Origin of the sequence: Streptomyces sp. NPDC004542, from assembly GCF_040610035.1 — a bacterium.
Lineage (GTDB): Bacteria > Actinomycetota > Actinomycetes > Streptomycetales > Streptomycetaceae > Streptomyces.
On record NZ_JBEXLP010000007.1, the window covers coordinates 113615 to 170252 of the forward strand.

Consider the following 56638-nt stretch of genomic DNA (forward strand, 5'->3'; position numbering starts at 1 on the left):
GTTGCCGGGCCGTCCGAGGGCCGCGCGCAGGTCCTGCTCGTGCACCCACACGTTGAACGCGTGGTTGCGCATGGACTCCTCGAGGGTGATCTCCTTGCCGAGCGGGCCGCGCACCGTGCGGCCGGGTTCGCGGGACTCGTTGCGCAGCTGACGGTTGCGGCGGATGACCGTGTACTCCAGCTCGGAGGTCATCTCCGGCGCCGTGTGGTGCCGGCGGACGTCCACCTGCATCTCCATGTAGCGCTGGTGCTCGTTCGTGACGTGGAACAGGTCGCGCGGCAGCGCGTGGATGGGACGCGGGTCGCCGAGCATCTCGCAGTCCAGGCCGATGACGTGCGAGACGACGTCGCGGACCGACCAGCCCGGGCACGGGGTCCGCCGGTTCCACTCGCCCTCGACGAGCGGCTGAACCAGTTCGGATATCGCTTCGATGGAATGGGTCCAGGCGTCGGCGTAGGGCTGGAGGGTGGGATGCAGACTCACGGAAACGGGACCCCTCGGCGGTCGGTACACGGGCAGGTGGTGGCGGCATTGCCAGCGGGACGTGGCTGTCGGCGGGTGTCTTGGAACGCTAAGTTACGCTGCTGTGAGGCACCCCGGCAGTGCTTTCGTGTGACGATCGTAGGCCCGGTATGGACGGCTCGAATGCCAGGACGGTGGTAGTGTGCGCGCCTCGCTGATCCAGATCGCCGTGGACGAGGGCGAATCGGTCGAAGACCGGCGGCGGCGGGTGGCCGCGCTGGTCCGCGAACAGGCCGGCGCCGACCTGGTCGTGCTCCCGGAACTGTGGACGACCGGTGCCTTCGCCTACGAGGACTTCGCGGGCGAGGCCGAGCCACTGGACGGGCCCACCCACGAGGCGATGGCGAAGGCGGCGAGTGACGCGGGCGTGTGGCTGCACGCGGGCTCGATCCCGGAACGGACCGCGTCCGACAGCGGCTCCGCCGCGGGCGGCGCCCTCTACAACACCTCTCTCGTCTTCTCCCCCTCCGGTGAGCTGGCCGCGGCCTACCGCAAGATCCACCGCTTCGGCTTCGACAAGGGCGAGGCCGTGCTGATGAGCGCGGGCCGGGACACGGTGACGGTCCGTCTGCCCGAGACCACCCTTGGCGTGGCCACCTGCTACGACCTCCGTTTCCCGGAACTGTTCCGAGCTCTGGTCGACGCCGGCGCCGAGACCCTGGTGATCCCGGCGGGCTGGCCCGAGCGCCGCCGTGCGCACTGGACGCTGCTGGCTCAGGCGCGGGCGGTGGAGAACCAGGCGTTCGTGCTCGCCTGTGGAACGGCCGGGACACACGCCGGGGTTCCCCAGGCGGGTCACTCGATCGTGGTGGATCCGTGGGGCGAGGTACTGGCCGAGGCCGGCGCCGGCGAGGAGGTCCTCACGGTGGAGTTCGACCCGGCGCGGGTGGCCGCGACCCGGGAGGCGTTCCCGGCGCTCAAGGACCGCGTGCTGGGGCTGGCGCCGCCGCGCTGATCCAGGGCCGCGGGCCACGGACCGCGGGCAGCCCACGGGCCGTGGACGTGGACCGAGGGCCGCGGGCCATGGACCACAGCCCGCGAAGAACACCGTCGGACACCGCACCGCACCGCACCCCGCCCCGGCGCACAGGGCGCGGCGCGTCTGCTTCTGCTACGGCCGAGGGCCCACCAGTTGCTCGTAGAGGGCACGGCGTTCCTTCGAGACGGGCTCGGTCGCGGCGAGCGCCTTGTCCCAGTCCTGCTTGATCTCGTCCAGGTAGACGCGCCAGTCGCCGCTCGGATGGGACGCCGCCATCGCCCGCAGGTCGACGAACCGTTCGTTCTTGCTCAGCCCCCCTGTACCGATCTTGTCCTGCTTGTGGCCGTGCAGGACCGACTCGGGGTTCGCGGTGGCCTCGGTGGAGCGGAAGTCGTGCTGGTAGCCCACCGGGCTGTCGGCGCCCGGCGCGATGGTCTCGATGCCGATCTGGAGGGAACCGTCCCGCTCCATGGTCGGGCGGTGGTAGACCAGCAGGACGTGGCCGTACGAGCCGTTCGGCAGGACCATGTCGCCGTTCCAGTCCTTGGAGCCGAGCCCGCCGCCGGAGATGTCCTGGCCCCACAGCACGGGGCTGGAAGGGCCGAACGACAGCTTGTTGGCGGCGGACGCCAGGATGCCGCCCTTCTCCTGGAACGTGCCCAGTTCCTCGCCCTTGTTGGCCCCGATGTGGGTGCGGTGGGTGGCGAATTCGCGCTTCGACACGTCCTGCGCGGGCTCCGCCTCGGTGGCGTCCTTGGTGACGCCCAGGAAGTGGGGAAGCGCGTAGGCGGGCTCGTCCTTGGAACTCAGTGCCGGGATGCGGACGTTGACGCGGCCGCCGTGCGCCAGCGCGCGGATGACGTCCTTCTCGTGGTCCACCACGTGGCTGCGCTCTTCGGGGCTGTAGAGCTGGAGCCCGTGGCGCAGGACGAGGAGGATCTTGGTGAGCATCTCCCGGCCGCCCGCGTCCCTCCGGACGTAGTCGGGTGCCTTCCCCTTCTTGCCGCCCAGCGGAGTGCCCTCCGCCGGGACGGACCCGGGGTGCCTGCGGTCGGGCGCCATGCCCTCCGGGTACAGGGTGTCGACGGCGGTGTCGCGGACCTGCCGGTTCCGCTCGTCCTCCAGTTGCTTCCTCTCCGACGGTGCGGTGCCGGAGGCCTGGGTGAGCATGAACCGGCCGAGCGTGTAGGCCGGGTCCGTCGGCGTCGCGACGGCCGCGTCCCTGACGACCGGGTGGTTCTTCCGGACGGCCAGCGTCGCGGTGAGCACGCGCTTGCCCGAGTCGAGCCGCAACCAGTCCTTGAACGGCCCCTCCGTGTAGCGTTCGGCCTCGTCGTAGGTGCCGATGCCGACCTTCTTCAGCCAGTCCGGATTGACCTCGGACAGCTGCTTGATGTCGGCCAGGTCCCGCTCGCCGAACACCTCGCCGCGCATCACCCGCCGGTCCAGGGTCTTCCTCAGCCGCGCGGCGCCCTGGGGCATCCACTGCTCGGGCACCCAGGTACCGGGCGCGAAGATGTTCTTCTTCATCTTCGTCTGGACGGTGTGCTGCTCGATGGACTGGCTGAGCCGGACGATGATCTCCGTGCCCTTGACCGCGCCACCGTCCTGGCCCGCCTCCGCCGGCCGCTCGGTCGCGGCGGTCGGCCCCGTCCGCTGGATCACCGCCGTACCGGGCCGTGCGGTGGACTGCCGCGCCGGTGCCGGGCCGGCCGCCGCCGGGTCCGCCACGCGCTGGATGTGCCGTATCCAGGCGTCGTTCAGATGTGTCGACGGTGAGGCCGGGCGCGAGGTGCCCGGCCCCCGCTCACCGGCACTTCGGTGATCCCGCTCGACGGAGCGCATGGGTGTTTTCCCCTCGCCGACTCGGCTGCCGAGTCATCCGTTCTACGGCAGGGGTACGGCGCGGGGGAAGGTCCTAAGGGGCAGACCCCGGTGCCTCCGTGGGCTCCCGCTCCGGCGGGACCTGGCCTGCCGTCAGAAGGCTGACGACGGCGCTGTTCCCGGCGGTACGTTGCAGCGAGGCGAGGCGCGCGGTCACGGCCGTGTCGGGCGTGGCCGACGCCACCACCCGGCTCCGCCGCCCCCGTGCGAGCGGCTCCGCCGGTTCCGGGGGTTTTTCTGGTCCGTCCGGTCCTCCCGGTCCGTCCGGTCCTCCCGGTCCGTCCGGTCCTCCCGGTCCGACCAGTCCTGCGGATCCGTCTGCTCCTGGTGGTCCGTCCGGGCCTGCCGGTCCTACCGGTCCATCCGGTCCATCCGGTCCATCCGGTCCATCCGGTCCATCCGGTCCGTCTGGTCTCACCGGTTCTGCTGGTCCCATCGGTCCGCCCAGGCCCGCCGGCTCTACCGGCCTGTCCGGTCCCGCTGGTTCTACCGGTCTGTCCGGTCCCGTGGGTCTGTTCCGTCGCGCCGGTTCTGCCGGTCCCGCCGGTCCGTCCCGTCCCGGGCGTCCGTTCGGCGTGTCGGTGTCCGTGCCAGGGAACACGTTGCGCCTTCCGCCTTCCGTCCCTGTCTCGCGTCCGCGACGTCGGCTCAGCCTTCGTTTCCGTCCTCTTTCCCTGCGTTCAACCTACCGTCAACGCCCCGCCCACCGTTCCGGCTAGTCTTCCCGCTCCTGCTCCGCCAGGTGGATCACACAGACCGCCACCGCGATCAGCAGCGCCGGGTCCGCGTCGTCCCGTACGACGTCCACGCCGTACGTGTCCCGGACGTGCAGCCAGCGCCGGGAGATCACCGCCAGCAGCTCACCGTCGTACTCGACGGCGAACTCGCGGTCCAGGATCTTGCCGCTGACATCCAGCTCCGTGCCGTCCACCAGGGACACCCGGTAGTGGTTGCGCAGCAGGGACAGCCGCTTGCGCTTGATCCGCGCCAGCGGCTCCCCGTCCCGCTCGATCACCATGGTGTTCCGCAGGCTGAGCATCTTCTGGTGGATGTCGATGAGGACCTGGCCCTGGGTGTCCTTCAGCTCGAAGGTGTCCCGCAGCCGCATCGCCTTGCCGTCGACGAGGAACACCTTGGTGCCGTGCTCGTCCTCGATCCAGTAGTCGTCTCCGATGCCGAGGATCCGGTCGCGTACGAGGAATCTCATGCGGTTACCGCTTCCCCGGCGCCCGGCCCGAAACGCCGCCGGTAGGCCGACGGGCTGAGTCCGGTCCCGCGGCGAAGCCGTGCCCGCAGGTTGGCCGCCGTGCCCAGTCCGCTGCGGGCCGCCACCACGTCCAGCCGCTCCTCGCCGCGCTCGATCAGCCGGCAGGCCAGCGCCACGCGTTCCCCGGTCAGCCAGGCCAGCGGCGTGGTGCCGAGCTGGGTCCGGAAGCGCCGGTGGAGTGTGGCGGGGGAGACCGCCGCGCGGGCGGCCAGGTCCGTCACCGTCAGCGGCTCGCCCAGCCGCTCCTGCGCCCAGGCCAGCAGCGGCGCGAGTGACTCGTCGGGCACGTCCGGCACCGGCCGCTCCACGAACTGCCGTTGCCCGCCGTCCCGGTGCGCGGCGAACACCAGCCGCCGGGAGACGGCGTTGGCGATCTCGGCGCCGTGGTCCCGCCGTACCACGTGCAGGCCGAGGTCGAGCGCCGACGCGCTGCCGGAGGCCGTCAGGATGTCCCCGTCGTCGACGAAGAGCACGTCCGGCTCCAGCCGTACCGCCGGGAAACGCGTCCGGAAGGCGTCCGCCCACATCCAGTGGCAGGCGGCCCGCCGCCCGTCCAGCAGCCCGGCCTCCGCGATCGTGAACGCGCCCGAGCAGAACCCGATGAGCCGAGCGCCCCGCGCGTGCGCCCGGCGTACGACGTCCAGCACCCGTGCGGAGCGTGGGACCTCGGTGTCCGGCCGGTTCGGCACGATCAGCGTGTCCGCCTCCTCGGCCGCCGCCAGCCCGGCGACCCCGGTGAGCGTGAAGAACCCGTCCCGCATCCGGGTCGCGGGCTCGTCCGCGCAGAGCCGGAAGTCGTACAGCTCCCGCCCCAGCTCGGGTCTCGGCAGCCCGAACACCTCGATGGCGCAGCTCATCTCGAACGGGTTGGAGTTCTCGTCGACGACCAGCACCACGCGATGCGGCTGAGAGGATCCTTGCGGCATATGCGATTTCTAGCACTCGTGCGGCGCGCCGGGCACCCCGCACGATGACGCCATGACACCGGAACCGATCTCCCTCACCGACGCCCTCGCCTCCTTCACCGCCCTGTGGAGCCCCCGCATCGTGACGACCGTCAACGACTACGACGTCCGGGTGGCGAAGGTCGAGGGCGAGCACCTCTGGCACGTCCATGACGACACGGACGAGTTCTTCCTGGTCCTGGAGGGCGAGCTCCGCATCGCCCTGCGTGAGCCGGCCGGCGAGCGCGAGGTCGTGCTGCCCCGGGGCTCCGTCTTCACGGTCCCGCGCGGCACCGAGCACAAGCCGTACGCCCCCGCCGGAGCGCACATCCTGCTCCTCGAGCCCACCGGCACGTCCACGGTCGGCGACCGCCACGACGAGGTTCCGGACCACGTGGACGCGACCACCGGACACGCCCTCTTCTGACGGGTCCCCGGAATCCGCCGGACCGGGAGGTGTCCGGCAGGTGAACTTCCGTGACTTTTGCGTGATTTGCCCAACCGTACCGGTCTGCACCGAGTCGAACGCTAGGTAGGCCGCACCAAGCGACCCGCACGTCACGTTCCTCTCGGAGGTCCCGCAATGCCCTCTCGTCCCGCCGTCCGTCGCCGGGTGTCGCGCGCCGTCCCGGTGGCGGCACTGGTCCTCGGCACCGCTCTGGCCCTCCCGCTCGCCCTGGCCGGAACCGCCGGTGCCGCACCGTCGCCGACCACCGTCGGCGGCCCCGGCAGGGACGGCTGCCCTGTTTCAGCGGCGCGGGCTTCACCGACGAACACCGCCCCTCCGCCACGACGACCGGGGCACTTTACGCGAGACCGGACCGGTGCGGCTCGCGCTTTCCGTCGCGTCGCATCCCACGGCCGCTCGTGCCGCGGCAGCGCGTCCCGGGGAATGGCTCCGCAGCCCGGTGCGGTTGACGGGGGTATGGCTTCACGCGCACGTGTCCGTGCCCCCCAGCTGGTCGGCAAGGGCGGCTGGCTGAACACCGGGGGACAGCAGTACACCCTCGCCGACCTGCGGGGGCGCATCGTCGTCCTCGATTTCTGGACCTTCTGCTGCATCAACTGCCTGCACGTCCTCGACGAGCTCCGCGCGCTGGAGGAGCGGCACCGCGACACGGTCGTCGTCATCGGCGTGCACTCGCCGAAGTTCGTGCACGAGGCCGAGCACCGGGCCGTCGTGGACGCCGTGGAGCGGTACGGGGTGGAGCACCCGGTGCTCGACGACCCCGAGCTGGCCACCTGGAAGCAGTACGCGGTGCGGGCCTGGCCGACGCTGGTCGTCGTCGACCCGGAGGGGTACGTCGTCGCCCAGCACGCCGGTGAGGGGCACGCGCACGCCATCGAGCGGCTGGTGGAGGAACTGGAGGCCGAGCACGAGGCGAAGGGGACGCTGCGGCGCGGGGACGGGCCGTACGTGGCGCCGGAGCCGGAGCCGACCACGCTCCGCTTCCCCGGCAAGGCGCTGCTGCTGCCGAGCGGGAACCTGCTGGTCAGCGATACCACCCGGCACCAGCTGGTGGAACTGGAGGAGGACGGGGAGACCGTCGTACGGCGCATCGGCTCCGGCGTGCGGGGGTTCGCCGACGGCGGCGCGGGGGAAGCGTCGTTCAGCGAGCCGCAGGGGCTCGCGCTGCTCGACGACGGGGCGTCCGTGGTGGTCGCCGACACCGTGAACCACGCGCTGCGCCGCCTGGACCTCGCCACCGGGCGGGTGACGACCCTCGCCGGTACCGGAAAGCAGTGGTGGCAGGGGTCAGCGACCTCGGGTCCGGCCCGTGAGGTCGACCTCTCCTCGCCCTGGGACGTGGCGGTCTTCGGCGGCAAGGTGTGGATCGCCATGGCGGGCGTGCACCAGCTCTGGGCGTACGACCCGGCCGGGGGCACCGTCGCCGTCACCGCCGGCACGACCAACGAGGGGCTCGTCGACGGGCCGGGCGGCGAGGCGTGGTTCGCCCAGCCGTCCGGGCTCGCGGCGACCGCCGACCGGCTCTGGCTCGCCGACTCCGAGACCTCCGCGCTGCGCTGGGTGGACCTCGACGGGCACGTCCACACGGCCGTCGGCACCGGCCTGTTCGACTTCGGGCACCGTGACGGCGCCGCCGGACAGGCCCTCCTCCAGCACCCGTTGGGCGTCACCGCGCTGCCGGACGGTTCGGTGGCGGTCGCCGACACCTACAACCACGCCCTGCGCCGCTACGACCCGGTGACCGGTGAGGTGACCACGCTCGCCACCGATCTGCGCGAGCCCAGCGACGCCGTGGTCGTCGGCCAGGACATCGTGGTCGTGGAGTCGGCCCGGCACCGCCTGACCCGGCTGCGGCTGCCGGAGGAGGCGGTGCGGGTGGAGCCCGTCGCCCACCGGACCCGGCGCGCGGCCACCGAGATCGCCCCCGGCGAGGTGCGGCTGGACGTCGTCTTCCAGGCCCCGGCGGGCCAGAAGCCTGACACCCGGTACGGGCCCTCGACCCGCCTGCTGGTGTCCTCCACCCCGCCCGGGCTGCTGCTGAAGGGCGAAGGTGCGGGCACCGGTCTGTCCCGCACGCTGGAGTTCGACCCGGCCGTGCCGGAAGGCGTACTGCACGTCTCCGCGATGGCCGCCTCCTGCGACGACGACCCCGCGACCGAGTACCCCGCCTGCCATGTCCACCAGCAGGACTGGGGTGTTCCGGTCCGGCTCACCGAGGGCGGGGCCGGCCGGCTGCCGCTGGTGCTGGCGGGAATGGACGAGGGAGGCGACGCGGCCGGGGCTCAGACGCCGTAGCCGTCGCGGTAACCGTCGCCGTACGCGGTGCCGTGGTGGTGGTGCGGGTCTTCCTCGACGACCGTGGTCGTCGGGGGCGGCACCACGAGCCGCCTGCGCCGCGCGATGCTGCTGAAGGTCGCCACGCCGATCAGGCCGACCATCATGAGGATGAACCCGACCAGATGAACGTTTACCCCGCTCATGTGCCAGTCGGTGGCGAACGTGAGAATGGCTCCCACGGCGATGAGGATGATGCACCCGCCGAGGCCCATGACTGTCTCCTGTCCGGACCGGCCGTTCCGGTCCGTGACTGCGGGTACCCCCGTCGTCAACCCGCATGCGGGGGACGGCTTTTAAATGAGTTGGGCCGGCCGGACCGGGCTGGTAGCGTCTGGGCAGCCGTGAGAGAACGCGAGGAGGTGAGACCCATGAAGGCTGTGGTGGTGTGGGTGCTCCCCCTTGTCGGTCACGGTGGGCGGTTGACGTAGGTGTCGCCGGGAGCGCCTCCGACAAGGCACTCCTGAGAGGCAACACCTGTGAACTCCAACCCTGTGCGGGTCACTTCGGACCCGGTCCGCCGCCTCGTCGTGGTCACGCGGGTCTCGGACGCGCAGTGGCACGCCGTGGAGGACGACCGGACGGTCGGCCGCGGTCACGCTTCGCGCCGGCCCGACGGGCGGCTCTTCATCAGCGTCGACGCATGGCACGGCACGGTCTTCGACCGCCTCGCCGACGCGATGCTCACCGATCTGCCCACGCCGCTGTACACCGTCGTGGACGAGACCGACCACGACGCGCGGTCCGCCTGGGAGCGGGCCGGCTTCGCCACCGCACGCCGCGAGTGGGGCTGTGTCGTGCCCACCGACCCGCGGATCACCGGGCTCGGCCCGGTGCGGCCCCCGTCGGGCGTGACGATCCTGCCGCCCGGCCGGGCGGAGGAGGGCCCGCTGCGTGCCCTGGACCGCGTCATCCGCGACGAGGTCGAGGCCTCCGTGGGATGGCGGACGATGCCGGCCGAGGTGCTGCCCCGCCCCGCGGGGGCCACCGTGCTCGACCCGTCGACGTACGCGGTGGCCCTCCACTCGGGCCAGTACGTGGGGCTGGTCCGGATGGCGACACGGACCCGGCAGCCACGGATCGGGCTGATCGCCGTCCGGGCCGACCGGCACCGCCGCGGCATCGCCCGCGCGCTGCTCGCCCAGGTCCTGGGTTCACTGCACCGCTCCGGTACCGCCTCGGCATGGGCCGAGGTGGACGAGTCCAACACGGCGGCCACCGCCCTGTTCGAGAGCGTCGGTGCCCGGCGCGCGGGCAGCGCCCTGGAACTGGTCCGCCGCTGACACTCCGTCACCGTACGGAAGGAATGGGAGACATGACGAAAGCAGCAGGGGGCGTCGAAGTCGAAGGCACCGTGGTCGAGTGCCTGCGCAACGCCACCTTCAAGGTGGAACTCGAGAACGGGCACACGGTGCTCGCCCACATCAGCGGGAAGATCCGGAAGAACTACATCAAGATCCTCCCGTACGACCGGGTGCTCGTCGAACTCAGCCCCTACGACCTGACCCGCGGCCGGATCCGCTACCGGTACCGGTCGTAGCGGGCCGGGCCGGGCTGGGCCGGGCTGTTCCGGGCCGGGCCAGGGCCGGGCCGCGCAACGGCCCGGCCCTGGTCCTAGTTCTCCAGGAACGCCGCCAGCGCGTTCGCCAGCAGGTGCGGGTCGTCCGCGCCGCACAGTTCCCGGGCGCTGTGCATCGACAGGATCGCCACGCCGATGTCGACGGTGCGGATGCCGTGCCGGGCCGCGGTGATCGGGCCGATGGTGGTGCCGCAGGGCATGGAGTTGTTGGAGACGAAGCTCTGGAAGGGGACGTCCGCCTGCTCGCAGGCGGCGGCCCACACGGCGCGGCCCGCACCGTCCGTCGCGTAGCGGTTGTTGACGTTGACCTTGAGGATCGGGCCGCCGTTGACGCGCGGGTGGTGCGTCGGGTCGTGCCGCTCCGCGTAGTTGGGGTGGACGGCGTGGCCGGTGTCGGAGGACAGACAGACGGTGGCGGCGAAGGCGCGCGCCCGGTCCTCGTGACCGCCGCCGCGGGCGAACACCGAGCGTTCCAGCACGGTGCCGAGCAGCGGCCCGTCCGCGCCGGTGTCCGACTGGGAGCCGTTCTCCTCGTGGTCGAAGGCGGCCAGCACGGGGATGGCGGGCAGCGGCCGGCCGGAGGCGGCGACGGCGGCGAGGGCGGCGACGCCCGCGTGCACGGACAGCAGGTTGTCCATGCGCGGGCCCGCGACCAGTTCACGGTCCCGGCCGAGGTACGCGGGCGGCTCCACGGAGTGGGTCATCAGGTCCCAGCCGGCCACCTCGCCCGCCGGCAGCCCGCACTCCTGCTCCAGGAAGGCGATCAGATCGCCGTCGCGCACGTCGTTGCCCAGGCCCCACACCGGCTGGAGGTGCCGCTGCTTGTCCAGCTTGAGCCCTTCGGACGACACCGACCGGTCCAGGTGGATGGCGAGCTGCGGCACCCTGAGCAGGGGCCGGTCGACGTTCACCAGGCGGCTCGAGCCGTCCCGCAGCGTCAGCCGTCCGGCCAGGCCCAGGTCACGGTCGAGCCAGGAGTTCAGCAGCGGCCCGCCGTAGATCTCGACGGCGACCTGGCGCCAGCCGTGCGCCCCGCTGTCCGGCCGCGGCTTGACCCGCAGGTTGGGGGAGTCGGTGTGCGCGCCGACGATCCGGAACGGGGTGTGGGCGGCGGCACCCTCCGGGACGTACCAGGCCACGATCGCGCCGCCGCGCAGCACGTACGTGCCGCCGGATGTCCCGTCCCAGGCGTCCGTCTCCGCGACCTGCCGGAAACCGGCCTTCTCCAGCCGTTCGGCGGCGTTCGCCACCGCGTGGTACGGCGACGGGCTCGCCGCGAGGAAGGACATCAGGTCGTCGGTGTGGCCGCGGTCGAAGCGGGGGCGTGCGCTCATGGTCTTCACCTTAACGACGTGCGAGGGCCCGCTCCCCCTGCCGGGAGCGGGCCCTCGTCGGTGTTCAGCGGGGACGGCGTGTCCTGATCAGAACGCGGCCTCGTCCAGCTCCATCAGCTCCAGGTCGACACCCTCGGCCACCTTGCGGGCCAGGGTGACGCCCGGCAGGACGTTGGCCGCGAAGAACTTCGCCGCCGCGATCTTGCCGGTGTAGAACGGCACGTCCTTGGCGGAGGCGGTCTCGAGCTTCTCCGCAGCCACCGCGGCGCCCTTGAGCAGCAGGTAGCCGACGATGACGTCGCCGGAGGCCAGCAGCAGGCGGGTGCTGTTGAGCCCGACCTTGTAGATGTTCTTGACGTCCTGCTCGGTGGCGGCGAGGTCGGTGAGCATCAGGCCGACGATGGCCTCCAGCTCGACGGCCGCCTTGGCGAGGTGCTCGCGGGCGCCCGCCAGCGCCTCGCCGCCCGTGCCGAGCGCCAGGAACTTCTTGATGTCCTCGGCGAGGGAGTTCAGCGCGGCGCCCTGGTTGCGGACGATCTTCCGGAAGAAGAAGTCCTGGCCCTGGATCGCGGTCGTGCCCTCGTACAGGGTGTCGATCTTGGCGTCGCGGATGTACTGCTCGATCGGGTACTCCTGCAGGAAGCCGGAGCCGCCGAAGGTCTGCAGCGACTGGGCGAGCTGCTCGTAGCCCTTCTCGGAGCCGTAGCCCTTGACGATCGGCAGGAGCAGGTCGTTGAGGGCGTGCTCGGTGGAGGCGTCCTCGCCGGCGGCCTCCTTGACGGCTATCGCGTCCTGGACCGAGGCGGTGTAGAGGACGAGGGCGCGCATGCCCTCGGCGTACGCCTTCTGCGTGATGAGCGAGCGGCGGACGTCCGGGTGGTGCGTGATGGTGACCTTGGGCGCGGTCTTGTCCATGAAGTTCGCCAGGTCCGGACCCTGGACGCGCTCCTTGGCGTACTCCAGCGCGTTGAGGTAGCCGGTCGACAGCGTCGAGATCGCCTTCGTGCCGACCATCATCCGGGCGAACTCGATGATGCGGAACATCTGGCGGATGCCGTCGTGCTTGTCGCCGATCAGCCAGCCCTTGGCCGGGTGGCGGTCGCCGAAGGTCATCTCGCAGGTGTTGGAGGCCTTCAGGCCCATCTTGTGCTCGACGTTGGTGGCGTAGACGCCGTTGCGCTCGCCGAGCTCGCCGGTCTCGAAGTCGAAGAGGTACTTCGGGACGAGGAAGAGGGACAGGCCCTTGGTGCCGGGGCCGGCGCCCTCGGGGCGGGCCAGCACGTAGTGGAGGATGTTCTCCTCCATGTCGTGCTCACCGGAGGTGATGAAGCGCTTCACGCCCTCGATGTGCCAGGAGCCGTCCTCCTGCTGGACCGCCTTGGTCCGGCCGGCGCCGACGTCCGAACCCGCGTCGGGCTCGGTGAGCACCATGGTCGAACCCCAGGTCCGGTCCACGGCGATCTGCGCCCACTTCTTCTGCTCCTCGGTGCCCTCCTCGAAGAGGATGCGGGCGAACGCCGGGCCGGAGGAGTACATCCACACGGCCGGGTTGGCGCCGAGGACCAGCTCCGCGTACGCCCAGATCAGGGAGGGGGGAGCCGTCGTGCCGCCGATCTCCTCGGGCAGGCCGAGGCGCCAGTACTCCGAGTCCATGAAGGCCTTGTAGCTCTTCTTGAAGGAGGCCGGGACCGGCGCGGTGTTGGTCTCCGGGTCGAAGACCGGCGGGTTGCGGTCGGCGTCCGCGAAGGACTCGGCCAGCTCGTTCTCGGCGAGCCGGGTCAGCTCCTCGAGGACGCTCCTGGCGGTGTCCGTGTCCATCTCCTCGAACGGGCCGGTGCCGTAGAGCTTGTCGCGGCCGAGTACTTCGAAGAGGTTGAACTCGATGTCGCGGAGATTGGACTTGTAGTGCCCCATGGTGACGGCTCCGTAGAGGATTCGGCGAGGCACTGGCTCCTCGCATCTGGTTCACGTACCAACAAGTGGCTACGATGATGCTACCCGTCGGTAATAAGAAGCAACCCCTACCGGTCCAAGTGTGAGAAGGGTCTACAAACCCGCGCCCGGAAACGGCTCGGGAACCCTTGACGGCCCTCCTGCCGTGCGGGGCATCTCGGTACGCTTGCGCGCATGTATGGATACGGCCAGCCCATGGACGGTGGCGCCGCTCAGCAGCAGTACGCCTCGACGCAGCAGATGCCCGGCGGCGGCATGGGCGGGTACGACCAGCAGCAGCCGCTCTACCCGGAGCCGTCCCCGCCCTCCCTCGCCGACGCGGTGCGCGCCTTCACCACCGGGCAGATGGCCGCCGAGGACTTCCAGCAGGTGTTCGCCACCTCGAAGGTCTACTGCCCGCGCGGCGACAATCCCGGCTTCCTCGCGCTGCACAACACCCAGCAGCCGGTGATCCCCATGTTCACCTCCCTCAAGGAGCTGCGCCGGTACGCGGGCAAGGAGTCCAAGTACTTCGTCATCACCGGCGCCGAGGTGATCGACCTGCTGCCGACCGGCTACGGCTTCGTGCTCGACATGGAGGGCGAGCACCGCATGGTCTTCGACGCGAAGGCCGTCGAACAGATGGTCGACTTCGCGATGCGCCGGATGTACGGCTGACGCCCCAACCGCCCACTCGTCCGCCCGGAGGGAATTCCCTCCGGGCTTTCTCTGTTAGGGGTGGCAGAAAGTTCAACGCTCAACTAAAGTGGCCGCACAAGGAGGTACCGACATGCCTGCAGTGACCGTCGAGAACCCGCTGACCCTGCCCCGTGTGATCGCACCCGCCGACGCCGTGGCACGGCCCGTGCTGGCCGTCACGACCGCACCCAGCGGTTACGAAGGCGAGGGCTTCCCGGTGCGCCGGGCGTTCGCCGGGATCAACTACCGCCACCTCGACCCGTTCATCATGATGGACCAGATGGGCGAGGTGGACTACGCACCGGGCGAGCCCAAGGGCACCCCCTGGCACCCGCACCGCGGGTTCGAGACCGTCACCTACATCATCGACGGCGTCTTCGACCACCAGGACAGCCAGGGCGGCGGCGGAACCATCACCAACGGTGACACCCAGTGGATGACCGCGGGCTCGGGCCTGCTGCACATCGAGGCCCCGCCGGAGTCCCTCGTCATGTCCGGCGGCCTCTTCCACGGCCTCCAGCTGTGGGTGAACCTCCCCGCCAAGGACAAGATGATGGCCCCGCGTTACCAGGACATCCGCGGCGGCAACGTCCAGCTGCTCACCACCCCCGACGGCGGCGCGCTGCTCCGCGTCATCGCCGGCGAGCTGGACGGCCACCAGGGCCCCGGCATCACGCACACCCCGATCACCATGATCCACGCGACCGTCGCGCCGGGCGCCGAGGTCACCCTGCCGTGGCGGGAGGACTTCAACGGGCTGGCGTACGTCCTGGCCGGCCGGGGCTCCGTCGGTGCGGACCGCCGCCCGGTCCACCTGGGCCAGACCGCCGTCTTCGGCGCGGGCTCCTCGCTGACCTTCCGCGCGGACGAGAAGCAGGACTCCCACACGCCGGACCTGGAGGTCGTCCTCCTCGGCGGACAGCCGATCCGCGAGCCCATGGCCCACTACGGCCCGTTCGTCATGAACACCCGCGACGAGCTCCAGCAGGCCTTCGAGGACTTCCAGAAGGGCCGCCTGGGCACCATCCCCGCGGTCCACGGGATGACGGAGACCGGACCGCAGGCCTGACCCCGGCCGCAGGCCCGCCCCCGACCGCCGGCCATCCCCCGCCTGCCCGACCCGACCGAGCCGTGAGCCGCCGAGGCTCACGGCTCGGCGGCCTGCGCCCGGCACCGTGTCCCCCGCCCGGCCCCTCTCCGTAGGACACCCCCGCCCGCGCGTGATCCGCTGGTCGTGTGCAGGACCCCCGACCGCTGCTCCCGTACGCCGTCCGCCGGCTCGCCGCCTGGTGCGCCGTGATCCTGCTCGTCTCCGGGGTCGTGTTCGTCGTGATCCGGCTGTGCGCGGAGTTCCGTACGGCGGTGGTCCCCGCACTGCTCGCCCTGCTGGGCACCGCGCTGCTCGGGCCGGTACACCGGCGGCTGGTCGGGGTCGGGGTGCAGCGATCGGTGGCGGCCGGGCTGACCTGCGTGGCCGTGGTGGCGGTGGTCGGTGGCGCGGTGTACGTCGTGGCCGCCGCGCTGATCGGCAACGGGCAGCAGATCGTCTCCTCGCTCAGGAAGGCCGCCGCGGGCCTCGCCCGCTACCTGGGGCCGGCGGGCACCTCGCTCGACGACCTCGCCGCACACTCGGGCGAACTGCTGCGCAGGTTCGGCGGAACGGCCGCCTCGAACGTCATCAGCGGGGTCAGCGTGGTCGGGGAGAGCATCGCCATGGCCGTGCTGGCGCTGTTCCTCGTCTTCTTCTTCCTGCGGGACTCCCACCGCGTCGTCGAGACGCTGAGGTCCGTCGCACCGGGCGGAAGTGCCGACGCCCTGGAGGCCACCGCGCGGCGCGCGTACGAGGGCGTCGAGGGATTCATGCGCGGCACCAGCCTCATCGCGCTCATCGACGCCCTCTGCATCACCCTCGGCCTGCTCATCCTCGACGTGCCCGGCGCCGTCGGCCTCGGGGCGCTCGTCTTCGTCGGCGCCTACATCCCCTACCTCGGCGCGTTCCTCTCCGGCGCGGTCGCCGTGCTGGTCGCGCTCGCCGACCGTGGCGTCGCCATCGCCCTGTGGACGCTGGGTGTCGTCCTCGCCGTGCAGGTGCTGGAGGGGCACGTGCTCCAGCCGGTCATCCAGAGCCGGACCGTGCAGATGCACCCGGCGGTGGTGATGCTGGCGATCGCCGCCGGGGCGTCCGCCGCCGGCATCGTCGGCATGCTGCTGGCGGTGCCGCTGACCGCTGCCGGCTTCGGCGTCGTGAACGAACTCACGGACCGCTACGCGCCTCCGTGACCGCGCCCCGCGCATGCGGAGGGAGCCGGCGGCGGGAATCAGCGCGGGGAATCAACGGTGGGGAGCCGATCTCGGGGTGCCCGGTACCCTGGGGAGGTCCGGGCACCGGGCCCCGGAGATTCCCGATCCGCGAAGACTGGATGAACGACGATGCATCGGTACAGGTCCCACACCTGCGGCGAGCTCCGCGCCTCTGACGTCGGCACCGACGTCCGGCTGAGTGGCTGGCTGCACAATCGGCGCGACCTGGGCGGCATCCTCTTCATCGATCTGCGCGACCACTACGGCATCACCCAGCTGGTCGCCCGCCCCGGCACGCCCGCCTACGAGGCCCTCGACAAGGTCTCCAAGGAGTCGACGGTCCGCGTCGACGGCAAGGTCGTTTCACGTGGAACCGAGAACGTGAACCCCGACCTGCCCACCGGTGAGGTCGAGGTCGAGGTCGGCGAGGTCGAGCTGCTGGGGGCCGCCCAGCCGCTGCCCTTCACCATCAACACCGAGGACGGGGTCAACGAGGAGCGGCGCCTGGAGTACCGCTTCCTGGACCTGCGCCGCGAGCGCATGCACCGCAACATCATGCTGCGCACGGCGGTGATCTCGGCGATCCGCCACAAGATGACGGCGCTCGGCTTCAACGAGATGGCGACGCCGATCCTGTCCGCGACCTCCCCCGAGGGCGCCCGCGACTTCGTCGTCCCGTCCCGTCTGAACCCCGGCAAGTTCTACGCCCTGCCGCAGGCCCCGCAGCAGTTCAAGCAGCTGCTGATGATCTCCGGCTTCGACCGCTACTTCCAGATCGCGCCCTGCTTCCGCGACGAGGACGCGCGCGCGGACCGCTCGCCGGGCGAGTTCTACCAGCTCGACGTCGAGATGAGCTTCGTCGAGCAGGAGGACGTCTTCCGGCCGATCGAGCAGCTGATGACCGAGCTGTTCGAGGAGTTCGGCAACGGCCGCCACGTCACCTCGCCCTTCCCGCGGATCCCGTTCCGCGAGGCGATGCTGAAGTACGGCTCGGACAAGCCGGACCTGCGGGCGAAGCTCGAGCTGGTGGACATCACCGACGTCTTCGAGGGCTCGGACTTCAAGGCGTTCGCGGGCAAGCACGTGCGCGCGCTGGCCGTGCCGGACGTCGCGGCGCAGCCCCGGAAGTTCTTCGACCAGCTCGGCGAGTTCGCCGTGTCGCTCGGCGCCAAGGGCCTGGCCTGGGTCCGCGTGACGGACGACGGCTCGCTGACCGGCCCGATCGCGAAGTTCCTCACCGAGGAGAACGTCGCCGAGCTGACCAAGCGGCTCTCCCTGGCCCCCGGCCACGCCGTCTTCTTCGGCGCGGGCGAGTTCGACGAGGTCTCGAAGATCATGGGCGCGGTGCGGGTCGAGGCCGCCAAGCGGGCCGGGCACTTCGAGGAGAACGTCTTCCGCTTCTGCTGGATCGTCGACTTCCCGATGTACGAGAAGGACGAGGACACCGGCGCGATCGACTTCTCGCACAACCCGTTCTCCATGCCGCAGGGCGGCCTGGAGGCCCTGGAGACCCAGGACCCGCTGGACATCCTGGGCTGGCAGTACGACATCGTCTGCAACGGCGTCGAGCTGTCCTCCGGCGCGATCCGGAACCACGAGCCGGAGATCATGCTGAAGGCCTTCGAGATCGCGGGCTACGACCGCGAGACCGTCGAGGAGAAGTTCGCCGGCATGCTGCGCGCCTTCCGCTTCGGCGCCCCGCCGCACGGCGGCATCGCCCCCGGCGTCGACCGCATCGTGATGCTCCTCGCGGACGAGCCCAACATCCGCGAGACCATCGCCTTCCCGCTCAACGGCAACGCCCAGGACCTGATGATGGGCGCGCCGACGGAGCTGGAGGAGGCACGGCTGAAGGAGCTGCACCTGTCGGTGCGCAAGCCGCAGCCCAAGTAAGGCACGTGCGGGAGGAGGGGCTCGGGACCGACGCCGGTTCCGAGCCCTTCTCCGTGCGCGCGACGGGGCGGTTCCGGAGCCGCCGGCTCACTCCCCCGGTTCGTCCGGCGAGGCGCCCTCCTCGAGCAGCCGCTCGGCGATCTCCGTCGACCAGGCCAGGGCCCAGGCGCGCAGGTCCGTGACCTCGTCGTCCGCCAGGCCGTACGCCCGGAACGCCGAGTCCGCGTAGTAGTCCATGCCCTCCAGGCGGCTCTGGAGCGTGGGCAGGTCGAACTCGTCCCTGGCGTGGCGGCGGGCCAGTTCCTCCAGCTCGGGCCAGGAGAAGCGGGCGGAGGCGGCCCGCGCGTCGACCAGGTCGACGGCGAGGCCGCGGTCGTACAGGGCCCGGATCTTGGTGCCGACCGCGTCCTCCAGACAGAGCGCCGGGCCGTAGGGGGTCGGGACGGGCGGGCTCCAGAAGGTCTCCTTGTGCAGGGCCAGAGCGGTGACGGTGGCGGTGGCGCCCGTCTGCGGGTCCGTGACCGTCAGGTGGGCGGAGAGCGGGTCCGCGTCCCGGAGCGTCACGTCACGGCCCCGCGCGGTCAGCGCGTCGCCGAGCGCGCGGGCGATCCGGTCCATCGGCTCGGTGCTCTCGGTGGCCAGGTCGACGTTCGCGTGCGGGCGCTCGAGCAGGCCGTGCGCCTGCAGCGCGTAGCCGCCGGCCAGGGCCAGCGGAACGGGCGCGGCCACGGCGAAGACGTCGGCGAGGAGGCGGAGGTGGGCCTCCGGGTGCGCGGGTCGGGCAGGGTGCGGCAGGTTCACCCTGGAGAGTCTTCCCCAGTCGCGGCAACCTTCCCGCACCGGCGGCCACGGGTTCGTAAGCCGTACCTTGCACGTCGGGCGCCAGAGGCCGTGGGACACCGACCGGTGTGACCGGCCGGTGTCTCGTGACTACCGGCCTTCGAAGATCGCTTCGGCTGTCGGGGCAGTGACGGCGCGCCGGTGCCAGTGGCGCAGGGTCTCGGGGTCGCCGCAGCCGGTGATGCGTTCCCGGACCGCTTCGGGGACGTCGATGCCGCGCACTTCCAGGACGTCCAGGATGTCCTCGGCGGCCCGGCGGGCCTCGCCCTCGGCTCGGCCTTCGTCGCGGATTTCCTCGGAGAGGGGGGACTTGTAGAAGGAGAGGTCCACGGCTACGTATTCGCTACTCATCGTCGAAGATCGCTTCGGCTGTCGAGACGGTGACGGCGCGCCGGTGCCAGTGGCGCAGGGTCTCGGGGTCGCCGCAGCCGGTGATGCGTTCCCGGACCGCTTCGGGGACGTCGATGCCGCGCACTTCCAGGACGTCCAGGATGTCCTCGGCTCGGCCTTCGGCCCGACCTTCGGCCCGACCTTCGGCTCGGCCTTCGTCGCGGATTTCCTCGGAGAGGGGGGACTTGTAGAAGGAGAGGTCCACGGCCACCAGTTTCCTCCACAGTTGTGCGGCTGGGTTCTTGCCCAGGCCTTGTGCGATGACTTCGATGATCGGGTTGGCGACGTTCTGCGGGGTGTCCCGCAGAACGGTCGTCATTGACTTGAGTATGGCCCCCGCGTCCGGATGCTTGGCATGGGTGATCGCGGCCAGCGTGGCGAGGACGAGGTCCTTGCGGACTTCTGCCGGGTCGGTGATGACCGGCATGTTGTGCGGTCCCGCGACCAGGGGCCGCAGGGTCAGCACGGGCCACTGGCGAGGGCCGAAGCGGACCTCGCGCGCGGCCCATTCCGCGGTGGCGCGGTCCTGGCAGACGACCAGCAGCATCGGCTGCAGCCGGTACTTCGTGAGCAGGTACGAGGCGTAGTACGCCCAGCTCGCGGGCTTGTCCGGATCCTTCCCGCCCTGGGACTCGACCGCCAGGAGCAGCGGCTCGTCGTCCTCCGTCTCCAGCCGTACGAGGGTGTCCACGCGGCGTTCGACGGGGCTGGTCTCGGTGAGGTCGTTGGGCAGGACGGTGAACGAGGTGGGCCGGGGGAAGTCGAGGCCGAGTACCTCGGCCACTCCGGAGAAGAGGTCCGGGTACTGCTGGAAGATGCGGTGCATCGCCTCGTGGGGTGAGCTGACCATTCGGTTCCTTGGTTTCAGTGGTGCGTGGGGGTCCGGCAGTCACCGCATTTGCGTGGATCGGGGCCCCGGTAGCCGCGGTCGCAGGTGTCGCAGTTGCGCATGGGGTGACGGACGGGCGGGGGTGGTTCGGGGGCGCGGAACGGTGGCAGGGGCGGGAGCCGAGCGGTGAGGCGGTGGGCCAGGAAGGCGGCCGGGCGGCGCAGGGGCTCCATCGGCAGGTCGCTGGTCAGGGCGTGGCGTACGGCCGTGGGGGTGAGGTCCCGTTCCAGCCAGGCGACGACACCGGGGGCGAGGTGTTCGGCGTCGGTGGCGGAGAGGAGCAGGCGGGGGTCTGCGCGGCGCAGGCCGGCGAGGACTTCGGTGGCCGTCTGGAGGAGGGCGGGGGAGGTGTACGCGGGCTTCGGTACGGCGGGGAGGGCGCGGGGGCGTGCGGGTTTCCGCTGCGGGGCGGTGGCCGTGGGACGGGCGGGGGGCCTGGTCGGGGGCTGCGTCGGGAGCTTGGCTGTGGGTGGTACGGACGCGTTCCGGTCGCGGTACCGGTCCGGCTGGTTGCAGGAGACCGTACGGGTGACGATGCGGCCCTTCTCCGTGCGTTCGCGGGTACGGCGCAGGTAGCCGTGGTCCTCCAGCTCGTTCAGGGCGGCGGCGATCCGGGTGGGCCCCTCCTTGAAGCGGGCGGTGAGGGACTTGATGTCGACGGGGGAGCCGGTGGGCAGCGACTGGATGTGGCAGGCCAGTCCGATCGCCAGGAGCGACAGGTCCGGGTGCTGGGTGAGGTGGTTGCCGATCACCGTGAAGCGCGTGGTGTGGCGGGCGTTGTCGTGGATGACGCCGCCGGAGTGCGCGTGCGGGTGGTTTTTCCCGCTGATACGGGACCGGACGCGCGGGCGCGCGCTAATGTTTTGGGTATCCATCGGGAAGGTTCTGCTTCCTTGGTGGTCAGGCCCTCGCAATGGGATGCCAGTCCCGGCGAGGGCCGTCGTGTGTCTGGGGTCGTGCTGTGTCGTGTTGCGCTGAGCGTAGGGCAGACGCCCCGTCAGGAATCCAGCTGAGCCGGTGATGTTCACCCACCCGAGTGAGCGCTGTGCCGAGCGTGTGCCATGGGCGGGAGGGGTGGGGCTTGGTGCGGTTTCTTTCCCTCTCGTGGTCCTTGGTTAAGACCGCCGACGGCACCGGAGCACACGGGGTCGTGCTCCGGTGCGTGTGCCGTTTCCGCAGGTCAGGTACGTGACAGGTCGAGTTCCGCCCATACGGTCTTGCGGGGGACCGGTCCGAGCTTCACGCCCCAGCGGTCGGCGAGGGCGTCGACGAGGAGCAGGCCGCGGCCTGACTCGCCGTCGGGGGTGGGTGCGTAGCGGCGCGGGAGGTCGTCACCCCGGGTGTCCGTGACCTCGATGCGGAGGGTCACGTGGCGGGCCAGCAGGGCGAGGCGGAAGTCGCGTCCGGGGAGCCGGCCGTGGGTGGCGGCGTTGGCGGCGAGTTCGGCTACGAGGTGTTCGGCGGCTTCGGTTACGCGGTGGGGCAGGTCACGCGTGCGCATCCAGTCCGTGGCGAGCAGCCGGGCGAGGCGGGCGCCGCGCGGGGTGGGTGACAGGAGCACGCTGAAGTGGTCGGTGGGCGAGAGGAGTTGGGTGGACTTTTCGCTGTTCACGTGACCGAGCGTGGTGGTGTGCGCTTACCGTGAACAGTGACAGCGCTGATACGTAGGGTGACTGTCCGAGGCTTGTCGGCTGTTGTCCGAACCGTCGGAAAGGGGCCTACGGGTACAGGCGCTACGGCACGGCGGTACGACAGAGGGGTGCGGTATGTCGGTGGACGGCGAGGCGGTGCGGCTCCGGACCGAGGCGGACGAGCCGGGGTGGGAGGTGGACCCGGACGACGAGTGGGGCGTGGCCGTTCTCGCCACGGTGGGAAGGCAGTTGAGGCTGCGACGGGAGTCCGTGGGGATGCGGGTCGCCGACTTCGCGGTGGCGGTCGGGTACGGGGAAGACCTGGTCTACAAGGTCGAGGGCGGGAAGCGGATTCCCCGGCAGGAGTACCTGGACAAGGCCGACGAGGTGTTGGGGGCGGGTGGGCTGATTGCGGCGGCTTGGGAGGATGTGAAGAAGGTCCGGTATCCGAAGACGGTTCGGGAGCTGGCCCAGGTTGAGGCGCGGGCTGTGGAGATCGGGCTGTACGTGTGCCACAGCATCAGCGGCCTCTTGCAGACATCGGAGCACGCCAGGGCGGCGTTCGAGTCGCGTCAGCCTCCCTACTCCGAGGACGAGGTGGAGCGAATGGTGGCTGCTCGAGTGGCCAGGCAGTCTGTCTTCAGCAAGCAGCCGGCTCCCGTCCTCAGCTTCGTCCTGGAGGAGGCGCCGCTGCGCCGCCCTCTCGGGGGCACAATGGTCTGGCGACGGCAGCTCGAACATCTGCTGGAGGTGGGCCAGTTGCGAAATGTCACCCTCCAGGTGATGCCGACGCACTGCGAGGTCCATCCGGGCCTGGATGGCAGGATCGAGCTGCTGAAGTTCGAGGACGGCACAGCGATGGGGCGCGCCGATGGTGCCTTCAACGGGCGTCCGACCTCTGATCCGAGGCAGCTACGCATCCTGGAACTGCGCTATGGAACCATCCGGGCGCAGGCTCTCCCGCCACGGGAGTCACTGGCCTTCATCGAGCAACTGCTGGGAGACACATGATCCGCAAAGCCTCCGCCGGGGAAGCCTCCGAACTGGCGTGGTTCAAGAGCAGCTACAGCGATGGCAATGAAGGTGATTCCTGCGTCGAGCTTGCTCTCACCCCCGGCACGGTGCACATCCGCGACTCCAAGAACGTCGAAGGCCCCCGCCTGGCACTCACACCCCGGGCCTGGGCGGACTTCGTGCCCTACGCCGTGGAAGGCTGACGCCCCAACAGCGCGCCCCGAGTCTGGATGTCACCAGCAGCGGGGCACACTGTCGTAGCGTTTGGCCAGGGCCCGTGAGGCAACTGGTGGTGGCGGTTCAGGGAGAGGTCGGCTGGGCGTGGCCCGGCTGCGTGGTGAACAGTTCTTCGGCGTTCCTGACAGCGAAGGCCAAGTCCATCCAGCGGGCGAGGACCGCCAGGTCGGTGCAGGCGGTGATGCGTTCCCAGGTGTTGGCGGTGACCTCGATGCCTCGCCTCTGCAGGGTCCGCAGGACTGCCGTGGCCCGCCCCTCCGCGAAGCCGGCCCTCCACGCCATCCTGTACTCATCGGTCCAGTCACCCGCCAAGGCGCGCAGCAAGGTGACGTCGTCGAGGGACAGAGAATCGCGCCGGCTGATTTCGTTCAGATGTGCGTTCTGGTCGGCGATCGCCTCCTCGGGAGGCACCCCGATGACCATGCAGAAGGCGGTGGTCAGGTGGCGACTCCTCACCTTCTCTTGGAGCTCGGGGCTCATTTGGTCGACCAGCAGCCGCCGATTCATGTGAGGGGCCCGTCGGACGTGGCCTCGGAGACCTCCGGCTCTTCTGCGAACAACTCGTCGACGCTCTCCACGTGGGGCGTCCGGTCCAGCCAGCGGTTGAGGAGGTCGAGGTCGGTGCAGTCGGCGATGCGGTCCCGGGCCTCCTCGGGGACGGAGACGCCCCGTGCTTCGAGGAAGCGAAGGATGGCCTTGGCCTCGCCCTTGGCCTCGCCCTCCAGGTACGTCTGCTCGAAGAGGGTTCCCCGGCCGGGGAAGTAGGTGGCGATCATTTTCTGAAGCCCTTTCCATGTCTCCCTGGCCGGAGTGTCCTCCAGGCCGATTTCCACGAACTCACACCAGTATTTCGCTGTGGCCTTGTCGAAGAACCGGATTCCGTCGGCCAGCATGTTCAGTATGGCGGGGTGGTTCTCGCTCTCGCAGTGCACGATGGCGGAGATCGTCGCCAGCGCCGGATTCTCGGTGACCATCGACACGTCGGTGATCTCCGGAACGTTGTGGGGACCCAGGACGAACGGGCGCGTCACCTGGGTGGCCCAGGGGCCGACGCGGCTTTCGAACGGCCCTGCCGCCCACTTCGCGGTCCGCTTGCTGTGGCAGACCGCGACCAGCAGCACCGGGAGTCCGAACTTCGCATGCAGGTGGGCGACGTAGTACGCCCAGCTGATTCCTTTGCCCGGGACCGGTTCGGTCTGTTTCTCGACGGCGACCATGAACCGGTCGCCGTCGGACGGCTCGACCTTCAGGACGGTGTCCACACGGCGTTCCAGGGGACGGATTTCCGTGGCGTCCGGGGACATCGCCTCGATGATCGATTTCGCCGGAGGCGGCAGGCCCAGTGCCTTGAAGACGGGGGCGAGGACCTCGGGATGCTCCTGGAAGATGCGGTGTGAGGCCTCGTGTGTCGATGTGACCATGGGAGCAATCTCGACGATCACGAGGTGCGCTGTCGGGCCCGGTTGTGTCTGCCTTGTAGGCGGGGACCAGGCTGGGGACGTGGGTCCGGGGTGAGGGGGATGGCGGGCTCGGCGGTGGCCGTCCTCGGCCTCGACGTCCTGTCGCAGGGCGTCGGCCTGGGCGGCCACCGGCTCAGGCTCGGTGTCGCCCCGGGCCTCGGCTACGGGCTCCGGCTCGAAGGTGCGCCGGGCCCGGGTGTCCTCGCGCGGACTGCGAGGGGAGGACATGGGCCACCCGCACATCATGCGACCTGCGGCTTCGTGTGCCTCCTCTGGCCCATGTCTTCCCATTGCCCCGCCGGCCCGCGTACCGGGAGGTCAGCCCTCGGTGCCGCCGAACCGCTCCTTGTACGCCGCCAGGTCCTCGTCCGTCAGCTTGGCGAACAGGACCGGGGGCACGGTGAAGGGGGTGCCGGCCGGTACGGAGGAGAGCGACTTCGCCTCCTCCGGAGTGACCCAGGTCGCGGTGTCGTCGGCCAGGGAGAACGCCTCGCGCATCACCTTGGACGTCGCCGGGATGAAGGGCTCGGAGACCACCGCGTACAGGTGGATCAGGTTCATCGCCGTGCGCAGGGTGAGGGCAGCGCCTTCCCGGTCGGTCTTGATCTCCAGCCAGGGGGCCTTCTCCTCCAGGTAGGAGTTGCCGGCCGACCACAGGGCGCGCAGGGCGGCGGAGGCCTTGCGGAACTGCAGGGCCTCCATGTGCTCCTCGTAATCGGCGAGGAGACGGGCGATCTCCTCGCCGAGCTTGCGCTCCGCCTCACCCGGCTCGGCGCCCGCGGGCACCTCCTCGCCGAAGCGCTTGCGGGAGAAGGAGAGCACCCGGTTGACGAAGTTGCCGAGGGTGTCGGCGAGGTCCTTGTTGACCGTGGCGGTGAAGTGTTCCCAGGTGAAGGACGAGTCGTCCGACTCGGGGGCGTTGGCCATCAGGAAGTAGCGCCAGTAGTCGGCGGGCAGGATCTCCAGAGCGTGGTCGGTGAAGACACCGCGCTTTTGGGAGGTGGAGAACTTACCGCCGTAGTACGTCAGCCAGTTGAAGGCCTTGACGTAGTCGACCTTCTTCCACGGCTCGCGGACGCCCAGCTCGGTCGCCGGGAACATCACCGTGTGGAAGGGGACGTTGTCCTTCGCCATGAACTCCGTGTAACGGACCTCCGCGTCGACGTCGTACCACCACGACTTCCAGTCGCCGCCGGTGGCGGCGGCCCACTCCTTCGTCGCGCCGATGTACTCGATCGGGGCGTCGAACCAGACGTAGAAGACCTTGCCCTCGGCCGCCAGCTCGGGCCAGGTGTCGGCCGGGACCGGGATGCCCCAGTCCAGGTCCCGGGTGATCGCGCGGTCGTGCAGGCCCTCGGTCAGCCACTTGCGGGCGATGGACGCCGCCAACTGCGGCCATTCCTCCTCGTGGGCCGCGACCCACTCCTCCACCTCGTGCTGCAGCCTCGACTGCAGGAGGAAAAGGTGCTTGGTCTCGCGGACCTCCAGGTCCGTGGAGCCGGAGATCGCCGAACGCGGGTTGATCAGGTCCGTCGGGTCCAGGACGCGGGTGCAGTTCTCGCACTGGTCGCCGCGGGCCTTGTCGTAGCCGCAGTGCGGGCAGGTGCCCTCGACGTAGCGATCCGGGAGGAAGCGACCGTCGGCGGGCGAGTAGACCTGGCGGATCGCGCGTTCTTCGATGAAGCCGTTCTCGTTCAGCTTGCGGGCGAAGTGCTGCGTGATCTCCACGTTCTCCGGGGAGGAGCTGCGGCCGAAGTGGTCGAAGGCCAGGGCGAAGCCGTCGTAGACCGCCTTCTGGGCGTCGTGCGCCTGGGCACAGAACTCGTCGACCGGCAGGCCCTGCTCCTTGGCGGCCAGCTCGGCGGGGGTGCCGTGCTCGTCGGTGGCGCAGATGTACAGGACGTCGTGGCCGCGCTGGCGGAGGTACCGGGAGTACACGTCCGCCGGGAGCATGGACCCCACCATGTTGCCCAGGTGCTTGATCCCGTTGATGTACGGAAGGGCGCTGGTGATGAGGTGTCGAGCCATCGCGGGCTGCTCCAGGGTCGGTACGTGGGGTGACGGGCGGTCGTTCTTCGAGCCGTCCCACTCGTCTGCGAACCTTGAAATCGTAGCCGACACGACCACGCCGCCCGCTTCCCGTTTTACGGAGTGGAAGCGGACGGCGATCGAGGTGGTGACCCGATGCGGAGCGGGAACGGAGGGTGCGCAGGTCGTTACGGGCGCCAGTTCGCCAGTACGCCCTCGTAGAGCTCCGTGTCCGTGAGCTCGCGCGGGGTCGGGCCCGCGTGGAAGAAGGACGCGTTGTCGGTCTTCAGCTTGCGGAGGTAGTCGAACGCCTTGTTGTCGTGCTCGCCGAAGGCGACGAAGGAGAAGAACACGCCGGGGTGGGTCTTCGCGGCCTCGGTGAGGGACTGGGTGGCGGGGGTCTTCGCATCCGGGGCGCCGTCCGTCTGGAAGACCACCAGGGCGGGGGCGGTGGGGTCGGCGGTCTTGTCGTGCAGGGCGAGTACGGCTTCGACGGCGGCGTGGTAGCTGGTGCGGCCCATGCGCCCGAGCCCTGCGTGCAGATCGTCGATCTTGTTCTCGTGCTCGGTGAGGGTGAGCTCGCCGGTGCCGTCCACTTCCGTGGAGAAGAAGACGACCGGGAGCGTGGCCTCGGGGTCGACGTGCGCGGCGAGGGCGAGGGTCTGCTCGGCGAGGGCCTGGGCGGAGCCGTCCTTGTAGTACGGGCGCATGCTCGCGGAGCGGTCGAGGACGAGGTAGAGCTTCGCTCGGGTGCCGGCGCTCTTGCCGAGGGCCGCGGTGGCCGCGTGGTAGGCGGTGAGCAGGCCGGGGGCGTGGGTCTCCACGTGGGTGAGGGGGGTGGCGGGCTCGGCGGCCGGCTGGGGGGTGGCCTCGGCTTCGCCTTCGGCCGGTTCGTTCCCACCCGCACCACCCGTGCTGCTTTCGTCGTCGGGTGCGGGTGGCCCCTGTGGGGCGTCCTCGCCGTCGGCGGCCGTCGGCTCGTCCGTCTGCGGTGCCTCTGCCTGCGGCGCGGGCTCCGGTTCCGTGATCGGCTCCGGGGTCGCCTCGCCCACGGGCTCGGTCTCCGCCTCGGGCTCCGCGACGGCCTCGGCCTCGGCCTCGGGCTCCGCGATGGCCTCCGGCTCGGGCTGGACTGCGGCTTCGGGCTGGGCCGCGGCTTCGGGCTCGGGCTCGGGAGTGGCTTCGGCGGTCGGCTCCGCCTCGGGAGTGGCTTCGGCAGTGGGCTCCGCCTCAGCCTCGGGCTCGGGGGCGGTCTCCGGCTCCGGCTCCGCGACGGCCTCGGGTTCCGGGGCGGTTTCGGTGGTCGGCTCCGCCTCGGGCTCGGGGGCGGTGTCCGTGTCGGACTCCGCGACGGCCTCGACCTCCGGCTTGGGCTCCGCTTCCGGGGTGGGCTCGGGCTCCGCCTCTGCCTCCGGCTTGGGCTCCGGCTCCGGGGTCACCTCGGCCGCAGGCTCGGGCTCCGCCTCGGCCACGGGCTCGGTTTCCGCAGCGGTCCCCGCCTCGGGCTCGGTCGCCGTGGCAGCCTCGGTCTCCGCCTCGGGCTCGGTTTCCGCAGCGGTCTCAGCCTCGGGCTGGGCCTCGGCCGCGGGCTCGGTCTCCGCAGGGGTCTCCGTCTCGGGCTTCGGCTCCGTGGCGGGTTCGGGCTCGGGGGTCGGTGTCGGCAGTGGTTCCAGTTCGATCTTGATCGCGGGTTGGCCCTCGACCTCGACCTCTACCTCGGCCGCCGGTTCGGCCGCGGGTTCGGCCGCGTCAGCGGGCTGTGCGGGGCGGGGTACCGCCACTTTGTCGAAGGCCGCCGCGACCAGGTCGTGCTCCCGGTCCTCCTCCTCGTGGGAGGCCCGGCGGGGCTCCGGGACCTGCGGCGTGGCCGTGGGCTGGGGTTCCGGGGAGGAGGACGGGACGGTCGGTTCCGGCGAAGGCGTGCTGTCCGCACCCTCTGCTTCGGCGGCACGCCCCTTGCGTGACCGGCCGAACGCGTTCCGCAGGAGAGTGAGAATGCCCATGTGCGCAACCCTTCACTGAGGTAAGCCCGTCAATCCCTGGCCAGGACGGACACGTAAGGTTAGCGGCACTCGCCGGGGATCTTGGGCGGGGTCAGCGCGGGGAGGCGATGGCCCTGGCCGCCGCGACTTCCTGGCGCAGGGGTTCGAGGACGCTGCCGGCCGGGCCGGTGAGATCGGTGCGGACGGCGATCAGGGACTCGGCGTGCCGGACGCCGTCCGAGAGTTCCCTCAACTGCAGGGCCACCTGGGCGACTTCGGCCGAGGACGGCGGGGCCGCACCGTGGCCCACACGGACCCGGGCCGCCGTCGTGGCGTCGACGATGCGTTCCACGGCGACGACCAGCGGCCACCAGGCCGCGGCCCGGCGGCCGGTGGGCGGGGGTTCGGTCAGGGCGCGCTGGAACTCCGTACGGATGACGGAGAGATCACGGTAGAGGCGGCGGCGCATGCGGGCCCGGGAGGCCGGATCCGCCGTCGTCTCCGGGGCTTCGCCGAACGCCCTCTCCACGTAGCGGGCCGTGTCCGCGACCGCGTTGGCCAGCCGGTCGCCCACGCGCGTGTGCCAGCTCTCCGGCCACAGGAGGTAGCCGGCGGTCAGGGCGATCGCGCAGCCGAGCAGGGAGTCCACCAGGCGAGGCAGGAGCAGGGCCGTGCCCTGGTGGTTGAGGAGGTCCGAGAGGAGCAGGATCACCGGGGTGATCGCCGCCGTCTGGTAGCCGTAGCCCCGGGGGGTGAGCGCCGGGATCAGGGCGGCCAGGAGCAGCATGACCAGTACGTCCCACCAGCCCCTGGGCACCACCGCCAGTACCGCCGCCGCGACGACCAGGCCGGCCACCGTGCCGAGCGCGCGCAGCAGCGCCCGGGAGAAGACCGAGCCGAAGTCCGGCTTGAGGACGAAGGTGATGGTCAGGGCGACCCAGTAGGAGCGGGGCACCGGGATGATCGAGACCAGGGCCTGGGCGATGCCGATGCACAGGGCGAGGCGCAGGCCGTAGCGCCAGGAGCCCGCGGAGAGGACGACGTTGCGGGCGGCGCGGGCGGTGCGGATGCCGAGGGCGGCCGGGCGGCCGAGGCGGTCGTCGATGCCGCGCGGGTCGACGTCGGGGGAGGTGACGACCTCGGCCGCGTGACGCAGGGCGTGGTCGACGGCCCGGGCCGTCTCGGTGGTGGGGACGGACAGGGCGGACAGCCCTATCGGGCCGGTGTAGCCGGTTTCGACCGCCTGGGCCAGGTGGCGGACCGTTTCCGGGACCTCGGGCGGCAGTGGCCTGCCCGCCTGGTGGGCGGCGGGTGCCGCCTCCACGACCGGGGTGATGGCGTTCAACTGGGCGAGCAGGCGGGTCAGTTCGCGGCTGCGGCCGTGGTGACGGGCGCGGCGGCCGAGGATCAGGTCGTACGACTGGTTCAGGGACTGGGTGACGGTGCGGCGGGCGGCGTCGTACGCCTTCGTGTCGGCGGTGGCGGACACCGTCAGCAGTTCCGCCACGGTCCGGTAGGTGTCCGCCACCGCCGTCCGCTCGGGCACCCCGGACCGCAGCGGCCATGCCAGCAGGGCGAGCAGCAGGACGAGCAGGCCGCCGCCGGTCATCAGGGCGGGGGCCAGCCACCAGGGGCCGGGCAGGGGCAGGCCCGCTCCGATCACGGAGTCCAGGAGCAGCAGCAGGCCGGACACGGAGGCCACCGCGCCGATGGTCGAGATCATCCCGGAGAGCAGCGCGACGACGGTGACCGCGGCGACCGCGAGCCAGCCCCGGCCGTACACCAGCGCCCCCAGGGTCACGCCCACCGCGCCGAAGAGCTGGGGGACCGCGATGTTGAGGATCCGCATGCGGTAGGCGTCGGCGGTGTCGCCGATGACGCCGGACAGGGCTCCCATGGAGGCGAGGGCGCCGTAGGCGACGTGTCCGGTCGCGAGTCCGACGGCCAGGGGTGTCGCCATGGCGACGGCGGCGCGGGCCACGGCGGGCCGGTTGACGGGTGCCTGCTGGGGCTGGAGGTTCCGGACCAGCCAGTCTGGAGGGGTGAGGCCGATCGGGAACTCGCGTGCCATGCGCCCATTATGGCCGGGCCCGCCCGGCCGCCTCGATGGTCGTTCCCGCTGGTGGAGGGTCTCTCCGCCGCCGGGAAGGTGTCGGCGAGGACCAGGCCCCGTATCCGCTCGGGGAACTGCCGGTAGCAGTCCCTGACGATCTGCCCGCCCATGGACAGCCCGGCGAGCACGAAGGACGCCACCCGCAGGTCGTCCAGCAGCTCGGCGACGTCCTGCGCGGACCGGGCGAGCGGGGTGGTGCCGGGGACGACGGGGGAGGCGCCGTAGCCGCGCAGGTCGGGGGCGATCACTCGGCGGGAGGCGGAGAAGGCCTCGAGCTGCGGGGCCCACATGGTGCGGTCGAAGGGGTGGCCGTGGACGGGGACGAGGGGGAGCCCGTGCGGAACTTCGGGACCTTCGTCCGCGTACGCGAGGAAGGAGGTCATGCCGGCGACCCTAGCGACGGGCCAGCCGAGCAGGGGGAGTTGTGGCCGGCCTCCGGTATCCCGCCGCCGCGACGGCCGCCGGACGGCCGTCGCGGCGGAAGACCGCTGTCCCGCCGGACGGCCGCCGCGGCGGAAGACCGCTGTCCCGCCGGGTGCCGTCAGACCCGGGCTCGTGTCGGTGCCGGAGGCGGGGGCGGTGTGGGCGCCGCGGACTCCGGCGGGGGTGGCGGCTGGGGTGAGGTCCTCGAAAGGCGCAGGCGGCGGGTGAGCCGGGCGGCCAGGGCCACCGTCAGACCGCAGACGAGCAGCAGCCAGGCGACCGTGCGCAGGGTTTCGGTGAGGGCGTCGTAGACGGCGCCCGCCGCCGGCGGGGAGACGTCGTCGGGCAGGTCGGCGAGGGTGAGGCGGCGGCCGACGGTGAGGGCGAGGGCGAGCAGGGCGCCGCCCAGGGCGGTGCCGAGGGCGGCGGCGGTGACCGCGCGGCGGCGGTGGACGGCGAGGACGATCCCGGCGGCGGCGAAGACGACGGCCGCGACGGGCAGCCAGAAACCGGCGACTTCGAGCACGTGGAACCCCTTTCGGAGCCGGCCCAGCTCCCGGGCCGGGAGGACGGGCACCGCGGTGTGCGCGACCGGGATGTGGGCGGCCAGCGGCACGTGGTCGTGGGTGAGCTGCCGTTTGACCTGTGCGGTGACGGGGGCGAGATCGACGGTGACCGGCCGGTCGGGCACGGCGCGGTCGTCGCGCAGCGCCCGCAGCACGGCGTCGTGGGCGGCCCGGTTGCCGGCGTCCCAGGCCAGGCGGAAGGCGCGGGTCCGGGTGAAGGAGCGCACCGCGTCGCGGACGAAGGGGCGTACGGTGCCGCGCAGCGCTCCGCCCACGCCGGCCTCGCGCAGGATGCTGTCCGCCGCCGTGTCCGCGATGGCGTCCCGTACGTCCGGGTCGCCGGCGAGCGGCGCCACGGCGGTGACGTACCGGCCCGTGTCGGCGAGTCCGTACGCCACCCAGCTCCCCAGCGCGCCGACGGGGACGAGCAGGCACGACAGGGTGATCAGGACGGCCGAGAGGGCACTCCTCGCACGGGGGGACACCCTCCCAGGACACGGCCGGAAACCGGGACGCGCGAGCCGGACGGGTGCGTTCGAGGGACCCCGTGCGGCCGGGGTCCCGCCCGGGTCACCTGATCCGGTGCCCGGCGGCGTCCTCGTGGGTGTAATAGCGGTAGAACACCGCCATGAACACGGGCGCGGCGACCGCCAGGGCCAGGACCGTGGACGCCAGGACGGTGTGGCCGCGGCCGCTCAGGCTGAACAGGAAACCGGTCGCGCTGCCCCACAGGGCCGCCCAGAGGAAGGCGTGCACCTCGCGCCGCACGTGCGGGCCGACGGCCTGCACGCCCAGGTACAGGACGAAGAACACGATCGCGGTCACGAAGCCGAACAGGACGTTCCAGCCGGTGATGGGGCCGCCGTAGCGGGTGTTGGCGGCGGCCCAGTACCCGTACACCAGGGCGAGCGCCAGGGGGACCGCCCACCTGGCCGTCGCGTGGGTCCGCGCGCCGAAGACGTCGGGCGGGCCGCCGTACCGGGCCACTTCGCGTGACGTGGGTGCCGCATGAGCCATGAGAGCTCTCCTCTCTCTCCCCTCGCCCCTGCCTTACAGGGCACACCCCCGGGGAGTGCCCTGGCAAGTCGGCGGGGAGCCCGGGTCCCCCGGATGCGGCCCGGCCGCTCCCGTGCTTCGCTGAGGACATGAAGGGCGGTCCGCACTGATCACCGTGGGCGACCGCGAGGACCTGCGCCGACGGCAGCTCCTGGAGATCCGTGGGCGGAGCGTCGGCTGGGTGGTGCCGCTGCTGCTGCTCGTCGGCATCATGCTGATCGACGTCAACTCCCCCACGTACTTCCGGATCAGCTCCTGGATCATCCTGGTGCCCGGGATCGCCGCCGCGCTGTGCGGGCTGTGGACCACAGCTGTGTTCGGTGTTCTCGCGGCCGTCGGCTACGCGCTCGTGGACAGCCGCTGGTTCCACCAGTACAACGTGGGCTGGCCCGACTTCGTCCTCGTCGCCCTCGGCGGCATCCTCGCCACGCTGGCCTGCGCGCTCCGGCTGCGCGGCGAGCGGCACATGCTGCACATGCAGGACATCGCCGAGACCACCCGCCGCACCGTGCTGCGCCCGCTGCCCCCGGGCTGGGGCGGCCTGGAGCACGCCGCCGCCTACCTGGCCGCCGACACCGTCGCCCGCGTCGGCGGCGACTTCTACGACATCCAGATCGGCCCGCACGGCACCCGTGTCCTCCTCGGTGACGTGCAGGGCAAGGGGCTGGGCGCGGTGGAGGCGGCGGCCGCGCTGCTCGGCACGTTCCGGGAGGTCGGCTACCACGAGTCCGATCTGGCGACCGTCGCCGCCCGCCTCGAGGTGCGCATGGGCCGGCACCGCTACCTCACCACCGCCCTGGGCCGTGACGACGGCGACCGGTTCGCCACCGCCGTGCTGATCGGCTTCCCCGTGGTGGACGACGGCACGGTCGAGGTCGTCGGCTTCGGCCACGAACCCGCGCTCGCGGTCGGCCCGGGCGGCGTACGCCCCCTGCCGGCCCGTGACCGGCTCCCGCTGGGCCTCGGTGGACTGATGCCCGCCGCGGGCCCGCCGCTCGCCGCCCGGGTGCCCTTCGGCCCCGGCGAGACCCTGCTGCTCACCACGGACGGCGTGACCGAGGCCCGCGACGGCCACGGCGTCTTCTACGACCTCGTCGGCGAGGTCGCCCGCGCCACCGCCGCCGACCCGGACGCCGCCCGGCCCCGCAGACTGGTCCGCCTGGTCCGCGAGGGTGTGCTGCGGCACAGCGGCGGCCGCCTGGCGGACGACACCACGATCTTCGCGGTACGGCGCGTCGAGGGGACCTGGCCGGGCGGACGTTTCACGGCCTGACACCCACCTTCGCGGCCGCAGCGGTTACGGTGCTGCTCTGACCGATCAACGCGCCGGCCGATCAAGGGGGGACGATGCCCGGAACCGTGCTGCTGCTCGCGGCCTCGCCGATGGGCAAGGGGCGCCTGGTGGACGCGGCCTCCGTGCTCCCCGTGCTGGCGGCCGTCGCCCCTGCCGTGCTGTCCGGCACCGACACCGCGAACGTGGTCGAACTCGCCGACCCGCTCGACCCGCAGGCCGTGCTCACCCGGCTGCGCGCCGCCGCGGCCGCCCCCGGTCCGCTGACCGTCTTCGTCACCGGGCAGCTCCAGCTCGACCGCCGCCAGCGCCTGCCCCACCTGGCGCTGGCCCGCACCACCCCGGCGACCGTCCGCTACACGGCCCTGCCCTGGCACTGGGTCCGCGAGGAGCTGCGGCTGCGCCCCTCCGGCGCGACCACCCTGGTCGTCGACCTGCACGCGGACGCCGAGACCTGGGAGCACCTGCACGGCACCCCGCTGGACTCCGGCCGGAACAACGCCGTCTTCGGCCGGATCGCGCCGCCGCCGTCCCGCCGCCAGGTGGCCTCGCCGTCCTACATGAAGGCGGTGGCGACCCTGCTGCGCAGCGGTTCGCGTCCCCCGCTGGAGCGGTTGCACGAGCAGGCGCTGGCCCGGATCGCCGACGAGGGCGCCCACCGGGACCTGGTGCTGGCCTCCTCCGGGCGGCACGGGGCCGCCGACCCGCATGCCGAGATCAGTGCCGCCGTCCGGGCCGGGCGGCACGCCGATGCCGACGCGCTCGCCGCGCGCCACGAGGAGGCCGCCGTGCGCGCGTACGGGCCGGCTTCCGAGGACGCGCTGCACTGGGCGGAGGTGCGCGCGGACCTCGCGATGTTCGCGGGCGACCCGGCGCGCAGCTGCCGTACCTGGCTGACCGTGGCCTCGGCCCGGCTGGCCGCCGGGCAGCCGCCCGAGGCGCCCGCGGTGGAGGCGGCCGTGGACCGCGCCCACCACCAGTGGGGGCGCATCGACGACACGGCGCGGGCCCGTGAACTCGGGCCCGCGCTCGCGGAGTTGCGGCTCAGGGTGCCGGGGCGCACACAGGGCGCGCTGGACCATGTCCAGCAGCACCTGCGGCAGCTCCAGACCCAGGGCTGAGCCTCGGCTGGTTGAGCTGGTTCAGCTGGTGAACGTGAGGTACTTCCACGCGCCGTGCGTGGTGGAGTTCACGGTGTCACCCGAGGAACCGTTGATGTACGAGGAGCGGACCCGGAAGCGCCAGCCGATGTCCTCGCTGTGGTTGCCGGTGATCTCCACCTGGGAGACGCCGTCGGAGCCCATGCCGAAGTACTCGGAGTCACCGGCGTACCAGGTGCCCTGGTAGTACACCTGGAACTCGAACTTCTGCTGCCGGCCCGGGTAGTACGGCATCTCCGTCGTGACCAGCGGGTTCTTGGACTTGTGGAAGAAGTAGTACGTGTGGCCCCACGTGCTCTTCGTCTTGTAGTGGCGGCTGACCGAGGTGGACACGCTCACCTTGGCGCCGACCGTGCTGGTCACCGACCGCGGCTGGTAGCGGGCGTCGCCGGCGAACTTGGCGGTGACCTTGGTGTCCCGCTTCAGGTCCAGGACGACCGACAGGTTGCCGTCGGAGTTGACCTTCCCCGACTTCACCAGCTTGTTGGGCTTGTCGGAGCCGAACGGGTCGGCCCAGATCTCGACCGTGCGGTTCTTGTACGTCGTACCGAGGTGGGCCGTGAACTTCACGTCCTTGCCGTACGAGTACACCTTGCCGTTGTTGTTGATGCTCAGCGTCGGCTTGGCGCGGGAGACGTCGACGGTGTCGGAGGCCTTCCCGGCGGTGTGGTCGTCGTCGCCCGCGTACGCCACCGTGTACTTCACCTTGCCGCCGGCCGGCGGGGTGTCGGTGAAGGAGTAGGTGCCGTCGGCCTTGACCGTCACCGGGGTGAGGGCCTTGCCGCCGGGGGAGTCCAGGTCGGTGCGGGTGACGGTGACCTTGGCGCCCGTGGGCAGCGCGGCCTTGGAGGTGACCGTGCCCTTGACGGTCAGCTTCTTGGCGCGGGTGGCCGTGGCCGGGGCGTCCACGGTGACGGTGGTGGCCGCCTTGGTGGGGGCGTCGAACTCGCGCAGCGAGTACACGCCCTCACTGTTGTAGGTCACCGCGAACAGCCGCGAGCCGTCCGGCGCCCAGGCCAGGCCGGCGGCGGCGAGGGTGTCCGCACCGCTGGAGCTGCCGGTGTTGGGGAAGTCGTAGGTGCGGACCGCCTCGCTGCTGCCCGGCTTGAAGACGAAGACGTCCGGGTCGTACCAGGCGAAGCTGCCGCCGGCCACCGTGCCGTTCGGCGCGACGGCGACGGAGTTCGGGTAGGCCGTGCTCACGTACTTGCCGTCCTCGTCGAGGTCGGCGGTCTTGAACACCTGGTGGTAGTACGGCGCCCCGCTGGCCACCACGACGTCCTTGCCGTCGGGGGTGACCTGGAGGTCGCCGAGGTTGCTGCCGGCCTCCCGGGTGCTGGCCAGCTTCGCCGCGGTGCCCGACGAGACGTCGTAGGAGGCGACCTCGGCCGGGCTCATGCCCAGCTGGCCCGCGACCAGGGTGTCCGAGCCGGGCGCCGCGTCCAGGACCGGCGCCGAGTACCAGCTGCCGTCCTGGTCCAGGGTGACCTCGTGCTGTTCGCCCGTGAGGTCGACGGAGCCGAGGTTGCCGGCCGCGTCGCCGCCGTAGCCGAACCACAGCTTGCCGCCGGCGAGGGCGACGCTCAGCGGCTTGTCGCCCACCGGGTAGCGGGTGGACTCGGTGTCGGTCGCGGTGTCGATGACGGCGATGGCGTCCAGGTCCCGCACGGCCGCGTAGAGCGTGCCGGAGTCGGCGGACAGCTCCAGGCCGAAGACGCCGGAGAGGTTGGTGGTGAGCTGCTTGACGACGTTGCCGGCGTAGTCCGTGACGACGATCTTGCCGTTGCTCGGGTCGCTGACGAAGACCTGCTGGTGGACGCCGTCCACAACGATGTCACCGGTCTGCTTGACCGGCAGGATCCTGCTGGAGTCGGCGGATGCCGGAGTGGCGGCGAGCGCCGCCGAGCTGAAGAGGACCGCCAGGGTGGTGGCGGCCGTGAGAGTGCGCATACGCACGCTGATTCGAACCCCCCGGAACGAATGAAGAATGAGCGCCACGGACCACGGCAGATGTGTGTCCCCTGTGAGCCGAGTGTGGCCGTGTGGCGAAGTGGTTGAAGGCTACGTCATGCCACTGACAACTGGGAGCGGGCCCCGGCCACCAGGGTCCGGACCCCCGGCGCGACCGTGGACAGATCGGGTGCGAAGTGCGGGCTGTGGGTCAGGGTAGGCCCTCGTCCGTCACCCGTCCGGGTGTTCCCCGACGCCGGGGAACGGGTCGGCGGCCGTCGCGCGGGAAGGGGCCAACGGCTGGCGCCGCGGGGGGAGTCAGGGGGCGGAGGCCGCCGGAACGGCGGGACGGCCGCCCGGGCGGCCGTGCCGTGCACGCCCTGTCCGGCGCTGACAGGGCGTGCACGACGTGCGAGGTGTCGGACAATGGTCAGGACTGGGCTCCCGCCCGGAGCGGAGAGCCCCAGGTGGGGCGCCTGGACGGGTACCCCGGCCCGATTGCGGCGGGCCGGGGACTCCCCATCAGGCATCGGGGTCAGTTCCAGCCGTGGTCGCGGTCGTTGCGGATCACGCGGAAGCTGGCGAACGCGCCCGTGGCGGGCACTACGCCGTAGCTGGAGCTGTGGGGTCCGACCGTGGTGAGGGGAGCACCGTTGTCGCAGACCACTCCGTTGTACACCTCGACGGTGCTGCGGCTCTCGTTGCGGATGTTCAGGCTCGTGGCGCCGCCCAGGAGGAGCACGGTGATGCAGTTGCCGGGGCGGGCGGAGTAGGTCCGCTCGTTGATCTCGATGCGGCCCTCGTCCTCGTGGTCGCGGTCGCGGTTCTCGTGGCGGCCCTCGTTGCCCTTGCCCTGGTAGCCGCCGCCTCCTCCGTTGCCCCCGACGTTGCCCACGAAGCCGCCCACGTTGGCGACGCCCTCGTTGCCCTTTCCGCCGGCTCCGGGGTCGGCACCGGTGCCGGTGCCGAGGACGGGCGCCTGGGCGGCTTCCGCCCGCTGGACGGCCGGCGCCTCGGCGACCGGCCCGGAGGCGGCCGAGGCGTACGTGATGCCGCCCGCGACCAGGGCGGTGGCGGCCACGATGCCCGCGGTGACAGCGGTGGAGCGGGTCTTCAGCATGCGACTTCTCCTGTCTGGGAGTGGCCGGCAACGGGACAGCCGGCACGTGATTGAACGTACTAACCGCCACCATGGCTGTCATATCGGGCAAATCGACGGGCTGCTCACAGGACTCCGAACGGGGGACGCCGGGCGGCTTCCCGGCTGGTCGAGGAGACTGTGAAATACCCTCAGAAAAAGGCAACTTGAGGATCAGTTAGGCTTTCAAGGTGATAATCTGATATATCGTCACTCCTTCGGCAGCAAGACGCCTGGGAGCCGCCGGAAAGACCAGCTGAGTGGCCATCAGAGGGTCGGCACGTCACGTCCGGACGGCACCGGGGTCCGGCCGGGCCCCGAGGGGGCTCTAGCCGCGTGGTGCGTGCTGGACCGAGGGTGATGCGGGGGTGTCGTCCGCGGCCCGGGCCGGGCCCGCGTGCGCCGCCGTGACGAGGGTGACGACGGCGACCACGGCCGCGGCGACGCCCCTGGCGTACCGTGCGGTGGGGCGTCCGTAGCGTGCGGATGAGCGTCCCAGCACGGCAACCTCGCAACAACAGCAGCGTATTAAGCAGGTTTAATGCGACGCTTAACCTAGGGGTCGGCAAAGCCGAACGGCAAGGGGTGGAGGGGGAGTTGGAGGTACAGGAGCGTGACGATCCGGAGACGATCGGGCGGCGGGTGCAACAGCTGCGGGCGGCACGGGGCCTGACGCAAAAACAGCTGGCCGAGCCCGCCTACACCCCCGCCTACGTCTCGACGCTCGAGGCGGGCCGGGTACGGGCCTCCGACGAGGCGTTGCGGCACATCGCGGGGCGGCTCGGCGTCACCTTCGAGGAGCTGGCCGCCGGGCGTTCCCCGCACCTGGCCACCGCCCTGCGGCTGCGGCTCACCGAGGCGCAGCGGACCCTGGCGACCGGCGAGGCCGAGGAGGCGGCCGCGCAGTACGCCGCCCTGTTCGCCGAGGCGGAGACGCACGGGCTCGTCCGCGAACGGGCCACCGCGCTGCTCGGGCTCGGGGAGTGCGCCCTCGACACCGGGGACCTGGTGGAGGCCAGGCAGTACTTCGAGCGCGCCGAGGAGGAGCTGGCCGGCCGGCCGCTCCCGGTGCGGGTGCCCGCCCTGCGCGGCCGCGCCGTCGCGCACTACCTCGCCGGTGAACTCCGCTACGCCGTCTACCTGTTGGAGACGGCCGTCGACGAGCTCAATCGCGGCGGGCTGCACGACCCGGACGCTCTTCTGCTGCTCTACGCCAGCGTCATCGGCCCGTACATGGACATGGGCGCCCACGCCCGCGCCGCCCAGGCCGCCGAGTTCGCCCTCGCCCTCGCGCCGCAGGTCGAGGACCCGGCGCTGCTCGCCCGGATGCACCGCTCCGTCGCCCGTACCCTGCTCGCCGAGGGCCGGGTCGCCGAGGCCGACGCCTCGCTGGCCAAGGCGGCCGAGCTCTACCGCCGGCTCCAGCTGCGCACCGAACTCGCCAACTGCCACTGGATGCGCGGGTACGTGTACGCCCAGGACGGTGAACTGGAGCGCGCCGAGCAGGAGTTGCGCGAGGCGCTCACCATGCTCTCCGCCACCCGGGCCGCCCTCTACAGCAGCCAGGCCGCCGTCGAGCTCGCCGACGTCCTGCACCGGCGCGGCAGGTCGGAGGAGGCCGCCGGGCTGCTGCACGGGGTGCTCGGGGACCTCTCCTCGGAGCGGGGAGCCGTGCACGCGGCGGCCGCGCACCGCCTGCTCGGAATCATCGCCGAGGACGCCCGGGACACGGAGGTGGCCGAGGAGCACTACGTGCGCGCGCTGAGCCTGCTGGAGCGGGCGGGCGCCGCCGGTGACCTCGCCGACCTGTGCCGGCTGCTCGGCGACCTGCTGCGCCGGACCGGGCGGGTGGAGGCAGCCCTGGACGCCTACCGGACGGGACTGGGACACCGTACGGCCCCCGGCACCACCACTCTCGGGCCCGCTCCCGCGCAGCCTCCGCTGTGACGGTTTCACCCCCCTTGCCACGGGTAGTCGGCAGTGCTCCCGGCCTGGGTGACCTGCACGGAAGCCTTGGACGACGGCCCGGCCGGGGCTGAAGGAGGCGGTGAGGGTGCGGCCCAGGGACGACGGCGCGCGTCTCGGTGGTTTCGGTGGCGGTTCCGGCGGCGGTTCCGGCGGCGCCCGGGACGGGCGGCGCCGCGCGAGCGGCACCGCGAGCGCGGCACCGCACCGGGTGGACCCGGCACAGGCCCTGGTCGAGGCGGTGCGGGGGGTGAGGCCCGAGGAGGCGCCGGGGCGGCTGTGCGCGGTCGCGGTCGAACTGCTGCCGGTGGCCGGGGCGAGCGTGTCACTGCGCAGCGCGGGACTGCCCGTGCTGGTCGGGGCCAGCGACGACACGGCGGCCGGCCTGGCGGAGATGGAGGCCACGCTGGGCGAGGGTCCGTGCGCGTGCGCCGCCGAGACCACCGCGGCGGTGCTCGCCGGTGATCTCGCGGCCGGGCCGGACCGGTGGCGCTGGCCGGTGTACGCGCAGCAGGCGACGGGTGCGGGGGTCCGTGCGGCGTATTCGCTGCCGCTCGGCGACTCCGCGGTGTGCGTGGGCACGTTCGACCTGTACGGCACCGATCCCGGCGAGCTGACCGGCCCCGACCTGCACACCGCGCGCCTGCTGGCGGGCGCGCTGACCACGGCGCTGACGTCGCTGCCCCGGGGTGAGGAGGAGACCGGCCGCCCGGACGGCCGGTGGCTCGGCGGCCTGACCGCCGGGCACAGCGAGATCCAGCAGGCCGTCGGCATGGTCATGGCCCAGCTGGGGACCGACGCGGACGAGGCCCTGGCCCGCCTGCGCGGCCACGCCTTCGCCCACGGGCGCACGGTGCTGGAGGCGGCCCACGACGTGGTCGCACGCCGCAAGCGGTTCCACGGGGAACGCGGCTAGGAAAACCCTGGCCGGGCTCGGTCGGGCCTGCTCAGGCCTGGGCGCGGGCCTGGTCGCGGATCTGGGTCAGGCGCTGGGCGCCGACGTCGAGGGCCCGGCGGGTGCTGTCCTGCGGGGGTACGGCGCCGAGCGCGCCGTCGGTGAGCACGATCGTCTCGTCCGCGACCCGTACGGCGGCGACCTCCAGGGTGAGCACGGGCGTGTTCCCGGCCATGTCGGTCTCGCCGGTCAGCGTCACCCGCAGCCCCTGGCGGGCGTCCCCGACGGTGGGCAGCGCCAGTTCCGCGACCTGGACGGCCTCGACGCCCGACCGGGTGGTCGTCGCCTGGAACTCTCCGCAGGTGCCCGGCAGCGTCCGCAGCCAGGCCAGCACGCGGTCCACGTCCGCCGGGGGGTGGGCGGCGATCTGGTACCGCAGCTGGGCCTGGTCGTCGCCGTCGTCCAGGGCGGCCACGACCCTGCTGCCCGACGGCGGGCCGAGCAGCTCCTCGGTGTACAGCGCCTCGAGCAGCCGCTGACAGTCGGGGGCGGCGTTCGTCGTCGCCTTCAGCATCCCGTCCCGCCAGGTCGCCGCGCCTTCGGACGGCTTCCAGGGCGCGCCGAGATCGGCCTCGCCGATCAGGGCGGCCCGGGCCTGCGTCTCGGTGAGCCCGGGCGGGGGGCTCGAGGCGTTCGGGTCGGTCGGGTCGGATGCGGCGAGCGGGTCCCGGGCCTGCTCCGGCGCGCGGGCCAGGCAGGCGGAGGCGGTGAGCAGCGTGGCCGCGGTGACGACGGCGGCGGCGGTGGGGCGGCGGGGCATGTACCCACGGCACCATCGCCTCCGGCGGGTCACCAGCTGTCCGGGCCGTCCGGGTGAGGGGTGCCGCCGGCGGTCCGTCCGCTGCCGGGGGCTGCCGCCCCGGGCCCCCGCTCACAGCCGCCGGGCCTGGGAGCCCGCGCGAATAACGCCTCGCCCGCCGCCCCGCGTCCTTGTTACCGTCCCCCCCATGAAGCGCGCCCCGTCCTCTCCCTCGCGTACGACGACGCCGGAGTACGTCCCGGCGCGCTGACAGGTGACCTCGAGTCACGAAGCCCCGGGGCGAGTGCCCCGGGGCTTCGGCGTGTGCGCGTCCCGGTTCTCGTCCCGGTCACCACACCACCCGTGAGGAGACCGCCATGCACGACCACCGCCGGCTCGGCCGTGAGCTGGGACTGTTCGGCACCGATCCGCTGATGGGCGCGGGGCTGCCGTACTGGCTCCCGGACGGGGCCGTCGTACGGCACTCCCTGGAGGAATACGTCCGGGAGGCCGAGCGCGCGGCCGGGTACCGGCACGTGTACTCGCCCGTCCTCGGCAAACGGGAGCTGTACGAGCTGTCCGGGCACTGGGACCACTACAGCGACGACATGTTCCCGCCCATGCGGCTCGGGGCGGAAGAGGTCGTGCTGCGCCCCAGCCTCTGCCCCCACCATGCGCTCATCTACCGCTCCCGTGCCCGTAGTTACCGCGAACTGCCCTTGCGGATAGCCGAGTTGGGTGCCATGTACCGCTCCGAGCCGTCCGGGGTGCTGGGCGGGCTGACCCGGGTGCGGTCCATCCAGCTCAACGACGCCCACATCTTCTGCACCCTGGACCAGGCGGTCGAGGAGGCCCGGGCGGCCGGCGCGGGCCTGGCCGCCGTACGGCTGCGGGACGGCCGGCGTCCCGGGGTCCTTCCCGTCGCCGGCCTGCTGCGGCGGATCGGGGAGAGGGTGGCGGCGCGCGGTACCGCCCTGTGGGAGTGACCCGGTGACGCAGGGTCCAGGGCCCTTCTGCCGGACGCCGCTCCTTCTCCCCCGCTCATTCGTCAGACACCCCCTGGGCGGACGGGCCGCTCGCGGCCCGTCCCGGGCGGGTCAGCCGCGCGCGGTCCGCTTCCGGCGCGTCGCGACGACGAGGGCCGCGCCGCCCGCGAGGAGCACCGCCGCGCCCCCGGCGATGATGCCGGAGCTGCTGCCGCCGCCGGTCTCGGCGAGGTCGCCGCCGCCGCCGTCGGGCGTCGCGGCCGGGGCCGGCTCCGAGGCGGCCGGGGTCGGCTCCGAGGCGGACGGGGTCGGCGTGCCGGTGGACGTCGACTCCGAGGCGCTCGGGGTGGGGGTGCCGGTGTCCTCGGCCGGGGTGGTCGGCTGGGGCGGCACGGACTCCGGCGCGGTGGGGGTCGGCGCGGTGGGGGTCGGCGTGGCGGACTCGGTGGAGGTGCAGTCCTTCGTGCCGCCGTTCCAGGCCGCGATCAGCTTGTCCTTGATGACCGGGTGGTCCGGGCCCTTGGGCAGGTCGCCGTGGTCGAAGCCGTCCTTGGCGTCGAGCTTGCCGTCGAACTTCACCGCGCCCCGGTACAGGTCGATCTGCGCGAAGCAGCCCGCGTCGGGCACCGCGATGTCGAGGGAGTCGGTCTGGCCCGGCTTGACGGTCACGGAGTCGAAGTCGACGAGGACCTGCTCGCCGGAGGTGGCGAAGGAGGAGCCGTGGGCGAGGTAGGAGGCCAGCGAGGCGGTGCAGGTGGAGGCGTCGCCGGCGGCGCGGACCTTGATGTGGACCTTGCCGTCGTCGGTGGGCCTGAGGTTCTGGTCGTCGACCTTCACCGAGTCGTAGAAGCCGGTGCCGTCGAGCGAGAACTGGCAGCGGTCGGTACCGGTCTCCGTGCCCGCGCCCGTGCCCGGCTGGTAGGTGCCGCCGGACTTCCAGCCGTCGCCGCCGGGTGCGTCATGGGCCGCGGCCGCGGAGGCGGCGGCGACGGAGGCCGCGCACAGGGCGAGCGTCGCGGCGCCCGTCCCCAGCAGGCGGCGCGTGGTGGCACGTCTCGCTATGGACATGTGTATCCCATCAGGAGTTCTGAGAGCGCGTCAGGCAGCGGGAGCGGCCTGCGGCAGGCAGAGGAAAGCAGAGGAAGGCAGAGGAACACCGGGCCCATCGGTCACATGCGCCACGGCGTGTGCACATGGTGGGACGATCGGCGGAACCCTGTCAACCTGCGCTGATGCAGGACGAGTTCAGGGATCATCACCACTTCGCCACACTAGGAGTGTTCTGCTCCGCAGAGTGCGTAGTTTCGCGTTCCCGGCAATGTGGACAGGCTTTCCGGTGTCGTCCTTCACCAGGGAGCCCATGTGACCGACCTTTCGTCCAGGAACCCCGACTGGTGGCGCCAGGCCGTCATCTACCAGGTCTACCCCCGCAGCTTCGCCGACGCCGACGGTGACGGGCTCGGTGACATCCGGGGCATCGCCGAGCGGCTGCACCATGTGGCCGCGCTGGGTGTCGACGCCCTGTGGCTGAGCCCCTTCTACCCCTCCGAACTCGCCGACGGCGGCTACGACGTCGCCGACCACCGGGACGTCGACCCCCGCCTCGGCACGCTGGACGACTTCGACGCCATGGTCGCCGAGGCCCACCGGCTGGGCCTGAAGGTCGTCGTCGACCTCGTCCCCAACCACACCTCGCACGTGCACCCCTGGTTCCAGGAGGCCCTGCGCGCCGGTCCCGGCTCCGCCGCCCGGGACCGCTACGTCTTCCGCGCCGGGCGGGGCGAGCGCGGCGAACTCCCGCCCACCGACTGGCAGTCGGTGTTCGGCGGCAGCGCCTGGCAGCGGGTGCCGGACGGCCAGTGGTACCTCCACCTGTTCGCCGCCGAGCAGCCCGACCTCAACTGGGACAACGAGGAGGTCCGCGCCGACTTCCGCACCACACTGCGCTTCTGGTCCGACCGGGGCGTCGACGGCTTCCGCGTCGACGTCGCCCACGGCCTGGCCAAGGACCTCACCGAACCGCTCCGTGACCTCGCCGGACTCGGCGATCTCGGGCCCACCGAGGAGGCCCTGGCGCACGTACCGCCCGGCAGCCATCCCTACTGGGACCGCGACGAGGTCCACGAGATCTACCGCGACTGGCGCAAGATCTTCGACGCCTACACCCCGCCCCGCACGGCGGTCGCCGAGGCCTGGGTCCCGGACGCCCGCCGCGCGCTGTACGCCCGCCCGGACGAACTGGGCCAGGCGTTCAACTTCGCCTACCTGCTGGCCGGCTGGGACGCGGACGAGCTGCGCCGCGTCATCACCGGCTCGCTGCGCACGGCCGGCGCGGCGGGGGCCTCGGCCACCTGGGTCCTGTCCAACCACGACGTCGTACGCCACACCTCGCGCCTGATGCTCCCGCCCGGCACGGACGACGACGCCTGGCTGCTCTCCGGGGGCCGGGCACCGCGGATCGACGAGGCGGCGGGCCTGCGCCGGGCCCGGGCGGCGACCCTGCTGATGCTGGCCCTGCCCGGATCCGCTTACCTGTACCAGGGCGAGGAACTCGGCCTGCCCGAGGTGGCCGACCTGCCCACCGAGGTCCTCCAGGACCCGATCTGGGAACAGAGCGGCCGCGTCCGCAAGGGGCGCGACGGCTGCCGGGTGCCGTTGCCGTGGACGACCGGCGGCCCCTCGTACGGCTTCGGCGCCGCCGGCGCCTGGCTGCCCCAGCCGCCGGCCTTCGCCGCGTACGCGGTCCAGGCCCAGGACGGCGTCGAGGGCTCCACCCTGGAGCTCTACCGCAGGGCCCTGCGACTGCGCCGCAAGCTCCTCGAGAGCGAGTCGCTGACCTGGGCGCCGGACGCACCCGCCGGTGTCCTGCAGTTCACCCGCTCGCGCGGCTGGCGGTGCGTCACCAACCTCGGCGGCGAACCGGTACCCCTGCCGCCCGGGGAGACGCTGCTGAGCAGCGCCCCACTCCCGGACGCGAGGACCCTGCCGCCGGACACCACCGTGTGGCTGGCCTAGGACGGGCCGGACCCGGTGGCCCGGCGTGGGCTCAGCCCGTCGTCGGGCTGGGGCTGGGCGCGGGGGCGGAGCCGACACCCAGCCCGCTGAGGTCCAGCGGGGTGGACGTCTCGGTCGGCGGCGCGGTGAGCACCACCTGCGGCTGCCCGGCGGGCGGGTTCGGCGGGGTCAGCTGGTCGGACGGCAGCTTCGGCGGGTTCGTCTGCGTGTTGAGGGTCGTGTCGAAGTCGACCAGGCCCGTCTTCTCCATGACCGTGATGTGGTCCAGGACGGTGTCGTTGGCCTGGTCGGCGAGCGCGCGCACCAGGGAGTTCTTGGTGGTGGAACGGATCTTCGCGATGGAGTTGAAGATCGATCCGTGCGTCATCCGCAGGATGTTGGCGAAGTCGGTGTCGAACTGCTTGCCGCTCTCCGCCTTGAGCTGGGTGACGAAGCCCTCCTGCTGGGGGCTCGCCACGTTGGGGATCGTGATGTTCAGCAGGGGGGCGATCTTGCGGCAGGAGACGTCCAGCGCGGCGTGTCCGTCGATCAGGTGCTCGCTGGCCGTCTTGACCGCGGGGCTGCTGCCCTTCTGGAGCCCGATCTGACCGAGCGGGTACTCCCACAGTCCCGCCGCGCGCACCCTGACCACGAAGTCCCGGTCGCCCTCCGTCAAGGGTCCCCACTGGGTGTTGGCGATGATGCGTGACTGGTCGCTGGAGACGGTCGACACCCCGAGCATGCTCGGGTACGCCAGTGCGATGAGTGTCACCGCCATGGCCCCGCCCACGAAGAGAGTTCCCGTCGCGTTCCGCGAAAGTGGCACCGTGCCTCCTGCCCGGTAGTGGATCCCGCTCGCGGGGCGAGCGGTTCGGACGCACAGCAGTACGGATGGGGAAGCCAGGCGACTCTATGGTTTCGGTAAAAAGTTCGGGGAGTTTGCCGGCGACCCGCCTTTCCGCTGGTCGCGGCCCCTTCCGTGGACCGGACATCGACCGGTCGCGGGGCGAGTCGAGACGGGCCCCGACGCTACGTTCGCCGCAGGTCCATGTCGGTGGCGGCCTGATGTACGCGGACTCCACCGACGAGGTCATCGAGCGCGCCTGCACCGGGGTCCGGCCGCTCCTGGTCTGCGAGGCGGCCGTCATCGGCGCCGCCGTGGCCGGTGTCCGCGCCGTCCGCGCCGTCCGCGCCGTCTCGGCGGCCCTGCGTGAGCGCGTGTCCGCCGTCCGGCACCCCGAGCCGTCCTGATCCGGGCGGGCGGGGTTTCCGCCGAGGTGCCGCGCCCGCGGGGCCTCTCCGGTGTCCGTCATCCCGTTCGTGCGTAACGATGGGACATGGCCGGTTCCGTGATCGGCCGTATGGCCGGACGCTCTCCCCGAGGGGGCCTGTATGGCTGTGGAAATACCTCCCCTGATCAAACCCTCCACGCTCCGGCGCCGCGGGGGTCTGCTGGGCGAATGCATGGCGGAGTTCCTGGGGACCTTCGTCCTGATCTCGTTCGGATGCGGTTCCGTGGCCGTGGCCGTCGCCGGGCTGCCCGGCTCGGGCCGCACGGAGTCGCCCACCACGATCTTCCTCGCGGCCGGTGACTGGCTGCTGATCGCCTGGGGCTGGGCCTTCGCCGTGGTCTTCGGCATCTACGTCGCCGGAGGCGTCAGCGGCGCGCACATCAACCCGGCCGTGACGCTGGCGTTCGCGGTGCGGCGCAAGTTCCCCTGGGTCAAGGTCCTCCCGTACTGGCTGTCGCAGGTGGTCGGCGCCTTCGCCGGGGCGGCCCTGGTTTTGGCCGTCTACCACGACGCGATCACCGCCTTCGACGCCGCCTCGAAGCCACCCAAGACGAACGGGCACACGCTCGCCTCGTTCTCGATCTTCGCCACCTTCCCCGCGCCGTACTTCCACGGTGGCGTCTGGGGACCGCTGGTCGACCAGATCGTCGGCACCGCCTTCCTGGTGATGCTGGTGGTGGCCCTCATCGACCTGCGCAACACGGCGGTGCAGGCGAACCTCGGCCCGCTGCTGATCGGCTTCGCCGTGGCCGCCATCGGTATCTCCTTCGGCTCGAACGCCGGCTACGCCATCAACCCGGCCCGTGACTTCGGTCCGCGCCTGCTGACCTGGCTGGCCGGCTGGCAGAGTCTGGCCTTTCCGGGGGACGGCCCGTGGTTCAGCAACTACTTCTGGATACCGATCGTCGGACCGCTCATCGGCGGGGTCGTCGGGGTGCTGGTGTACGACCTGTTCATCGGCGACGTGCTCCACGCCCGCGCCGAGCTGGGCGAGCTGCCGGAGCCCGGCCGCACCCGGTCCACCACGGACGGGACGTAGCCGTCCGGGCCGGTCTCACACGGTGTGGACGCGGGGGCGGCGGGCGGGGTCCGGTTCGGCCTCGCGCAGCACCTCGCGGGTGACGGGGGCGACCTCGCCCTGGCCGAAGAGGAAGAAGCGCAGGAAGTTGGCGAGCGGGGTGCCCTCCGTCCACTCGAAGTAGATGTGCGGGATGCAGCCCGTGGTGTCGCGGACGTGCAGGAGGAGGGCGGCGAGGGCGTTGGGGATGGAGGAGGACTCCAGGGTCAGCACGCGGTAGCGGCCGTGGAGGACCTCGCCGCGGACGGTCAGCTCGGCCTCGAACTCGGACGGGTCGGTGACCGTGACCTCGGCGAAGACGAAGTCCTCCTGCTCCGTCAGGTCGCTGTCGGCCCGGATCTGCCTGATCTTGTCGCGGTACTCGGCCTTGTCCCGTGAGCCGGGGTCGTTGGCGATCAGCCGGATCTTGCGGCTCGCGACGTCGCGGACGAACCGCTGCGCCATGTCGTCGAGCTGGACGCTGGTCACGCGCAGTTCGAAGGCGCGGGCCAGCCGGGACAGCAGCGAGACCAGGATGATGCCGACGATGAAGCAGGCGCCGATCTTCACACCGTCCGGGCGCTCGAAGACGTTGGCGACGGTGACGTAGAGCAGGACCGTGGCCACGACCGCGTAGCCGGTGGTCCAGCCGTGCTGCCGGGCCTTGCGTGAGGCGATGGTCACCGCGATCGCCGCGGAGGACATCAGGACCAGCACACCGGTGGCGTAGGCGCCGCCCTGCTTGTCGACGCTGGCGTCGAAGATCCAGGTGACCAGGAAGGCGATGAGGGTGAAGACGATGACCATCGGGCGGACGGCGCGGGCCCAGTGCGGGGCCATGCCGTAGCGGGGCAGGTAGCGCGGCATCAGGTTGAGCAGGCCGGCCATGGCGGAGGCGCCGGCGAACCACAGGATGGCGATGGTGGAGATGTCGTAGACCGTGCCGAACGTCCCGCCGAGGTACGCGTGGGCGAGGTAGGCGAGCGCGCGCCCGTTGGCCTGGCCGCCCGCCTCGAACTCCTTCTCCGGGATCAGCACCGTCGTGATGAAGCTGGTGGTGATCAGGAAGACGCTCATGATCAGCGCGGCGGCCGTGAGCAGCTTCTTCGTGTCCCGGATCCGGCCCCTGGGGCGCTCCTCGGTGTCGCTGTCGTCGCCCCGGACGTGCGGCATGACGGCGACGCCGGTCTCGAAGCCGGACAGGCCCAGCGCCAGCTTGGGGAAGACCAGCAGGGACACGCCGACCATGGCGAGGACGCTGCCGTGTTCCGCGGTCAGCGCGCTGGTCCAGTCGGTGACCAGGTGCTCGGCGGTGAGCACGTGCCACAGGCCGGCGACGACGACGACGGCGTTCAGCGCGAGATAGACGGCCACCAGGGCGACCGCGACACCGATCGCCTCCAGGAAGCCCTTGAGGAACACCGCGCCGAGCAGCGCCACCAGCAGCAGGGTGAACAGCATCTGCTTGCCCTGCAGGGCGCTGGTCAGATGGGGGTTCTCGACCAGGTGGGTGGAGGCGTCGGCGGCGGACAGGGTGATGGTGATCAGGAAGTCGGTGGCGGCGAACCCGAGCAGGGTCAGGACGAACAGCTTGCCCTTCCAGAACGACAGCAGCCGCTCCAGCATGGCGATGGAGCCCTCGCCGTGGGGGCTCTCCTCGGCCACCCGGCGGTACACCGGGAGCGCGCCGGCCAGGGTGACGCCGACGAGGACGAGGGTGGCGACCGGCGAGAGCAGGCCCGCGGCGAGGGCCGCGATGCCGGGCTGGTAGCCGAGGGTGGAGAAGTAGTCCACGCCGGTCAGGCACATCACCCGGTACCAGCGCTGCCCCTTGTGCGGGGGCTCCGGCGCCGCGTGCGGGCCGGTGTGGCCGCCGGGCCTGCCCATGTCGGACAGCCCCTCCAGCATCCACGTCCGCAGCCGGCTCGGCGGCGGGTGTCGGGTGGCGGCCATCGACGTGCTCTCTTCTGCCGTGCGGCTCGGCGTGTGGTTTTCGGGCATCACGCGGAGAACGGCACCAGCGTAGGCGGAGAGCGAGGCCGGGGCCCACGGGAGACTGGGCCGATCGCGTCCGGGGCCCGGCGTCACCGGTGCTTCGTGCCGCCCTTGTCCGCGCTCGCCCGGCCGTTTCCGGCAGTGCCGGCGCCGGTGCCGGTGTTTCCGGACCTGCCGTTGCCGTTGCCGTTGCCGTTCCCGTTGCCGCTGCCGCCGCCCGCGGAGCCCGCACCGGGGTTGCCCGTGCCGCCCGTGCCGCCCGTGCCGCCGGGTCCGGCCGTCGCCCGCGCGAGCCGCTCGGCGCAGTACGCGGCGACCTCGTCCTTCCCGCCGGCGGCCGCGACGAGCCGCTGCCAGGCCGTCGCGCCGAGCGCCTTGCCGCGGCCCTCGACCTGTTCGTAGGCGCGGCAGTGGGCTTCTGTGTCCTGGGCGGCGGCCGGACGGTCCGCCGGCTTGCGGCCGTCGGGGGCCGTCGGCGAGGCCGTGCCGCCCGGCCGGCCCGGGGCGGCCGGGGACGGGTGCGCGGTTCCCCGTCCGTCGCCGGCTCCCTTTGCGGACGAGCCGGCCGAACCGATGGCCGCCACCGCGACGCCGCTCAGGGTGAGGCCGGCGAACACCACCCCGAGCGTCACCTTCACCGAGCGCCCGGCGCGCCGCTCGGCGGGCCGCCGCCAGTCGTCGCGGCGCCGGGTGCGCGCCCGGTGCGCGCCCGCGGCGCCGGCGGTCCGGAAGGCGGCCAGGGCCCGCAGCTCGCCCTCGGGGGCGGGATCGCCCTCGCGCAGGGCGGCGGCGAGTGCCGTCTCCAGCGCGCCGGTGTCATCCACGTCCGGGCCGGACCCGGCACCGCCGGGGCGGGCCCGCCGACGGTCCGGAAGCCCGCCGCCGCTCAGCCGCTCGCCCATGTCCGCTTCCGTTCGTGTCCGACGGGTTCGATCCGTTCAACGTTCATTTCGACTCCCCCAGCGTTCGGGAAGCCCCATCCGTCACACCCTCGTCCGCCGCACCGTCGAGGCCCAACTGGCGGGCGAGGCGCTTCAGGCCCCGGTGGGCGGCGGTACGTACCGCTCCGGGGCGCTTGCCGAGGACGCGTGCGGCAGCGGGACCGTCCAGGCCGACGACGACCCGCAGGAGCACCGCCTCGGCCTGGTCCCGCGGCAGTCCGCGGACCAGTTCCAGGGCCCGCTCGGTGGAGAGGGACTCCAGGGCCTGCTCATGGGTGCTGTGCGGGCCGGCCAGGTCCAGTACGTCCTGTTCGGTGCCTCCCGCCCGGGGCCGCACCCGCTGCCGGCGCAGATGGTCCAGCGCCCGGTGCCGGGCGATGGTCGCCGTCCAGCCCCGGAAACCGGCCCCGTCCCCCTGGAAACGCCCCAGGTCGCGGGCGATCTCCAGCCAGGCGTCGGACGCCACGTCCTCCGCGTCGTCGCCGACGAGGCCGTGCAGGTAGCCGAGCAGGCCCGGCTGCACGATCCGGTAGGCGACCGCGAAAGCGGCCTCGTCACCGTCCTGGGCCCGCGTGACCGCCGCGCCCAGTTCCCCGTCGTACGCCTGTACGCGCCGGGATTGCCGTACCTGGCCCAAAACTGTCCTCGTTCGCACCGGTTCCACAGCGAGTCCATGCCGTCCGCCGCGCTCCGGTCGCGTCGACGGCCCCATGGTGACCAGCGTCCGTCCTCACGGAAGTGTCACCCCACCTCAGAGGCCCTTCACGGCGTCCTCGACGCGCTCCGCCACAACGACACCCCGGCCATGGGCCGTTGCCGCCGCGTCCCGCTTGCCGCGTAATGCTTCGGCGTCCCCGTGCGCTCCTCCTGGCATGAGTACGTACCTCCACCTGTGCGCGGTGCCGCCCCCGGCACTGCGCAACAGCGCGACCTGGCTCTCGAGCGTTCGAGGATGACGCGGAGAGCGTCCGGCACCGGGCCGGCCGGCACCACGAAGAGGTGCTCGACCGGCGCTACCTGGACCAGGAACGCATCTACACCGGCCCGCCCCCGTGCCGCGCCGAGGGCCGGCCCCAGACCCAGGTGGTGCTCGGCGGCCGGCCGGTGTTCCGCCCCGACCGGCACAAGCCGCCGCTGCTGGTGCTGACGGCGGCCCAGGCCCGCCGGGTGGCCGGGTTCCTCGCACGGACCGACTTCGACGCCCTGTGGCTGTTCGCCCGCGACGAACTGCTGCCGCGCTACGGTGGCGAGACCGCGGAGCCCGAGACGTGGGGCGCGTTCGCCTCGACGCACCGGGAGCTGGCGGCCTTCTACGCACGGGCGGCCGAGCGCGGGGACGCGGTGGTGAAGCGCCTGCCGGCCTGAGAGGTGCCGCGCACCGGGCCGAGCACGCCTCCACCGGGTGTGACGTCGATCACGGGGCCCGGTGGCGGACGCCTGGGCGGTCCACCGCGGAGTACGACAGGCGGGCCGGCCCTTGCCGGGGCACTGGCCTAGGATCCGGGGCATGGCGCTGACCGTGCACGACGTGGAGCGGTTCGAGGCCTTCAGGCCCCGTCTGGAGGCCGTCGCCTACCGGCTGCTCGGCTCCGCGAGCGAGGCCGAGGACGCCGTGCAGGAGACGTTCCTGCGCTGGCAGGCCGCCGACGCCGGCCATATCGAGGTCCCCGAGGCCTGGCTGACGAAGGTGCTCACCAACCAGTGCCTCAACCAGCTCACCTCGGCCCGCGCACGGCGCGAGACCTACGTGGGCCAGTGGCTCCCCGAGCCGCTGCTCGCCGGAGACCCGATGCTCGGTCCCGCCGACACCGCCGAGCAGCGCGAGTCGGTCTCGTACGCGGTCCTCGTCCTGCTGGAACGCCTCTCCCCGAGCGAGCGGGCGGTGTACGTGCTGCGGGAGGCCTTCGACTACCCGCACCGGGAGATCGCCGGGATCCTCGACATCACCGAGGCCGCCAGCCAGCAGCTCCTCCACCGCGCCAAGAAGCACGTCGCGGCCGGCAAGGCCCGCACCGGGATCGACGAGGCCGCCGCCCGGCGGATCGTCGAGGAGTTCCTCGTGGCCGCCACCAGCGGCCGGACCGAGCCGCTCGTCCGGCTGCTCACCCAGGACGCCGTCTCGGTCGGCGACGGGGGCGGGAAGATCCCGGCCCGTGCCAGGGCGGTCGAGGGCGCACTCGCGGTCGCGAAGTTCCTGCGGGGCCTGTTCAGGCCCGGCAAGGCCAAGCAGGCCTACGCCGGCGGATCGCCCGAGGTCTACGCCACGACCGCCAACGGGGAGCCCGCCGTCGTGGCGGTCGTCGACGGCCGGGTCGTCGGCGTCATGTGCCTGGAGATCACGGCCGAAGGCATCGCCGGGCTCCGCAACCAGGCCAATCCCGACAAGCTCGGACGTGCGACCCGGCGCTGGGCTGCCGCCGACCACGGCGAACCCCTGTTCACCGTCTTCTGATCCCGCTTCTGATCCCGATGTGAGCTGCTTCACACCCCGTTCCTGTCAGGGATCGGCGGGCCGTCCGGTTCAAGGGGCGATCCGCTCATGAATCCGCTTCACGACAGGAGCCAGGAAATGCAGCACCGCATCGTCGTCCTCGGAGCCGGATACACCGGAGCCACCGCCGCCGGGCGCCTCGCCAGGCGGCTGCACCGCGAAGACGTCGCCCTCACCCTCGTCAACGCCGCACCCGACTTCGTCGAACGCGTGCGGATGCACCAGCTGGCGGTCGGTCACCCCCTCGAGCCCCGGCCCTTCGGCGAGATGTTCGCGGGCACCGGCGTCGAACTGAGGCTCGCGAAGGTCACCGGCGTCGACGCCGACCGCAGGACCGTCACCGTCGTCGACGCGAACGGCACCGCCGAGCCGGGAGCCGGGGGACCGGAAGCCGGGGAGCCGGAGCCCGAGGAACTGGAGTACGACACCCTCGTCTACGCCCTCGGCAGCGGCTGGGACAGCCAGGGCGTCCCCGGCGCCGCCGAGCACGCCCACGAGATCGCCGGCCGCCCCGGCGCGCTCCGGCTGCGCGAGCGGCTGGCCCGCCTGGACGCCGGGCGGTCCGTGGTCGTGGTCGGCGGCGGCCTCACCGGCCTGGAGGCCGTGACCGAGATCGCCGAGGCCCGCCCGGACCTCGATGTCGCCCTCGCCGCCCGCGGCGGACTGGGCGACTGGCTCTCGCCCAAGGGCCGCCGGCACCTGCGGGAGGTCTTCGGCAGGCTGGGGATCACCGCGCACGAGCACGCCGTCGTCACCGGCGTCGAGGCCGACCGCGTCACCACCGCCGACGGCGGGTCCATCCCGGCCGCGGTCACCGTGTGGACCACCGGCTTCGCCGTCCACCCGATCGCGAAGGCCACCACCCTGGAGGTCACCGGCACGGGCCGGATCGTCGTCGACCGCACCATGCGCTCGGTCTCGCACCCGGACGTGTACGCCATCGGCGACGCGGCCATGGTGACGGGCCCCGGCGACAAGCCGCTGCGGATGTCGTGCGCCTCGGGCGTCCCCACCGCATGGCAGGCCGCCGACGCCATCGCGGCCCGTCTGACCGGCGGAAAGATCCCGAACGTGCCGCTCCGCTACTTCAACCAGTGCATCTCGCTGGGCCGCAGGGAGGGCCTCATCCAGTACGTCACCGCCGACGACCGCGCCGTCCGGGCCGCCCTGACGGGCCGGCTCGCCGCCGCCTACAAGGAACTGATCTGCAAGGGCGCGGCCTGGGGCGTCGCCCACCCGGTCCTGACACCCACCCGGCGCCGCCGCGTCGTACGGCAGCCGGTCCCGGCCGGCCCGGTGGACCCGGCGGTCGGGACACCGGCCTGACACACCCCGCACGGCCGGCCCCGGCGGCGTCGGCCGGCCGCGTCCCCCACCTCACAGGGCAATACACCCAGGGCCTCTTCCCGCCGCCCCCGACCGACCGCCAATCCACCGCCCGACCTGCTCCGGATTACGCGCGGACGGTGATCGCGCGGCGCGTAAGGAGAGGCGATGGGACGGTACGGGCGGCGGACGGCGGTGGTGGGCTCCGGGGTGGCGGGGCTGACCGCCGCGTACCTTCTGGGCCGTGGCGGTCACGTCACCCTGTACGAGGCCGACGACCGGCTCGGCGGACACGCGCACACCCATGAGCTGACCTCGTCGTCCGACGGCCGGGTGCACCGCGTCGACTCCGGGTTCATCGTGCACAACCGGCGCACCTACCCGCACCTGCTGCGGCTCTTCGACGAACTCGGCGTCGCCACGCAGGAGTCGGAGATGAGCATGTCGGTGCGGTGCGAGGGGTGCGGCCTGGAGTACGCCGGCGCCCGCGGCCCGGCCGGGCTCCTCGCCCAGCCCCGCAACCTGCTGCGCGGCCCCTATCTGCGGCTGCTCGCCGAGGTGCCCGTCTTCCACCGGGCGGCCCGGCGACTGCTGGCCGAAGGCGCCGAGGACTCGCTCACCCTGGGGGAGTTCCTGGACCGGGAGGGCTTCTCCGCCTACTTCCGCGCCCACTTCATGACTCCCGTGGTGTCGGCGGTGTGGTCCTGCGACGCCGCGACCGCCCAGCGCTACCCGGCCGCCTACCTGTTCCGGTTCCTGGAGCACCACGGACTGCTGTCGGTGAGCGGTTCGCCGGTGTGGCGCACGGTCAGCGGCGGTTCGCGCGAGTACGTCGACCGGGCCGCCAAGCACATCGGCGAGATCCGCACCGCCACCCCCGTGCGGGCCGTGCGACGGCACGCCGACGGGGCCGACGTCACGACCGGGGACGGCACCACCGAGTCGTACGACGCCGTGGTGATCGCGGTCCACCCGGACCAGGCCCTGCGGCTGCTGGCCGACGCGAGCGGGCGGGAGCGCGAGGTGCTGGGCGCGTTCCGCTACTCCCGCAACGTCACGCTCCTGCACACCGACACCGCGCTGCTGCCGCGGGCCCGGGGCGCCCGCGCCTCCTGGAACTACCTGATGCCGGCCTGCGCGGCCGGCGCCGACCGGGTGCGGGTCAGCTACGACATGAACCGGCTGCAACGCCTCGACGCCGACGAGACGTTCGTCGTCACCCTGGGCGGCGAGGACCGGGTCGACCCCGGCCGGGTGCTGGCCCGCATGGTCTACGAACACCCGGTCTACACGCCCGAGTCGGTGGCCGCGCAGCGGCGCCTGCACGAACTGAACAGCCCCGTCTGCGCGTTCGCGGGCGCCTACCACGGCTGGGGGTTCCACGAGGACGGCTGCCGCTCCGGCGCCGAGGCCGCCGCCGTGCTGGGAGCGCGCTGGTGACCGACGTACCCGCCCTCTACCCGTGCACGATCGCGCACGTGCGCACCGCCCCCCGGCGGTACGCGCTGCGGCACCGCACCTACCTGTGGCTCGTCGACCCCGACCGCCCGCCCCGGCTCCCGCCCCTGCTGCGGCCGCTCGCCCGGTTCGAC

At 72.1% G+C, this 56638-nt stretch carries 50 protein-coding genes and 3 pseudogenes (2 of these 53 cut by a window edge); 24 read left to right on the forward strand and 29 right to left on the reverse strand.

Annotation, left to right across the window (positions count from 1 at the left end; genetic code table 11):
- Positions 1-483: the 5' portion of a maleylpyruvate isomerase family mycothiol-dependent enzyme gene (locus tag ABZX30_RS06830; RefSeq protein WP_355929741.1), read on the reverse strand. 342 nt of this gene lie to the left of the window's left edge; the window shows 483 of its 825 coding nt (coding positions 1-483); it begins with the start codon at positions 481-483; its stop codon lies off the left edge, out of view.
- A gap of 181 nt (positions 484-664) precedes the next feature.
- Here ABZX30_RS06830 and ABZX30_RS06835 point away from each other — a divergent pair, with 181 nt between their 5' ends.
- Positions 665-1477 carry a carbon-nitrogen family hydrolase gene (locus ABZX30_RS06835; RefSeq protein WP_355929743.1) on the forward strand — a complete coding sequence of 271 codons (813 nt, stop codon included), beginning with the start codon at positions 665-667 and terminating at the stop codon, positions 1475-1477.
- A 156-nt stretch (positions 1478-1633) separates the two neighbouring features.
- Here ABZX30_RS06835 and ABZX30_RS06840 read toward each other — a convergent pair whose 3' ends face one another.
- The 3 genes from ABZX30_RS06840 to ABZX30_RS06850 form a co-directional block, all read right to left on the reverse strand.
- Positions 1634-3346 (reverse strand): PE-PGRS family protein, encoded by a 1713-nt coding sequence (locus ABZX30_RS06840; protein ID WP_355929746.1) that lies wholly within the window; start codon positions 3344-3346, stop codon positions 1634-1636.
- Between the two features lie 754 nt (positions 3347-4100).
- The gene (locus ABZX30_RS06845) at positions 4101-4592 is read right to left on the reverse strand and encodes an LURP-one-related family protein (RefSeq protein WP_355929748.1); all 492 of its coding nucleotides are present in this window, start codon (positions 4590-4592) and stop codon (positions 4101-4103) included.
- Positions 4589-5578, reverse strand: coding sequence for a helix-turn-helix domain-containing protein (locus ABZX30_RS06850; protein ID WP_355929750.1), 990 nt, complete (start codon positions 5576-5578; stop codon positions 4589-4591). The genes ABZX30_RS06845 and ABZX30_RS06850 overlap by 4 nt, the downstream gene beginning before the upstream one ends.
- 52 nt (positions 5579-5630) lie before the next feature.
- On the opposite strand from ABZX30_RS06850, the gene ABZX30_RS06855 reads away from it, so the two are divergent.
- Complete coding sequence (locus ABZX30_RS06855) at positions 5631-6023, forward strand: cupin domain-containing protein (RefSeq protein ID WP_355929751.1); 393 nt, start codon at positions 5631-5633, stop codon at positions 6021-6023.
- Positions 6024-6521: 498 nt separating this feature from the next.
- Entirely contained in the window at positions 6522-8360 is a 1839-nt protein-coding gene (locus ABZX30_RS06860) for an NHL domain-containing thioredoxin family protein (RefSeq protein WP_355929753.1), read from the forward strand.
- Here the strand turns inward: ABZX30_RS06860 and ABZX30_RS06865 are convergent.
- A complete protein-coding gene (locus ABZX30_RS06865) occupies positions 8348-8614 on the reverse strand; it encodes a DUF6458 family protein (RefSeq protein WP_355929754.1) in 267 nt (88 codons plus the stop codon). The two genes, ABZX30_RS06860 and ABZX30_RS06865, sit on opposite strands and share 13 nt — an antisense overlap.
- A 264-nt stretch (positions 8615-8878) precedes the next feature.
- Between ABZX30_RS06865 and ABZX30_RS06870 the strand changes: the two genes are divergently transcribed.
- Positions 8879-9682: a GNAT family N-acetyltransferase gene (locus tag ABZX30_RS06870; protein ID WP_355929756.1), complete on the forward strand. Its 804-nt coding sequence runs from the start codon at positions 8879-8881 to the stop codon at positions 9680-9682.
- Between the two features lie 32 nt (positions 9683-9714).
- Positions 9715-9939 (forward strand): translation initiation factor IF-1, encoded by a 225-nt coding sequence (infA, locus tag ABZX30_RS06875; protein ID WP_355929759.1) that lies wholly within the window; start codon positions 9715-9717, stop codon positions 9937-9939.
- Between the two features lie 74 nt (positions 9940-10013).
- Here infA and ABZX30_RS06880 read toward each other — a convergent pair whose 3' ends face one another.
- Positions 10014-11312 (reverse strand): M18 family aminopeptidase, encoded by a 1299-nt coding sequence (locus ABZX30_RS06880; protein ID WP_355929761.1) that lies wholly within the window; start codon positions 11310-11312, stop codon positions 10014-10016.
- Positions 11313-11399: 87 nt separating this feature from the next.
- Positions 11400-13226, reverse strand: coding sequence for an acyl-CoA dehydrogenase (locus tag ABZX30_RS06885; protein WP_355929886.1), 1827 nt, complete (start codon positions 13224-13226; stop codon positions 11400-11402).
- 213 nt (positions 13227-13439) lie between these two features.
- On the opposite strand from ABZX30_RS06885, the gene ABZX30_RS06890 reads away from it, so the two are divergent.
- The 4 genes from ABZX30_RS06890 (at position 13440) to aspS (ending at position 18137) form a co-directional block, all read left to right on the forward strand.
- Positions 13440-13922: an SseB family protein gene (locus ABZX30_RS06890; RefSeq protein ID WP_355929763.1), complete on the forward strand. Its 483-nt coding sequence runs from the start codon at positions 13440-13442 to the stop codon at positions 13920-13922.
- Positions 13923-14034: 112 nt separating this feature from the next.
- A complete protein-coding gene (locus ABZX30_RS06895; RefSeq protein WP_355929766.1) occupies positions 14035-15012 on the forward strand; it encodes a pirin family protein in 978 nt (325 codons plus the stop codon).
- Between the two features lie 167 nt (positions 15013-15179).
- Positions 15180-16223 (forward strand): AI-2E family transporter, encoded by a 1044-nt coding sequence (locus ABZX30_RS06900; RefSeq protein ID WP_355929769.1) that lies wholly within the window; start codon positions 15180-15182, stop codon positions 16221-16223.
- A 150-nt stretch (positions 16224-16373) separates the two neighbouring features.
- Positions 16374-18137 (forward strand): aspartate--tRNA ligase, encoded by a 1764-nt coding sequence (gene aspS / locus ABZX30_RS06905; protein WP_355929770.1) that lies wholly within the window; start codon positions 16374-16376, stop codon positions 18135-18137.
- 87 nt (positions 18138-18224) lie between these two features.
- Here the strand turns inward: aspS and ABZX30_RS06910 are convergent, their stop codons facing one another.
- From ABZX30_RS06910 to ABZX30_RS06930, 5 genes and pseudogenes are all read right to left on the reverse strand, one after another.
- Positions 18225-18932 (reverse strand): hypothetical protein, encoded by a 708-nt coding sequence (locus ABZX30_RS06910; RefSeq protein ID WP_355929888.1) that lies wholly within the window; start codon positions 18930-18932, stop codon positions 18225-18227.
- A gap of 135 nt (positions 18933-19067) precedes the next feature.
- Positions 19068-19313 (reverse strand): annotated as a pseudogene (locus ABZX30_RS06915) (hypothetical protein); the annotation flags it as partial.
- 7 nt (positions 19314-19320) lie between these two features.
- On the reverse strand, positions 19321-20217 hold the full coding sequence (locus tag ABZX30_RS06920) for a hypothetical protein (RefSeq protein ID WP_355929772.1): 897 nt from the start codon (positions 20215-20217) through the stop codon (positions 19321-19323).
- Positions 20218-20231: 14 nt separating this feature from the next.
- Positions 20232-21131, reverse strand: a complete 900-nt coding sequence (locus ABZX30_RS06925; protein WP_355929774.1) for a helix-turn-helix domain-containing protein — start codon at positions 21129-21131, stop codon at positions 20232-20234.
- Positions 21132-21436: 305 nt separating this feature from the next.
- The gene (locus ABZX30_RS06930; protein WP_355929775.1) at positions 21437-21868 is read right to left on the reverse strand and encodes an ATP-binding protein; all 432 of its coding nucleotides are present in this window, start codon (positions 21866-21868) and stop codon (positions 21437-21439) included.
- Positions 21869-22022: 154 nt separating this feature from the next.
- Between ABZX30_RS06930 and ABZX30_RS06935 the strand changes: the two genes are divergently transcribed.
- Together ABZX30_RS06935 and ABZX30_RS06940 are read left to right on the forward strand one after the other, a co-directional pair.
- Entirely contained in the window at positions 22023-22898 is an 876-nt protein-coding gene (locus tag ABZX30_RS06935; protein ID WP_355929777.1) for a helix-turn-helix transcriptional regulator, read from the forward strand.
- On the forward strand, positions 22895-23104 hold the full coding sequence (locus ABZX30_RS06940) for a DUF397 domain-containing protein (protein WP_355929779.1): 210 nt from the start codon (positions 22895-22897) through the stop codon (positions 23102-23104). The genes ABZX30_RS06935 and ABZX30_RS06940 overlap by 4 nt, the downstream gene beginning before the upstream one ends.
- 97 nt (positions 23105-23201) lie before the next feature.
- Here the strand turns inward: ABZX30_RS06940 and ABZX30_RS06945 are convergent, their stop codons facing one another.
- The 8 genes and pseudogenes from ABZX30_RS06945 to ABZX30_RS06980 form a co-directional block, all read right to left on the reverse strand.
- Entirely contained in the window at positions 23202-23561 is a 360-nt protein-coding gene (locus ABZX30_RS06945; RefSeq protein WP_355929782.1) for a hypothetical protein, read from the reverse strand.
- An 80-nt stretch (positions 23562-23641) separates the two neighbouring features.
- Positions 23642-24559, reverse strand: a complete 918-nt coding sequence (locus tag ABZX30_RS06950) for a hypothetical protein (RefSeq protein WP_355929785.1) — start codon at positions 24557-24559, stop codon at positions 23642-23644.
- Between the two features lie 357 nt (positions 24560-24916).
- The gene (gene metG, locus ABZX30_RS06955; protein WP_355929786.1) at positions 24917-26626 is read right to left on the reverse strand and encodes a methionine--tRNA ligase; all 1710 of its coding nucleotides are present in this window, start codon (positions 26624-26626) and stop codon (positions 24917-24919) included.
- Positions 26627-26814: 188 nt separating this feature from the next.
- Positions 26815-28629 carry a VWA domain-containing protein gene (locus ABZX30_RS06960; protein ID WP_355929788.1) on the reverse strand — a complete coding sequence of 605 codons (1815 nt, stop codon included), beginning with the start codon at positions 28627-28629 and terminating at the stop codon, positions 26815-26817.
- 91 nt (positions 28630-28720) lie between these two features.
- Positions 28721-30679 carry an FUSC family protein gene (locus ABZX30_RS06965; RefSeq protein WP_355929791.1) on the reverse strand — a complete coding sequence of 653 codons (1959 nt, stop codon included), beginning with the start codon at positions 30677-30679 and terminating at the stop codon, positions 28721-28723.
- A 56-nt stretch (positions 30680-30735) separates the two neighbouring features.
- Positions 30736-31104, reverse strand: a pseudogene (locus ABZX30_RS06970) (alpha/beta hydrolase); the annotation flags it as partial.
- Positions 31105-31262: 158 nt separating this feature from the next.
- Positions 31263-32195 carry a hypothetical protein gene (locus ABZX30_RS06975; protein WP_355929793.1) on the reverse strand — a complete coding sequence of 311 codons (933 nt, stop codon included), beginning with the start codon at positions 32193-32195 and terminating at the stop codon, positions 31263-31265.
- Positions 32196-32280: 85 nt separating this feature from the next.
- The gene (locus ABZX30_RS06980; protein ID WP_355929796.1) at positions 32281-32727 is read right to left on the reverse strand and encodes a hypothetical protein; all 447 of its coding nucleotides are present in this window, start codon (positions 32725-32727) and stop codon (positions 32281-32283) included.
- Positions 32728-32881: 154 nt separating this feature from the next.
- On the opposite strand from ABZX30_RS06980, the gene ABZX30_RS06985 reads away from it, so the two are divergent.
- Together ABZX30_RS06985 and ABZX30_RS06990 are read left to right on the forward strand one after the other, a co-directional pair.
- Positions 32882-34039 carry a PP2C family protein-serine/threonine phosphatase gene (locus ABZX30_RS06985; RefSeq protein ID WP_355929798.1) on the forward strand — a complete coding sequence of 386 codons (1158 nt, stop codon included), beginning with the start codon at positions 32882-32884 and terminating at the stop codon, positions 34037-34039.
- Between the two features lie 74 nt (positions 34040-34113).
- Complete coding sequence (locus tag ABZX30_RS06990; RefSeq protein ID WP_355929801.1) at positions 34114-35178, forward strand: hypothetical protein; 1065 nt, start codon at positions 34114-34116, stop codon at positions 35176-35178.
- A gap of 21 nt (positions 35179-35199) precedes the next feature.
- Here ABZX30_RS06990 and ABZX30_RS06995 read toward each other — a convergent pair whose 3' ends face one another.
- The 3 genes from ABZX30_RS06995 to ABZX30_RS07005 all read right to left on the reverse strand — a co-directional run bounded on the left by ABZX30_RS06995 (position 35200) and on the right by ABZX30_RS07005 (position 38807).
- Complete coding sequence (locus ABZX30_RS06995; protein ID WP_355929803.1) at positions 35200-37167, reverse strand: Ig-like domain repeat protein; 1968 nt, start codon at positions 37165-37167, stop codon at positions 35200-35202.
- A 535-nt stretch (positions 37168-37702) separates the two neighbouring features.
- On the reverse strand, positions 37703-38287 hold the full coding sequence (locus ABZX30_RS07000; protein WP_355929806.1) for a hypothetical protein: 585 nt from the start codon (positions 38285-38287) through the stop codon (positions 37703-37705).
- A 346-nt stretch (positions 38288-38633) separates the two neighbouring features.
- Positions 38634-38807, reverse strand: coding sequence for a hypothetical protein (locus ABZX30_RS07005; protein ID WP_355929808.1), 174 nt, complete (start codon positions 38805-38807; stop codon positions 38634-38636).
- Positions 38808-38902: 95 nt separating this feature from the next.
- Here ABZX30_RS07005 and ABZX30_RS07010 point away from each other — a divergent pair, with 95 nt between their 5' ends.
- Entirely contained in the window at positions 38903-40252 is a 1350-nt protein-coding gene (locus ABZX30_RS07010) for a helix-turn-helix transcriptional regulator (protein WP_355929809.1), read from the forward strand.
- Between the two features lie 229 nt (positions 40253-40481).
- Positions 40482-41186 carry a GAF and ANTAR domain-containing protein gene (locus ABZX30_RS07015; RefSeq protein ID WP_355929891.1) on the forward strand — a complete coding sequence of 235 codons (705 nt, stop codon included), beginning with the start codon at positions 40482-40484 and terminating at the stop codon, positions 41184-41186.
- A gap of 31 nt (positions 41187-41217) precedes the next feature.
- Here ABZX30_RS07015 and ABZX30_RS07020 read toward each other — a convergent pair whose 3' ends face one another.
- A complete protein-coding gene (locus ABZX30_RS07020) occupies positions 41218-41985 on the reverse strand; it encodes a hypothetical protein (RefSeq protein ID WP_355929812.1) in 768 nt (255 codons plus the stop codon).
- A 356-nt stretch (positions 41986-42341) separates the two neighbouring features.
- On the opposite strand from ABZX30_RS07020, the pseudogene ABZX30_RS07025 reads away from it, so the two are divergent.
- Positions 42342-42827: pseudogene (locus ABZX30_RS07025) on the forward strand (aminoacyl--tRNA ligase-related protein); the annotation flags it as partial.
- Between the two features lie 234 nt (positions 42828-43061).
- Here the strand turns inward: ABZX30_RS07025 and ABZX30_RS07030 are convergent.
- The gene (locus ABZX30_RS07030) at positions 43062-44018 is read right to left on the reverse strand and encodes an LAETG motif-containing sortase-dependent surface protein (RefSeq protein ID WP_355929814.1); all 957 of its coding nucleotides are present in this window, start codon (positions 44016-44018) and stop codon (positions 43062-43064) included.
- A 294-nt stretch (positions 44019-44312) separates the two neighbouring features.
- On the opposite strand from ABZX30_RS07030, the gene ABZX30_RS07035 reads away from it, so the two are divergent.
- Positions 44313-45965 (forward strand): alpha-amylase family glycosyl hydrolase, encoded by a 1653-nt coding sequence (locus ABZX30_RS07035; protein WP_355929816.1) that lies wholly within the window; start codon positions 44313-44315, stop codon positions 45963-45965.
- 31 nt (positions 45966-45996) lie between these two features.
- On the opposite strand, the gene ABZX30_RS07040 is transcribed toward ABZX30_RS07035, so the two are convergent.
- Positions 45997-46734, reverse strand: a complete 738-nt coding sequence (locus ABZX30_RS07040; RefSeq protein ID WP_355929893.1) for a DUF4142 domain-containing protein — start codon at positions 46732-46734, stop codon at positions 45997-45999.
- A gap of 275 nt (positions 46735-47009) precedes the next feature.
- Between ABZX30_RS07040 and ABZX30_RS07045 the strand changes: the two genes are divergently transcribed.
- On the forward strand, positions 47010-47195 hold the full coding sequence (locus tag ABZX30_RS07045) for a hypothetical protein (RefSeq protein WP_355929818.1): 186 nt from the start codon (positions 47010-47012) through the stop codon (positions 47193-47195).
- Positions 47196-47336: 141 nt separating this feature from the next.
- Positions 47337-48275, forward strand: a complete 939-nt coding sequence (locus tag ABZX30_RS07050) for an MIP/aquaporin family protein (protein ID WP_355929821.1) — start codon at positions 47337-47339, stop codon at positions 48273-48275.
- A 15-nt stretch (positions 48276-48290) separates the two neighbouring features.
- On the opposite strand, the gene ABZX30_RS07055 is transcribed toward ABZX30_RS07050, so the two are convergent.
- The 3 genes from ABZX30_RS07055 to ABZX30_RS07065 all read right to left on the reverse strand — a co-directional run bounded on the left by ABZX30_RS07055 (position 48291) and on the right by ABZX30_RS07065 (position 51866).
- Positions 48291-50246 (reverse strand): amino acid transporter, encoded by a 1956-nt coding sequence (locus ABZX30_RS07055; RefSeq protein ID WP_355929823.1) that lies wholly within the window; start codon positions 50244-50246, stop codon positions 48291-48293.
- 131 nt (positions 50247-50377) lie between these two features.
- Entirely contained in the window at positions 50378-51190 is an 813-nt protein-coding gene (locus ABZX30_RS07060; RefSeq protein ID WP_355929825.1) for a hypothetical protein, read from the reverse strand.
- Positions 51191-51233: 43 nt separating this feature from the next.
- A complete protein-coding gene (locus ABZX30_RS07065; protein ID WP_355929828.1) occupies positions 51234-51866 on the reverse strand; it encodes an RNA polymerase sigma factor in 633 nt (210 codons plus the stop codon).
- 362 nt (positions 51867-52228) lie between these two features.
- Here ABZX30_RS07065 and ABZX30_RS07070 point away from each other — a divergent pair, with 362 nt between their 5' ends.
- The 5 genes from ABZX30_RS07070 to ABZX30_RS07090 form a co-directional block, all read left to right on the forward strand.
- Positions 52229-52594: a DUF1877 family protein gene (locus ABZX30_RS07070; RefSeq protein ID WP_355929829.1), complete on the forward strand. Its 366-nt coding sequence runs from the start codon at positions 52229-52231 to the stop codon at positions 52592-52594.
- Between the two features lie 142 nt (positions 52595-52736).
- Positions 52737-53681, forward strand: a complete 945-nt coding sequence (locus ABZX30_RS07075) for an RNA polymerase sigma-70 factor (protein ID WP_355929831.1) — start codon at positions 52737-52739, stop codon at positions 53679-53681.
- Positions 53682-53798: 117 nt separating this feature from the next.
- On the forward strand, positions 53799-55046 hold the full coding sequence (locus ABZX30_RS07080; RefSeq protein WP_355929834.1) for an FAD-dependent oxidoreductase: 1248 nt from the start codon (positions 53799-53801) through the stop codon (positions 55044-55046).
- A gap of 168 nt (positions 55047-55214) precedes the next feature.
- Positions 55215-56486 (forward strand): FAD-dependent oxidoreductase, encoded by a 1272-nt coding sequence (locus ABZX30_RS07085; protein ID WP_355929836.1) that lies wholly within the window; start codon positions 55215-55217, stop codon positions 56484-56486.
- On the forward strand, positions 56483-56638 hold the beginning of the coding sequence (locus tag ABZX30_RS07090; protein WP_355929838.1) for a DUF1365 domain-containing protein. Its footprint extends 579 nt past the window's final position; 156 of the gene's 735 nt are visible here — the first part of the coding sequence; the start codon lies at positions 56483-56485; the stop codon falls past the right edge of the window. Before ABZX30_RS07085 ends, ABZX30_RS07090 begins: the two co-directional genes overlap by 4 nt.

Coding starts and splice junctions, on each gene's coding strand:
- ABZX30_RS06840 (WP_355929746.1), bottom strand. CDS start 3,346: ATGCGCTCCGTCGAGCGGGATCACCGAAGTGCCGGTGAGCGGGGGCCG.
- ABZX30_RS06845 (WP_355929748.1), bottom strand. CDS start 4,592: ATGAGATTCCTCGTACGCGACCGGATCCTCGGCATCGGAGACGACTAC.
- ABZX30_RS06850 (WP_355929750.1), bottom strand. CDS start 5,578: ATGCCGCAAGGATCCTCTCAGCCGCATCGCGTGGTGCTGGTCGTCGAC.
- ABZX30_RS06855 (WP_355929751.1), top strand. CDS start 5,631: ATGACACCGGAACCGATCTCCCTCACCGACGCCCTCGCCTCCTTCACC.
- ABZX30_RS06860 (WP_355929753.1), top strand. CDS start 6,522: ATGGCTTCACGCGCACGTGTCCGTGCCCCCCAGCTGGTCGGCAAGGGC.
- ABZX30_RS06865 (WP_355929754.1), bottom strand. CDS start 8,614: ATGGGCCTCGGCGGGTGCATCATCCTCATCGCCGTGGGAGCCATTCTC.
- infA (WP_355929759.1), top strand. CDS start 9,715: ATGACGAAAGCAGCAGGGGGCGTCGAAGTCGAAGGCACCGTGGTCGAG.
- ABZX30_RS06880 (WP_355929761.1), bottom strand. CDS start 11,312: ATGAGCGCACGCCCCCGCTTCGACCGCGGCCACACCGACGACCTGATG.
- ABZX30_RS06885 (WP_355929886.1), bottom strand. CDS start 13,226: ATGGGGCACTACAAGTCCAATCTCCGCGACATCGAGTTCAACCTCTTC.
- ABZX30_RS06890 (WP_355929763.1), top strand. CDS start 13,440: ATGTATGGATACGGCCAGCCCATGGACGGTGGCGCCGCTCAGCAGCAG.
- ABZX30_RS06895 (WP_355929766.1), top strand. CDS start 14,035: ATGCCTGCAGTGACCGTCGAGAACCCGCTGACCCTGCCCCGTGTGATC.
- aspS (WP_355929770.1), top strand. CDS start 16,374: ATGCATCGGTACAGGTCCCACACCTGCGGCGAGCTCCGCGCCTCTGAC.
- ABZX30_RS06920 (WP_355929772.1), bottom strand. CDS start 20,217: ATGGTCAGCTCACCCCACGAGGCGATGCACCGCATCTTCCAGCAGTAC.
- ABZX30_RS06925 (WP_355929774.1), bottom strand. CDS start 21,131: ATGGATACCCAAAACATTAGCGCGCGCCCGCGCGTCCGGTCCCGTATC.
- ABZX30_RS06935 (WP_355929777.1), top strand. CDS start 22,023: ATGTCGGTGGACGGCGAGGCGGTGCGGCTCCGGACCGAGGCGGACGAG.
- ABZX30_RS06940 (WP_355929779.1), top strand. CDS start 22,895: ATGATCCGCAAAGCCTCCGCCGGGGAAGCCTCCGAACTGGCGTGGTTC.
- ABZX30_RS06945 (WP_355929782.1), bottom strand. CDS start 23,561: ATGGTCATCGGGGTGCCTCCCGAGGAGGCGATCGCCGACCAGAACGCA.
- ABZX30_RS06950 (WP_355929785.1), bottom strand. CDS start 24,559: ATGGTCACATCGACACACGAGGCCTCACACCGCATCTTCCAGGAGCAT.
- metG (WP_355929786.1), bottom strand. CDS start 26,626: ATGGCTCGACACCTCATCACCAGCGCCCTTCCGTACATCAACGGGATC.
- ABZX30_RS06960 (WP_355929788.1), bottom strand. CDS start 28,629: ATGGGCATTCTCACTCTCCTGCGGAACGCGTTCGGCCGGTCACGCAAG.
- ABZX30_RS06965 (WP_355929791.1), bottom strand. CDS start 30,679: ATGGCACGCGAGTTCCCGATCGGCCTCACCCCTCCAGACTGGCTGGTC.
- ABZX30_RS06980 (WP_355929796.1), bottom strand. CDS start 32,727: ATGGCTCATGCGGCACCCACGTCACGCGAAGTGGCCCGGTACGGCGGC.
- ABZX30_RS06990 (WP_355929801.1), top strand. CDS start 34,114: ATGCCCGGAACCGTGCTGCTGCTCGCGGCCTCGCCGATGGGCAAGGGG.
- ABZX30_RS06995 (WP_355929803.1), bottom strand. CDS start 37,167: ATGCGCACTCTCACGGCCGCCACCACCCTGGCGGTCCTCTTCAGCTCG.
- ABZX30_RS07000 (WP_355929806.1), bottom strand. CDS start 38,287: ATGCTGAAGACCCGCTCCACCGCTGTCACCGCGGGCATCGTGGCCGCC.
- ABZX30_RS07020 (WP_355929812.1), bottom strand. CDS start 41,985: ATGCCCCGCCGCCCCACCGCCGCCGCCGTCGTCACCGCGGCCACGCTG.
- ABZX30_RS07030 (WP_355929814.1), bottom strand. CDS start 44,018: ATGTCCATAGCGAGACGTGCCACCACGCGCCGCCTGCTGGGGACGGGC.
- ABZX30_RS07045 (WP_355929818.1), top strand. CDS start 47,010: ATGTACGCGGACTCCACCGACGAGGTCATCGAGCGCGCCTGCACCGGG.
- ABZX30_RS07050 (WP_355929821.1), top strand. CDS start 47,337: ATGGCTGTGGAAATACCTCCCCTGATCAAACCCTCCACGCTCCGGCGC.
- ABZX30_RS07055 (WP_355929823.1), bottom strand. CDS start 50,246: ATGGCCGCCACCCGACACCCGCCGCCGAGCCGGCTGCGGACGTGGATG.
- ABZX30_RS07060 (WP_355929825.1), bottom strand. CDS start 51,190: ATGGGCGAGCGGCTGAGCGGCGGCGGGCTTCCGGACCGTCGGCGGGCC.
- ABZX30_RS07075 (WP_355929831.1), top strand. CDS start 52,737: ATGGCGCTGACCGTGCACGACGTGGAGCGGTTCGAGGCCTTCAGGCCC.
- ABZX30_RS07080 (WP_355929834.1), top strand. CDS start 53,799: ATGCAGCACCGCATCGTCGTCCTCGGAGCCGGATACACCGGAGCCACC.
- ABZX30_RS07085 (WP_355929836.1), top strand. CDS start 55,215: ATGGGACGGTACGGGCGGCGGACGGCGGTGGTGGGCTCCGGGGTGGCG.